The organism is Aeromonas sp. s1(2024) (assembly GCF_040908005.1).
GTDB lineage: Bacteria > Pseudomonadota > Gammaproteobacteria > Enterobacterales > Aeromonadaceae > Aeromonas > Aeromonas caviae.
Genome location: NZ_JBFOCW010000032.1, coordinates 1 through 57,671 on the forward strand (window position 1 = coordinate 1; position 57,671 = coordinate 57,671).

Annotated in this window: 44 protein-coding genes, 2 pseudogenes and 1 riboswitch (1 of these 47 running past the window's edge); of the genes and pseudogenes, 32 read left to right on the forward strand and 14 right to left on the reverse strand. The window is 63.5% G+C overall.

The window, feature by feature from the left end; all coding sequences use genetic code 11:
- Positions 1 to 71: 71 nt before the first annotated feature.
- The 5 genes from AB5Y70_RS07565 (at position 72) to cbl (ending at position 5,145) form a co-directional block, all read left to right on the forward strand.
- Positions 72 to 1,159, forward strand: a protein-coding gene (locus tag AB5Y70_RS07565) for an IS3-like element ISKpn10 family transposase (RefSeq protein ID WP_099368947.1) whose coding sequence is annotated in 2 segments (ribosomal slippage) — positions 72 to 324 and positions 324 to 1,159 — 1,089 coding nt in all. Because the reading frame shifts where the segments join, the coding sequence is not laid out codon by codon here.
- 93 nt (positions 1,160 to 1,252) lie between these two features.
- On the forward strand, positions 1,253 to 2,092 hold the full coding sequence (gene cysT, locus AB5Y70_RS07570) for a sulfate ABC transporter permease subunit CysT (RefSeq protein WP_102949187.1): 840 nt from the start codon (positions 1,253 to 1,255) through the stop codon (positions 2,090 to 2,092).
- Positions 2,089 to 2,982 carry a sulfate ABC transporter permease subunit CysW gene (cysW, locus tag AB5Y70_RS07575; protein ID WP_111896591.1) on the forward strand — a complete coding sequence of 298 codons (894 nt, stop codon included), beginning with the start codon at positions 2,089 to 2,091 and terminating at the stop codon, positions 2,980 to 2,982. Before cysT ends, cysW begins: the two co-directional genes overlap by 4 nt.
- A 31-nt stretch (positions 2,983 to 3,013) precedes the next feature.
- Positions 3,014 to 4,081 carry a sulfate/molybdate ABC transporter ATP-binding protein gene (locus AB5Y70_RS07580; RefSeq protein WP_010672827.1) on the forward strand — a complete coding sequence of 356 codons (1,068 nt, stop codon included), beginning with the start codon at positions 3,014 to 3,016 and terminating at the stop codon, positions 4,079 to 4,081.
- Between the two features lie 116 nt (positions 4,082 to 4,197).
- Positions 4,198 to 5,145 (forward strand): HTH-type transcriptional regulator Cbl, encoded by a 948-nt coding sequence (gene cbl, locus AB5Y70_RS07585; protein WP_010672828.1) that lies wholly within the window; start codon positions 4,198 to 4,200, stop codon positions 5,143 to 5,145.
- A gap of 111 nt (positions 5,146 to 5,256) precedes the next feature.
- On the opposite strand, the gene gbpA is transcribed toward cbl, so the two are convergent.
- Complete coding sequence (gene gbpA, locus AB5Y70_RS07590) at positions 5,257 to 6,678, reverse strand: N-acetylglucosamine-binding protein GbpA (RefSeq protein ID WP_368175983.1); 1,422 nt, start codon at positions 6,676 to 6,678, stop codon at positions 5,257 to 5,259.
- A gap of 60 nt (positions 6,679 to 6,738) precedes the next feature.
- Positions 6,739 to 6,824, reverse strand: a riboswitch (cyclic di-GMP riboswitch).
- A 229-nt stretch (positions 6,825 to 7,053) separates the two neighbouring features.
- Positions 7,054 to 8,733 (reverse strand): annotated as a pseudogene (locus tag AB5Y70_RS07595) (methyl-accepting chemotaxis protein).
- A gap of 295 nt (positions 8,734 to 9,028) precedes the next feature.
- Between AB5Y70_RS07595 and AB5Y70_RS07600 the strand changes: the two are divergent.
- From AB5Y70_RS07600 to AB5Y70_RS07630, 7 genes are all read left to right on the forward strand, one after another.
- On the forward strand, positions 9,029 to 10,879 hold the full coding sequence (locus AB5Y70_RS07600) for a M3 family metallopeptidase (RefSeq protein WP_368175984.1): 1,851 nt from the start codon (positions 9,029 to 9,031) through the stop codon (positions 10,877 to 10,879).
- Between the two features lie 398 nt (positions 10,880 to 11,277).
- A complete protein-coding gene (locus AB5Y70_RS07605; protein WP_029313677.1) occupies positions 11,278 to 11,754 on the forward strand; it encodes a murein L,D-transpeptidase family protein in 477 nt (158 codons plus the stop codon).
- 121 nt (positions 11,755 to 11,875) lie between these two features.
- The gene (locus AB5Y70_RS07610) at positions 11,876 to 12,589 is read left to right on the forward strand and encodes an AzlC family ABC transporter permease (RefSeq protein ID WP_049635962.1); all 714 of its coding nucleotides are present in this window, start codon (positions 11,876 to 11,878) and stop codon (positions 12,587 to 12,589) included.
- Positions 12,590 to 12,591: 2 nt separating this feature from the next.
- Entirely contained in the window at positions 12,592 to 12,927 is a 336-nt protein-coding gene (locus AB5Y70_RS07615; RefSeq protein ID WP_010672834.1) for an AzlD domain-containing protein, read from the forward strand.
- A gap of 122 nt (positions 12,928 to 13,049) precedes the next feature.
- Complete coding sequence (locus AB5Y70_RS07620) at positions 13,050 to 14,576, forward strand: YjjI family glycine radical enzyme (protein WP_368175985.1); 1,527 nt, start codon at positions 13,050 to 13,052, stop codon at positions 14,574 to 14,576.
- A 37-nt stretch (positions 14,577 to 14,613) separates the two neighbouring features.
- A complete protein-coding gene (locus tag AB5Y70_RS07625) occupies positions 14,614 to 15,462 on the forward strand; it encodes a YjjW family glycine radical enzyme activase (RefSeq protein ID WP_323929980.1) in 849 nt (282 codons plus the stop codon).
- Positions 15,463 to 15,579: 117 nt separating this feature from the next.
- Positions 15,580 to 15,903, forward strand: coding sequence for a DUF1820 family protein (locus AB5Y70_RS07630; protein ID WP_010672837.1), 324 nt, complete (start codon positions 15,580 to 15,582; stop codon positions 15,901 to 15,903).
- A gap of 16 nt (positions 15,904 to 15,919) precedes the next feature.
- On the opposite strand, the pseudogene AB5Y70_RS07635 reads toward AB5Y70_RS07630, so the two are convergent.
- Positions 15,920 to 16,851: pseudogene (locus AB5Y70_RS07635) on the reverse strand (LysR family transcriptional regulator).
- Between the two features lie 58 nt (positions 16,852 to 16,909).
- A complete protein-coding gene (locus AB5Y70_RS07640) occupies positions 16,910 to 18,106 on the reverse strand; it encodes an amino acid aminotransferase (RefSeq protein WP_102949194.1) in 1,197 nt (398 codons plus the stop codon).
- 392 nt (positions 18,107 to 18,498) lie between these two features.
- Between AB5Y70_RS07640 and bcsG the strand changes: the two genes are divergently transcribed.
- Genes bcsG through bcsC form a run of 7 tightly spaced genes read left to right on the forward strand, consistent with a single transcriptional unit; the run spans position 18,499 to position 30,367 of the window.
- Positions 18,499 to 20,145: a cellulose biosynthesis protein BcsG gene (bcsG, locus tag AB5Y70_RS07645; protein ID WP_053288126.1), complete on the forward strand. Its 1,647-nt coding sequence runs from the start codon at positions 18,499 to 18,501 to the stop codon at positions 20,143 to 20,145.
- A 14-nt stretch (positions 20,146 to 20,159) separates the two neighbouring features.
- Positions 20,160 to 20,384 carry a cellulose biosynthesis protein BcsR gene (gene bcsR / locus AB5Y70_RS07650; protein ID WP_010672842.1) on the forward strand — a complete coding sequence of 75 codons (225 nt, stop codon included), beginning with the start codon at positions 20,160 to 20,162 and terminating at the stop codon, positions 20,382 to 20,384.
- Positions 20,381 to 21,043, forward strand: a complete 663-nt coding sequence (bcsQ, locus tag AB5Y70_RS07655; RefSeq protein WP_010672843.1) for a cellulose biosynthesis protein BcsQ — start codon at positions 20,381 to 20,383, stop codon at positions 21,041 to 21,043. The genes bcsR and bcsQ overlap by 4 nt, the downstream gene beginning before the upstream one ends.
- Positions 21,040 to 23,607 (forward strand): UDP-forming cellulose synthase catalytic subunit, encoded by a 2,568-nt coding sequence (bcsA, locus tag AB5Y70_RS07660; RefSeq protein ID WP_053288127.1) that lies wholly within the window; start codon positions 21,040 to 21,042, stop codon positions 23,605 to 23,607. Before bcsQ ends, bcsA begins: the two co-directional genes overlap by 4 nt.
- Positions 23,604 to 25,829, forward strand: coding sequence for a cellulose biosynthesis cyclic di-GMP-binding regulatory protein BcsB (bcsB, locus tag AB5Y70_RS07665; RefSeq protein ID WP_102949196.1), 2,226 nt, complete (start codon positions 23,604 to 23,606; stop codon positions 25,827 to 25,829). The genes bcsA and bcsB overlap by 4 nt, the downstream gene beginning before the upstream one ends.
- A gap of 3 nt (positions 25,830 to 25,832) precedes the next feature.
- Positions 25,833 to 26,942: a cellulose synthase complex periplasmic endoglucanase BcsZ gene (gene bcsZ, locus AB5Y70_RS07670; protein WP_223920450.1), complete on the forward strand. Its 1,110-nt coding sequence runs from the start codon at positions 25,833 to 25,835 to the stop codon at positions 26,940 to 26,942.
- Positions 26,927 to 30,367 carry a cellulose synthase complex outer membrane protein BcsC gene (bcsC, locus tag AB5Y70_RS07675; RefSeq protein ID WP_102949197.1) on the forward strand — a complete coding sequence of 1,147 codons (3,441 nt, stop codon included), beginning with the start codon at positions 26,927 to 26,929 and terminating at the stop codon, positions 30,365 to 30,367. The genes bcsZ and bcsC overlap by 16 nt, the downstream gene beginning before the upstream one ends.
- A gap of 28 nt (positions 30,368 to 30,395) precedes the next feature.
- On the opposite strand, the gene AB5Y70_RS07680 is transcribed toward bcsC, so the two are convergent.
- Positions 30,396 to 30,671, reverse strand: a complete 276-nt coding sequence (locus tag AB5Y70_RS07680; RefSeq protein WP_041210999.1) for a metal/formaldehyde-sensitive transcriptional repressor — start codon at positions 30,669 to 30,671, stop codon at positions 30,396 to 30,398.
- A 71-nt stretch (positions 30,672 to 30,742) separates the two neighbouring features.
- Here AB5Y70_RS07680 and dmeF point away from each other — a divergent pair, with 71 nt between their 5' ends.
- Entirely contained in the window at positions 30,743 to 31,666 is a 924-nt protein-coding gene (dmeF, locus tag AB5Y70_RS07685) for a CDF family Co(II)/Ni(II) efflux transporter DmeF (protein WP_102949198.1), read from the forward strand.
- Between the two features lie 15 nt (positions 31,667 to 31,681).
- On the opposite strand, the gene AB5Y70_RS07690 is transcribed toward dmeF, so the two are convergent.
- Complete coding sequence (locus tag AB5Y70_RS07690) at positions 31,682 to 32,083, reverse strand: hypothetical protein (RefSeq protein WP_102949199.1); 402 nt, start codon at positions 32,081 to 32,083, stop codon at positions 31,682 to 31,684.
- Positions 32,084 to 32,344: 261 nt separating this feature from the next.
- Between AB5Y70_RS07690 and pulA the strand changes: the two genes are divergently transcribed.
- A complete protein-coding gene (pulA, locus tag AB5Y70_RS07695; protein ID WP_102949200.1) occupies positions 32,345 to 36,397 on the forward strand; it encodes a pullulanase-type alpha-1,6-glucosidase in 4,053 nt (1,350 codons plus the stop codon).
- Positions 36,398 to 36,590: 193 nt separating this feature from the next.
- On the opposite strand, the gene AB5Y70_RS07700 is transcribed toward pulA, so the two are convergent.
- Positions 36,591 to 39,014 (reverse strand): zinc/cadmium/mercury/lead-transporting ATPase, encoded by a 2,424-nt coding sequence (locus tag AB5Y70_RS07700; RefSeq protein WP_223954840.1) that lies wholly within the window; start codon positions 39,012 to 39,014, stop codon positions 36,591 to 36,593.
- Between the two features lie 254 nt (positions 39,015 to 39,268).
- On the opposite strand from AB5Y70_RS07700, the gene tpx reads away from it, so the two are divergent.
- Both tpx and AB5Y70_RS07710 read left to right on the forward strand, forming a co-directional pair.
- On the forward strand, positions 39,269 to 39,769 hold the full coding sequence (tpx, locus tag AB5Y70_RS07705) for a thiol peroxidase (protein ID WP_010672853.1): 501 nt from the start codon (positions 39,269 to 39,271) through the stop codon (positions 39,767 to 39,769).
- A gap of 146 nt (positions 39,770 to 39,915) precedes the next feature.
- Positions 39,916 to 41,136 carry a DEAD/DEAH box helicase gene (locus AB5Y70_RS07710; protein ID WP_043155843.1) on the forward strand — a complete coding sequence of 407 codons (1,221 nt, stop codon included), beginning with the start codon at positions 39,916 to 39,918 and terminating at the stop codon, positions 41,134 to 41,136.
- A gap of 96 nt (positions 41,137 to 41,232) precedes the next feature.
- Here the strand turns inward: AB5Y70_RS07710 and AB5Y70_RS07715 are convergent, their stop codons facing one another.
- From AB5Y70_RS07715 to AB5Y70_RS07725, 3 genes are all read right to left on the reverse strand, one after another.
- Positions 41,233 to 42,792: a PAS domain-containing methyl-accepting chemotaxis protein gene (locus tag AB5Y70_RS07715; RefSeq protein WP_042864414.1), complete on the reverse strand. Its 1,560-nt coding sequence runs from the start codon at positions 42,790 to 42,792 to the stop codon at positions 41,233 to 41,235.
- A gap of 152 nt (positions 42,793 to 42,944) precedes the next feature.
- Positions 42,945 to 43,244: a hypothetical protein gene (locus tag AB5Y70_RS07720; protein ID WP_049635948.1), complete on the reverse strand. Its 300-nt coding sequence runs from the start codon at positions 43,242 to 43,244 to the stop codon at positions 42,945 to 42,947.
- Positions 43,245 to 43,354: 110 nt separating this feature from the next.
- Positions 43,355 to 44,959, reverse strand: a complete 1,605-nt coding sequence (locus tag AB5Y70_RS07725) for an ABC transporter substrate-binding protein (RefSeq protein WP_049635947.1) — start codon at positions 44,957 to 44,959, stop codon at positions 43,355 to 43,357.
- 174 nt (positions 44,960 to 45,133) lie between these two features.
- On the opposite strand from AB5Y70_RS07725, the gene AB5Y70_RS07730 reads away from it, so the two are divergent.
- Complete coding sequence (locus AB5Y70_RS07730) at positions 45,134 to 45,841, forward strand: ParB-like protein (protein WP_010672858.1); 708 nt, start codon at positions 45,134 to 45,136, stop codon at positions 45,839 to 45,841.
- An 85-nt stretch (positions 45,842 to 45,926) separates the two neighbouring features.
- Positions 45,927 to 46,355 carry a DUF2753 family protein gene (locus tag AB5Y70_RS07735; protein ID WP_010672859.1) on the forward strand — a complete coding sequence of 143 codons (429 nt, stop codon included), beginning with the start codon at positions 45,927 to 45,929 and terminating at the stop codon, positions 46,353 to 46,355.
- A gap of 2 nt (positions 46,356 to 46,357) precedes the next feature.
- Here AB5Y70_RS07735 and AB5Y70_RS07740 read toward each other — a convergent pair whose 3' ends face one another.
- Positions 46,358 to 47,107, reverse strand: coding sequence for an enoyl-CoA hydratase-related protein (locus AB5Y70_RS07740; RefSeq protein WP_049635946.1), 750 nt, complete (start codon positions 47,105 to 47,107; stop codon positions 46,358 to 46,360).
- 89 nt (positions 47,108 to 47,196) lie between these two features.
- Here AB5Y70_RS07740 and AB5Y70_RS07745 point away from each other — a divergent pair, with 89 nt between their 5' ends.
- The 3 genes from AB5Y70_RS07745 to AB5Y70_RS07755 all read left to right on the forward strand — a co-directional run bounded on the left by AB5Y70_RS07745 (position 47,197) and on the right by AB5Y70_RS07755 (position 49,058).
- Positions 47,197 to 47,637 carry a copper chaperone PCu(A)C gene (locus tag AB5Y70_RS07745; protein ID WP_039039478.1) on the forward strand — a complete coding sequence of 147 codons (441 nt, stop codon included), beginning with the start codon at positions 47,197 to 47,199 and terminating at the stop codon, positions 47,635 to 47,637.
- Positions 47,638 to 47,729: 92 nt separating this feature from the next.
- A complete protein-coding gene (locus tag AB5Y70_RS07750) occupies positions 47,730 to 48,359 on the forward strand; it encodes a TIGR04219 family outer membrane beta-barrel protein (RefSeq protein ID WP_049635945.1) in 630 nt (209 codons plus the stop codon).
- An 18-nt stretch (positions 48,360 to 48,377) separates the two neighbouring features.
- Positions 48,378 to 49,058, forward strand: a complete 681-nt coding sequence (locus AB5Y70_RS07755) for an SDR family oxidoreductase (RefSeq protein ID WP_045523363.1) — start codon at positions 48,378 to 48,380, stop codon at positions 49,056 to 49,058.
- A gap of 192 nt (positions 49,059 to 49,250) precedes the next feature.
- Here the strand turns inward: AB5Y70_RS07755 and AB5Y70_RS07760 are convergent, their stop codons facing one another.
- From AB5Y70_RS07760 to AB5Y70_RS07770, 3 genes are all read right to left on the reverse strand, one after another.
- A complete protein-coding gene (locus tag AB5Y70_RS07760; RefSeq protein WP_049635944.1) occupies positions 49,251 to 49,880 on the reverse strand; it encodes a PolC-type DNA polymerase III in 630 nt (209 codons plus the stop codon).
- 194 nt (positions 49,881 to 50,074) lie between these two features.
- Complete coding sequence (locus tag AB5Y70_RS07765; protein ID WP_049635943.1) at positions 50,075 to 51,799, reverse strand: proline--tRNA ligase; 1,725 nt, start codon at positions 51,797 to 51,799, stop codon at positions 50,075 to 50,077.
- A 137-nt stretch (positions 51,800 to 51,936) separates the two neighbouring features.
- Entirely contained in the window at positions 51,937 to 53,946 is a 2,010-nt protein-coding gene (locus AB5Y70_RS07770; protein ID WP_049635942.1) for a methyl-accepting chemotaxis protein, read from the reverse strand.
- A gap of 232 nt (positions 53,947 to 54,178) precedes the next feature.
- Between AB5Y70_RS07770 and ruvA the strand changes: the two genes are divergently transcribed.
- The 4 genes from ruvA to AB5Y70_RS07790 form a co-directional block, all read left to right on the forward strand.
- Positions 54,179 to 54,793, forward strand: coding sequence for a Holliday junction branch migration protein RuvA (ruvA, locus tag AB5Y70_RS07775; protein ID WP_010672867.1), 615 nt, complete (start codon positions 54,179 to 54,181; stop codon positions 54,791 to 54,793).
- 8 nt (positions 54,794 to 54,801) lie between these two features.
- A complete protein-coding gene (gene ruvB, locus AB5Y70_RS07780; RefSeq protein ID WP_041211014.1) occupies positions 54,802 to 55,812 on the forward strand; it encodes a Holliday junction branch migration DNA helicase RuvB in 1,011 nt (336 codons plus the stop codon).
- A 10-nt stretch (positions 55,813 to 55,822) separates the two neighbouring features.
- A complete protein-coding gene (locus tag AB5Y70_RS07785; RefSeq protein ID WP_029313687.1) occupies positions 55,823 to 56,065 on the forward strand; it encodes a hypothetical protein in 243 nt (80 codons plus the stop codon).
- A 686-nt stretch (positions 56,066 to 56,751) separates the two neighbouring features.
- On the forward strand, positions 56,752 to 57,671 hold the 5' portion of the coding sequence (locus AB5Y70_RS07790) for a cytochrome ubiquinol oxidase subunit I (protein WP_010672869.1). Its footprint extends 637 nt past the window's final position; 920 of the gene's 1,557 nt are visible here — the first part of the coding sequence; the start codon lies at positions 56,752 to 56,754; the stop codon falls past the right edge of the window.

The following is a 57,671-nucleotide window of genomic DNA, read 5'->3' on the forward strand; positions in this document are numbered from 1 at the left end:
GGTAATCCCCCCGAAAAACCAGGGTGCTCATAAGTAGAATTTTCCCGTACCTTGAACGCAGGAGGTTCTACATGAAAACATCACGCTTTAGCGATACCCAGATCATCGCCATCCTCAAACAAGCTGAGGCTGGAGCTCCCGTCCCGGAGCTCTGCCGCGAGCATGGCATCAGCACGACCACCTTCTACAAGTGGCGTTCCAAATTCGGGGGGATGGATGCCTCCCTCATGGCTCGACTCAAGGAGCTGGAGGACGAAAACCGCCGCCTCAAGAAGATGTACGCCGAGGAGCGCCTCAAGGCAGAGATCATCACCGAGGCCATGGCAAAAAAGTGGTAACGCCATCTGCCCGCCGGGAGATGGCGACCAAAGCCGTGACTCACTACGCCATATCCATCCGTCTGGCTTGCCGGATCTTCAAGGTCAGTGAAAGCTGCTATCGCTATCAGCCCGTGCTGGTCGATGAAAACCAGGAAATTGCCGATTGGCTGCTACGTATCACGGCCAGCCAGCGCAACTGGGGCTTCGGGTTATGCTTTTTGTACCTGCGCAACGTCCAAGGCTTTGGCTGGAATCACAAACGGGTATACCGGATCTATCGGGCGCTGGAGCTCAATCTGCGGATAAAACCCAGGAAACGGTTGGTTCGGGCTAAGCCAGAGCCGTTGGCGGTTCCCGACCAGCCTAATCAGTGCTGGTCGATGGACTTTATGCATGACCAGCTCAGCGATGGCCGCTCGGTGCGGCTGTTTAATGTGATCGATGACTTCAATCGTGAAGCGCTGTGCATCGAGGTGGATTTCTCCTTACCCGCCTCACGAGTCAAACGGGCGCTGGAGCAGGTGATCACGTGGCGAGGTAAGCCCGCCATTATCCGATGTGACAATGGCCCGGAATACATCAGCGAAGAGCTCAAGCGATGGGCGAAACAGGAGGGGATAACCCTGGGCTATATCCAGCCAGGAAATCCGCAGCAGAATGCCTACATCGAACGTTTTAACCGCACGGTGCGCTACGACTGGCTGGGCCATTACCTGTTTGAGTCACTGAATGAACTACAGGAGTTTGCCACGAACTGGCTGTGGGTTTATAACCATGAGCGGCCCAATATGGCGCTGGGTGGCTACACGCCGAAACAGCGTCTGGCACAGGCCGCATGACCTCTACTTTTGAATGCCCCTAAAAATGGGGGGATTACCGCCGCCGTGAGCAAAATCGTCACATCCAAAGTATTTATAACAAACGGATGTGTTATGCGATTAAGTTCTTATTCCGTTCTGCCAGGCCTGGGGCCAACGCTGGGCTTCAGTCTGCTCTATCTGGGCATACTGGTGCTGCTGCCGCTCTCGGCACTGGTGCTGTTTGCGGTGAACAACCTGAGCGCCGCCGAGTTCTGGCAGGTGATCGGCTCCCCCCGGGTGCTCGCCTCCTTTCGCCTGAGCTTTGGCGCCGCCTTCATTGCCGCCCTGCTCAACAGTCTGTTCGGTCTGATACTGGCCTGGGTACTGGTGCGCTATACCTTCCCCGGCCGCAGACTGGTGGATGCGCTGATCGACCTGCCCTTTGCCATGCCGACTGCCGTCTCCGGGATTGCCTTGTGCGCCATCTTTGCCCCCAACGGCTGGATTGGCCAATGGGTCGCTCCGCTGGGCATCGAGCTTGCCTACAACCCCATAGGGGTGGTCATTGCCCTGACCTTTATCGGGCTGCCCTTTGTGGTGCGGACCCTGCAGCCGGTGCTGCGGGAAGCGGAGAGCGAGCAAGAGGAGGCGGCCGCGAGCCTGGGTGCCAACCGCTGGCAGACCTTCATCCGGATACTGTGGCCGACCCTGGTACCTGCGCTGCTCACCGGTTTTGCCCTGGCGTTTGCTCGCGGCGTGGGGGAGTACGGCTCTGTCATCTTCATTGCCGGCAACCTCCCCATGGTGTCCGAGATTGCCCCCCTCATGATCATGAGTCACCTGGAGGAGTATGACTACGCCGGTGCATCGGCCATTGCGTCCGTCATGCTGCTCATTTCCTTTGTGCTGCTGTTGCTCATCAACAAGTTGCAAGCCTGGAGCTGGGCTCGCATCGGAGGGAGCCGTATATGAACGCCTCTACTGCACATCTCGATCAGACCCAGGAGTCCGCTCCGGCCACCCCGGCGCGTCATCCCCCGGTGACCCATGAACCGGTCTGGGTCAAATGGCTGCTGGTCACAGTCGGTCTGGGCTGGTTTGCGGCCTTGCTGCTGTTGCCGCTGGCCACCGTTTTCATCCAGGCGCTGAGCCCGGGTCTGGCCTTCTTCTGGCACGCCATCAGCGAGCCGGATGCCCTGAGCGCCCTGGGGCTGACCGCCCTGGTGACGCTCTGCTCGGTGCCCCTGAACCTGCTGTTCGGGCTGGCCGCCGCCTGGGCCATCGCCCGGTTCCGCTTTCCTGGCCGGCAACTGCTTATCACCCTCATCGATCTGCCGTTCTCGGTCTCGCCGGTCATCGCGGGCTTGATGTTCGTGCTGCTGTTCGGCAGTCGCGGCTGGTTCGGCGAGTGGCTCAGCGAGCACGACATCAAGATCATTTTCGCTACCCCGGGGATCATCCTGGCGACCACCTTCATCACTGTGCCCTTCGTGGTACGCGAGCTGCTGCCCCAGATGGAGGCGCGGGGCCCGGAGGAAGAGGAGGCCGCCATCATGCTGGGGGCGAGTGGGTTGCAGATGTTCTGGCGGGTGACCCTGCCCGGCATCCGCTGGAGTCTGATGTATGGCCTGCTGCTCTGTACCGCCCGGGCGGTGGGGGAGTTTGGCGCTGTCTCCGTGGTTTCCGGCCACATTCGCGGCCAGACCAACACGCTGCCGCTGCACATCGAGATCCTTTACAACGAGTACCAGACCGGTGCCGCCTTCGCGGTGGCCAGCCTGCTGGCGCTGTTCGGGATCTTCACCCTGCTGGGTGAGACCCTGCTGGCCAGGCTGCGCGGCCAACCGACCCAGTCCCATTGATCCCGAATTAACGGTTATAGGAGAGGCATTCATGAGCATTCAGGTTCAAGGGCTCAACAAGCATTTCAATCAGTACGCGGCGCTGGCCGACATCAACCTCGATTTTCACGACGGTGAGCTGGTCGCCCTGCTCGGCCCCTCCGGCTGCGGCAAGACCACCTTGCTGCGGATCATCGCCGGGCTGGAGCAGGCGGACAGTGGCAGCGTCATCATCCGCGGCGAGGATGCCTCGGATCTCCATGTGCGCGAGCGCAACGTTGGCTTCGTGTTCCAGCACTACGCCCTGTTTCGCCACATGACGGTATTCGAGAACGTGGCCTTTGGCCTGAGGGTCAAACCGCGCAGCGAACGCCCGGACGAGGCGGCCATCCGCACCCGGGTCAAGGAGCTGCTGGATCTGGTGCAGCTCAGCCACGTCGCGGCACGCTACCCGACCCAGCTCTCCGGTGGTCAACGCCAGCGGGTCGCCCTGGCCCGGGCCCTGGCGGTGCAGCCTAAGGTGCTGCTGCTGGACGAGCCTTTCGGCGCCCTCGATGCCCAGGTGCGCAAGGAGCTGCGCCGCTGGCTGCGTGAGCTTCACGACGAGCTGCATGTCACCAGTCTGTTCGTGACCCACGATCAGGAAGAGGCCCTGGAGGTGGCGGATCGGGTGGTGCTGATGAACGCCGGCAAGGTAGAGCAGATTGGCACCCCTGCCGAAGTGTATGATCAGCCCGCCAGTGCCTTCGTGCACAGCTTCCTTGGCAGCGTAAACCTGTTTCGTGGCAGGGTGGCCGGGCAGGGGCTCGGCATCGGTGAACAGCAACTGGGTGGCCCCATCCCCTCCCATCTGGCAGAAGGGAGTGCGGCCATCGCCTATGTGCGCCCCCACGAGCTGGAGATCCTGCCCTCGGATGCCCCCGGTGGCATTCGCGCCACCATTACCCGCCTGCTGCCCATGGGGCCGCGCATCCGGGTGGAACTGCGTGGCGATGGGGAGACGGGAGGCGCCCACTACGAGGCCGAACTGAGCAAGGAGGCCGCCCGGGCCTTTGCCCCCGGCCAGGGGGTGCGTCTGGTGGCCAGGCAGGCACAGCTCTATCCCGACTACCAGATCTGAGGGCAAGCCGCGAGGTGCGGCCCTCTGTCAGGCTTGCTGCCGGGCCATGATCCCGGCAATCCATAACAAGAGGACGGTGGCACGAGCCACCGCCACTCAGCGCAGGAGGCGATGAGGTGAACTTTCAGCAATTGCGAATCATTCGGGAGGCGGCACGGCGGGATTACAACCTGACCGACGTGGCCAATGCCCTCTTTACTTCCCAGTCCGGGGTCAGCCGCCACATTCGCGAGTTGGAGGAGGAGCTGGGGCTCGCCCTTTTCATTCGCTATGGCAAGCGTCTGCTCGGCATGACCGAGCCGGGCAAGGAGTTGCTGGTGATCGCCGAGCGTATCCTGGGGGATGCCGACAACATCCGCAAACTGGCGAGCACCTTTGCCAATCGCGACTCGGGCCGGCTGCTCATCGCGACCACTCATACCCAGGCCCGTTATGCCCTGCCGAGGGTAGTGAAGGCGTTTCGGGAGCAATTTCCCCTGGTACAGCTGGAGCTGCGTCAGGGGAGCCCGGAGGAGATAGTGCGGCTGGTGCAGACCGGTGAGGTGGACATCGGCATCAGCAGCGAGCAGCTCGACAAGAGCGAAGGGGTGGTGGCCTTTCCCTACTACCGCTGGCACCACAATATCGTCGTGCCGGAGCAGCACCCCCTCACCGCCGAGCGGGAGCTGACCCTGGCCGCTCTGGCCCACTGGCCCATCGTCACCTATCAGGCCGGCCTCACCGGTCGGGCACGGGTGGATGATGCCTTTGCCGAGGCGGGCATAGTGCCGCAGATCCTGCTGACCGCCCAGGACTCAGACGTCATCAAGACCTATGTCGAGCTGGAGATGGGGGTGGGCATACTGGCGGACATGGCGTTCGATTCCCAGCGGGACAAGGGGCTGGTGCAACTGGACGGCAGTCGGTTGTTTGCGCCGCACACCGCCTGGATCGGCCTCAAGCAGGGGCAGTTCCAGCACAACTTTGCCTGGCAGTTCATCCAGCTCTGCAACCCCGAGCTGGCGCTGGCGGAGATCCAGGCCCGCGCCATGAGCAACGAGCCCCTGCTCGATTACCAGATTTGAACCGAGGGGTGGATGAAAAACGGGGAGCCATGGGCTCCCCGTTTGTTTGATGTTGACCTGATCTGGCACGGGAAACGCCGAGCGGGTTCCCGCCAGGTCGGATACGTCCCATCACTGCGCTGTCCAGGCCTCCTGCCAGTGGGAGCCTACGCCCGGTTCATACTGGGTGGCCGTGCTCGCCCACTGGCTGCACCAGCCGCTGTAGGGGAAGGGTTTGCACTGATAGACCTTGCCGTTCTTCGGCTGCAGTACCCGGGTTCCGGCGGTGTAGGACTTGAGCCCGTCCGGGAAGGTGAACTGGTAGTCACCGCCAGCGGCCGGATCCTTGAGCATCAGATCCAGAGTCTGCTGCACCGCATCGCCACCGGCCTTGGGTTTGCCCTCGATCACCAGCTGATGGTGGCCTGCACTCAAGCCGGTCAGCGCCATGGAGAAACTCTGGCTGCCGTCCTTGATGTCGGCACTGCTCTGTCCCCTGGCGACACCGCCGTGGTCATAGAGGGTGTTGGTGATGGCGAGATCCCCCTGGGCCGTGACGGTGAAAGTCAGGATGAGCTTGCCGTTGTCGAGCGTGTAGTCGCTCGCCAGGCCGCTCACGCTGACGCCGTTGCTCACCGGCGGCTGCTGTTGCTCGAGCTGGATCTCGACCCGCTCCAGTGCGCTGCCCGCCTTGAAGTAGACCGGGTTCTGGCCGTAGACGGGGTTGAACTGGCCGTCCGTGCCTTGCTGGCCGGCCCGGATCTGGTTCTGCTCTGCATTGATCTTGCTCGCCAGGGCGTGGGCCCAGTTGTTCTTCTGGCCCTGCTCGGTGCTGGCGATGGTCAGCTCGGTCTGCAGATCAGGGCGTACGCCATCGGCGTCGAACACCAGGGTTCTGGCCTTGTCGCCGACCGCCAGCTCGGTGGAAGGGTAGATGGTGCCGCCCTGGCTCCAGGTCAGCGGTGGCTGGGTGCCATCCTTGAACCGGGCGTCGATCAGGTTGTAGAAGCTGTTGGCGGTATCCCCTACCTCCCACACCCCGAGAATGACCTGATAACCGGTACGCGGGGGCAGGGTGCACTGATGGGTCACCTGTTTGGGGGGCTGCACCATGTTGCCGTCGATGACGCAGAAGGGATTGAGATCGAACGCATCCCGGGTGAGTGGCTGGTTCGGGTTCCAGTCCTGCTTGGTGAGGTAGTAGCGCCAGTTGCGGGTTACGTGGTTGGCAGTGAAGGTCCAGCTGATGGCGAAGGGACCGGCCTGCACCTCACGTTTGGTCCAGCGATCGAGGGTCTGGGTGTTGAGCTCGCCGAATTGGGGGTGACCGGCCGAGGCTATCTGGCCGTCGGCGGGGCCGCCATCGGGGAAGCCGGAGGGGGCTTCCAGGCTCTGGGGTTCCCACTGGATGGCGCCACACTGGCTGTTGCCCCCTGTCTTGCACAGGTAGTTGCGCCCTTCGGGCTGGCTGATGTAGCCGTGAGCGAGCACGCCGCCACTGGCCAGCAGCGCCAGCGCTGCCGCGAGATGGGTGAGTCGGATATTTGCTGCCATACATTCCTCTGTTCGGTGATGTGGGCAGTCACGTTGGCAGGGGAGTTCCCCGAAACACGGTGCTGCAACCCCGCTATCCTGGACAGCTTGTCTTTAGACCGGAGGCTTTGCGTCCTGGCCTTTCAACCAGTTTGCCAAATGACTACAGAAAGGATCATGGTGCCGCCTGTGGCGACCACTCATCATGACTATATTTTGTTAAAAAATTAAGTGTAAAAATTGACAGTGCCATCTCATCGGAGCAGCGCATCAGCGGCAGATCACGCCATCGGGATCTGCGCGCTGGTTCAGTGCGAGAGGGTGGTCCGAGAGAGGCTCCCGTGGCCATGACAGGAAAGGAGCCCCTGCAAGCCTGGCAGGGGCTCATGGGGCCACTCAGTGGCGGGGTTGCATGCCTGCTCGGGAAGAGGACGCCTGGGTCGGTCGCATCATCCTGTCCTGGGCTTGGGCGTTGTCCAGCTTGAACACCGCCAGTCGCTCGTCGAGGCTTCGAGAGAGACCGGCCAGCAGTTCGCTCTCCTGGGCCAACTGGGAGGCCGCCTGGGACATCTCGAGTGCCGAGTCGTTGATGCCGCTGACGTTGCGGTTCATGTCTTCCGCCACCATGCTCTGCTGCTCCGCCGCCGTGGCGATCTGGGTCGCCATGTCGCTCACGTGCTGGATGTGATTGACGATGAGGGAGAGATCCTGCCCCGCCTTCTCGGACTGGTTGACGCTGCTCTCCGCCAGCTTGCGGCTGGCGTCCATGGCGTTGGCGGCGGTGACAGCCCGTTGCTGCAACTGGGTGATGGTACTCTGGATCTCCTCGGTGGAGTGGCGGGTGCGACTGGCCAGCTGGCGCACCTCGTCGGCCACCACGGCGAAGCCACGGCCCTGCTCGCCGGCCCGGGCCGCCTCGATGGCGGCGTTGAGGGCCAGCAGGTTGGTCTGCTCCGAGATGGCGCTGATGACCGCCGTCACCTCGCTTATCTGCATCACTCCCTCCTTGAGCTGGTTGACCTGCGAGGTGGCCTGATCCACCTCGGTGGCCAGCGCCTGGATGCCGTGCACGCTGGCATGGACATCCTGGTTGCCGAGCCCGGCCTCGCTGGTGGCATCCTGGGTGTCACGGGCCGTGTTTTCGGCGTGACCCGCCACGTCGGCGATGGTGGCGCTCATCTCGTTCATGGCGGTGGCGAGCTGGGCGAGCTGATCCCGCTGACTGTTGACCGCCTGGTTGGTCTGTTCGGCGGAGGCGGCGATGCGCAGGGCGGCATCCGCCACGTTGCGGGCCCCCTGGCTCGCCTCCAGCAGGGCGCGGCGGATGGCATCCAGCCCCTGGTTGGTGGAGCTGGCGACGGCGCCGAGCTCATCCCTGCCCAGCACCGGGATGCTGACCACCAGATCGCCAGCTGCGACCCGGGCCATGGCCTTGTTGATCTCGGCCAGGGGACTGACGATGGAGCGGCTGATGGCGAGTCCCAGCAGCCCCATCAACAGGATCACCAGCAAGGTGGCGCCACCCATCCACTCATATTGCGACCACATGGTGGCCTCAATGTCCTGCAACAACACACCGGAGCCCAGGATCCAGCCCCAGGGCTGGTAGCCCGTCACCAGCGACATCTTCTGGGCCGCCTCGCCGGACGGGGAGACCCACTGATACTCCAGCCTGCCCTGGTGGCCGCCCTTGCCGAGATCCACCATGTGCTGCCAGTGGGACTCGGCAGGGTTGTTGCCCATCTGCTAGCCGACCAGCTCGGGTTTGGCGGGATGCACCACCACCCGACGATCTTCATCCAGCACGAACAGGTAGTTGTCCCCGTCAAAGCGCATGCTGTCGAGCATGGCCTTGGCCTGTGCCTTGGCCTGCTCCGGGGGGAGGGTGGCGGCCAGGGCCTGGATCCGGCTCATGGCCAGGTCCAGCACCGCCTGCAGCCTGGCTTCCCGTTCACTCATCAGATTGCGGTGCAGGGCACTGGCCGAGATGAGCAGCAGTGCGATGAAGCCGACCAGGGCCAGTGAGAGCAGCAGCATCAGCTTGCGACTCACGGCAATATCACCGAGCTTGAACATAGTCTTATCCTTACTTTCCCATGCGGGTCTGATTGTGGCCGAACTGCCGGCCGTACCTGATTGTTGTTATTTTTAACATATCATTAACTTTCAATGGGTTGCGGTGGAAAACAGCCAATTGAGCAGTTTGACAACCAGTATAGCCAGCAGACAGAAACCCTCGCTTTTGATAGCGTGATGGCGCGCATCCCGGCGCACAATTTGTCTGCTCAATTTGCAAGAAGTGTGAATGGGTTGGCATTTCACCAAAAAGGAGTGGGCGGCCCCGTGGTCGCCCCATAACAAGAGGGAAGTTATGAGTTCCATTGCCAGGAATTATCTCAACCAGCTCAATGCCGATTACCTGCAGGTGCACAGACGCAAGGAAGACCTGTTCTGGTCCACCTACATGGGCACCAGCGACGATCAGGCAGGCTTCACCGCGGCCGAACAGGCCTACAAGGCATTTTGTGCCGATCCTGACCGCCTGCCGGTGCTGCGGGAGATGCATGCCCAGGCCGAAGAGGCGGATCTCAGGCGCGGCCTGGGGGGCTGGATCGCCTTCTTCGAGTGCAACGTCATCGAAGATCCCGGTGCCTCCGCCCTGATGGACGAGCTGGTGGCCGCCGAGGCGGATCTCTTCACCCGTCGCAAGGGGTTGAAGCTCACCTTGCTGGACGAGCAGGGCCGCCAGGTGCCCGGCAGTCTGCCCGCCGCCAGCACGGCGCTGGCCGCCAGCTGCGACGAGGCGGTGCGCCAGAGCGCGCTCGCCATGTTCCACACCCTGGAGCAGTGGGTGGTCGACAACGGCTATCTGGCCATCGTCGCGCTGCGCAACCGCTTCGCCCGTGCCATGGGCTATCGCGACTACTTCGATTACAAGGTGCACAAGAACGAGCAGATGAGCCCGGAGCAGCTGTTTGCCATTCTCGACGACTTCATCGCCCGCACCGATGCCCGCTTGCACCAGAGTCTGGCGGAGCTGAAAGCGGCCAAGGGGGAAGCAGCCCTGCTGTCCCACAACCTGCGCTACAGCGTGAGTGGTGACGTGACCCGCCAGCTCGACCCTTACGTGCCCTTCTCCCGGGCGCTGAAGGATTGGGTCGAGAGCTTCCGCCGGCTCGGCATCCAGTACCGCGGTGCTACCCTCACCCTGGATCTGCTGACCCGGGAGGGAAAATACGAGAACGGCTTCTGTCACGGCCCGGTGCCGAGCTTCTGGCAGGAAGGGGAGTGGGTGCCGGCGGTGGTCAATTTCACCAGCCTGGCCAATCCGGCCCAGGTGGGCAGCGGCTGGAGCGGGCTTAACACCCTGTTCCACGAGGGAGGCCACGCGGCGCACTTTGCCAACGTCACCGGCAACGCCCCCTGCTTCTCCCAGGAGTTTCCGCCCACCTCCATGGCCTATGCCGAGACCCAGTCCATGTTCTGCGACAGCCTGCTGGACGACGCGGACTGGCTCAAGCGCTACGCCAGAAACGCGGCGGGAGAACCCATCCCCGATGCGCTTATCCAGGCCATGATTGAAGCGCGCCAGCCATTTCGCGCCTTCAACGAGCGCCAGATCGCGCTGGTGGCCTACTTCGAGCGGGATCTCTATGCCATGACAGAGAACGAGCGCACCCCGGCAGCCGTGCTGGCCCTGGCCCGCAGGTGGGAGCGCAAGATCCTGGGGGTGGATAGCCCGCGCCCGCTGCTGGCCATCCCGCACCTTCTGAACCAGGAGTCGGCCTGCGCCTATCACGGCTATCTGCTGGCGCTGATGGCGGTGGAGCAGACCCGCGCCTATTTCCTGAGGCGCGACGGCTATCTCACCGACAACCCGCGCATCGGGCCGGATCTGGCCGCCCACTACTGGGGACCGGGCAACGGCATGACCCACGACGAGACACTGCAGAGCCTCACCGGCGAGGGGTTCAGTGCGGTGCCGCTGGCAGAGGCGTGCAACCGGAGTGCCGCCGAGGCGTGGCAACAGGCGCAAGCATGCATGGCGGCCGCGCGGCAGCGCCCACCGGCAGGGGAGGGAACGCCCCTCGACGCCCATATCCGGGTGGTACACGGGGCCGAGCTCATCGCCGACAACAGCGAGTCCGAGGCGCGCATGCTGGCAGAGTTCGAGGCCTGGATCCGGCGCCTTGAGACCGCTGAACCAGTGACCCTGGCCTGAGCCCTGTGTCGCACCATGAAAAGAGCCCCATCAGGGGCTCTTTTTTGTGGGTTGAGATGACCTGACCCCATGGCGCCAGCCTTGGATTGGCTGGTGGACAGGCTCAAGTGTCCTTGACGGCGCTGCCCGCTGGTTTTTCTTCCTGCGCCATCTTCTAGGCCTTGACGACCTGCGCTGAGGCGCCCGGTTGCGGGCAATAGGCGACGCCCTACCCTTGGCAGGGTGTCTGCATGGCGGGTTGACGGCCATTTCCCCCTGCTGGCCACAGATATGTTTCTCCCGATATATTGAGTATTCACGGCGATCCCATATCATGGCGCTCGCTCGCCACCAGAGGGTGGCGGCATTCAGATGATTTGCTAACAAGAGAGCCCAGAAGGCTCGCAGAGGGATGGATAGTGAGAGCCGTATTGCTGTGTTTGCTGGGGCTGTGGCCCGCGTTGAGTTTTGCCACTCTGTCCGCCGATATGGTGGTGGTGAAGAAGTCGAGTTACAGCCTGACCCTGATGAAGGATGGCAAGGAAGTGAAGCGCTACTGGATTGCCCTGGGCCCGGCTCCCAAGGGACACAAGCAGCGTGAAGGGGATCAGCGTACCCCGGAAGGTCGCTATACCCTGGACTACAAGAAGAGCAACTCCGGTTTCTACAAGGCCATTCACATCAACTACCCGAATCTGGACGACATCAAGCGCGCCAACGAGCTGGGTGTGAACCCGGGCGGCATGATCATGATCCACGGCCAGCGCAACAGCCTGGGGGATCGCAGGGTGCAGCCGTCCAACTGGACCAATGGCTGCATCGCGGTGCTGAACCACGAGATGGACGAGATCTGGAACGCCATCGAGCCCGGCACTCCCATCATCATCGAGCCCTGATCCTGTCTGCCAACGCCCGCTCTCATGCGGGCGTTGCATTTGTCGCAGACCATGACGTGACACTGCCTCCTGCGCCGTGCTAGTTTTTCCGGTTCGCATTGGTTGTGACAAGGATGATCCCATGATGTCGGAAACCCGCCTCCCTGTGCCCGAGCGCACGGGGGCGCTCTGGTGGCGTGCCACCCTGGATATGCTCCCGCTCTCCATTTCCGTCATCCCCTGGGGAATACTGTGTGGCGCCCTGGCGCTTCAGGCGGGTATGAGCCCGCTCCAGGCACAGCTGATGTCGCTGCTGGTCTATGCGGGGGCGGCCCAGCTCTCGGCCACCACCTTGTTCGGGGCGGGGACGCCGCTGCTGCCCATCATGGGCTCCACCATGGTGATCACCTCCCAGCATCTGCTCTATGGCTTCACCTTCCGGCGCGACGTGCTGCCGCTCTCCCTGCGCTGGCGGGCCAGCCTCGCCTTCTTCCTGACCGACGAGATGTTTGCGGTGGCGCTGAAAGACAGGGAGCGCAGCGGTGCCTTCAATCCCGCCTATGCGCTCATTGCGGGCTTTGTCTTCTATCTGTTCTGGAACCTGGCGACCCTGCTCGGCATCGCCGCTGGCCAGTACATTGACGGGTTGGACAAGATGGGGCTCGACTTTGCCATCGCCGCCACCTTTATCGCCATGACGCTCCCCGCCATGAAGAACCTGCCCATGGTGGCGGCCACTCTGGTGAGCGGCGGGACGGCGCTCGTCACCAAGCCGCTGCTGGCGGAGATCCACATCATCGTCTCGGCCCTGGCCGGCATGGTGGTGGGCTATGTGCTGCACCGGATGAGGAGGTGATCATGGGCTGGCTTATGATAGGGCTGCTGGCCCTGATCACTTTCTTCAACCGTTTTGCCTTCTTCTCGCGGTTGACCCGCTATCAGCCGGGGGCCGAGATGGGGGCTTTCCTCAGCTTCTCGGCCCAGTCGGTGCTGACCGCCATCTGGCTGCCCATCGTCTTCAGCTATGAGCCCGGCCACGGGCTGGACTGGGATCCGGACTACCTGGCCGCCACCCTGCTGGTGACGGTGCTGACCCTGCTGCGCCTGCCTACCCTGGTGGTGGTGGTCGTCGGCATGGGGGGCTTCTTCCTGCTGCGCTGGCTGGGGGGGGTGGCCCTGTTCTGGCCCTGGTGAAGGGCGTACCGTGATCCGGCATGGCGGATGTCTTGATGGGATATCCGCCCTGTTGGGAATGTCACTTCAAAAAAGGCCTCCCAAGTGTGAGGATTTTGGTTCCACCCGCCACGGAGTGAACCATGTCCTTCACCGAAACCTGCCAGCGCATCGTGCGCGACCCCCTGCTGTCACCGGCCCAGAAGAGCCACGCCCTGGCGCTCGCCGCTGAAAACGCGCTGCCCTATCCCGAGTTGCCCGCCGACGTCGCCGAGGCGATGACGCAAGGGGTGCTGTGCGACATGTTCGAGGGGCACGCTCCCCACAAGCCGCGCTATGTGCTGCCGGATTACGCGCGGTTTTTGCGACAGGGCTCGGCCTGGCTGGAGCTGGCGCCACCGCGTGACTTCGACGAGGCCCTCGATGCCCTGCGCATCCTCTACCACCACGTGCCCTCCGTCACCAGCATGCCGGTCTGGCTGGGGCGCCTCGATCACCTGCTGCTGCCCTTCGTCGGTGAGCTGGATGATGAAACGCTCCATCGCAAGCTGAAGGCCTTCTGGATCTATCTGGATCGGGTGCTGCCGGATGCCTTCATGCACGTCAACATCGGCCCCGACGACAACCGGATCTGCCGGCTGATCCTGCGCATCGACAGGGAACTCCAGCAGGTGGCGCCGAATCTCAGTCTGTTCCACGACCCGGTGCAGACTCCGGACAGCCTGTTGCTGCAAGGGGTCGAGAACATCTCGGCCTGCAGCAAGCCCCACATCGTCAACTATCCGCTGCACAGGGACACCTTCGACGAACGCGGCTTTGGCATCGTCAGTTGCTACAATGCCCTGCCCCTGGGGGGCGGTGCCAATACCCTGGTGCGCCTTTCCCTCAAGGGCGTGGCCGGGCAGAGCGCAGGGGTTGAGGATTTCATGGCGCGCACACTGCCTCACTATTGCGAGCAGGCCTCGCGGCTCATCGAGGCGCGTGCCGCCTTCCTGCACCGGGAGTCGGGTTTCTTCGACAGCTTCCTGGTGGAGGAGGGGCTGATCGAGGAGACGCGCTTCGTCCCCATGTTCGGCATCTTTGGCATGGCTGAGGCGGTGAACCTGCTGATGGAAAAGGGAGGCTTGCCGTGGCGCTATGGCCATGACGATGAGGCCAACCAGCTTGGCTATCGCATCTCTGCCCGCCTCTCCGAGTGGGTGGCCAGGAGGGGCCAGACCCATGCCTGGGGCGGCCGCGCCCTGCTCCACACCCAAGGGGGACTCAGCGTGGACAGGGGCGTGACCCCGGGGGTACGGATCCCCTATGGCGAGGAGCCGGATCCCGCCAGTCACCTGCTGGCCCTGGCGCCCCACCACGGCTTTTATCACTCCGGGATCAGCGAGATCCTGACCCTGGATCCCACCATACGCCAGAACCCGCAGGCGCTGCTGCAACTCTGCAAGGGGGCCTTCGCCCTCGGCATGCGCGAATTCAGTGCCAACGTGGCGGACAGCGATCTGGTGCGAGTGACCGGCTACATGATCCGCAAGCGCGATGTGGCCCGCTTCGCGGCAGAAGGCTCGCGGCTGCAGACCACCTGCCTCGGCGCCGAGGCGAGCGAGCTGACCGGGATCCGCCAGCGGGCACCGCGGGTGGTGGCCATCGAGACCCTCTTGAATGAGCACTGAGAACGGCAGGCAGAAGGGGGCCGAGTTCAGGGCGACGGTGAGCCGCTGGCTGCCCTTCTCCTGCGTGGACGGCCCCGGCAACCGGCTGGTGCTGTTTTTGCAGGGCTGCAACTTCCGCTGCTCCGGCTGCCACAACCCCCACACCATGGGGCTGTGCGATCACTGCGGTGACTGCGTGCCCGGTTGCCCGGGCGGAGCCCTGGCGATGCAGGAGGGGCGGGTGAGCTGGCAAGCCGAGCTCTGTACCCACTGCGACCGTTGCCTCGATGTCTGCCCTCGCCACGCCAGCCCCAAGACGCGCCAGATGTCGGTGGCCGAGGTGCTGGCCCTGCTGCGCCGTTATGGCCCGCTGCTCACCGGCATCACCGTCTCCGGCGGGGAGGCGACCACCCAGTTGCCCTTCGTGATCGCCCTGTTCACGGCCATCAAGGCTGCGCCAGATCTGGCCCGTCTCACCTGCCTGCTCGACAGCAACGGATCCCTGGGGGAAACGGGTTGGCAGCGGCTGTTGCCTGTGCTGGACGGCGCCATGATCGATCTCAAGGGGTGGCGCGACTCTGTGCATCACTCGCTGACCGGCTATGGCCGCGAGCGGGTGCTGGCGTCGCTGCAACTGCTGGCGCAGGCGGGCAAGCTGGCGGAGGTGCGCCTGCTGCAGGTACCGGGGCAGAGCGATTATCTCGCCGCCGACGGCACGCTGGAGGCAGGGCTTGCCGCCTTCTTGCGTGCCCTCGGGCCCGTGCCCATCCGCCTCAACGGCTTTCGCCACCACGGGGTGCGAGGGGAGGCGCTGTCATGGCCAGAAGCCGGGTCGGCTGACCTGACTGTGCTGGCCAACGCATTGAAGGCCAAGGGGTTTGGGTCTGTGATGCTGCCAGCGATCTGAGCTCTGCGGCACGTCGGGATGCTGTGACCCGATATGACGCAACTGTGAACTCTGTCTATAGGGGCTGTCCGAGGGGGCGGCTAGAATGGGCAAACCGTCCATCACCAACAGATACCCATGAGTGAATCCAACGCCCTTTATCGAGTGCAGTTCATTTGTCACAGCGAGCGTTACGAAGTCTATGTAAGAGAGGTGAATCAGGGCCAGCTGTTCGGCTTCATCGAGATCGCCCACTTCGTGTGGGACAACCACACGGCGCTCATCGTCGACCCCAGCCACGAGAAGCTGAAGAGCGAATTTGCCGACGTCACCCGCACCCTTATTCCCATGCACCACGTGCTGCGGGTCGATCAGGTGCGCAAGCAGGGGGCCGCCCGCATCACCGAACTGGGCAACAACGTCACCTCTTTCCCAGGCCCCATCTATACCAAGAAGCCCTGAGTCCTGCCGCCAGGTATCATTGTGGGGCGTCCAGCTCCCGGGCCAGTTGCAGGATGCGCTGACGGAACCAGCGCAGGGCGGGATCTTCCCCCAGGGGGCCATACCACACCAGGCTGTGGGTCACGGCGCCGTAATCGAAGGGAACGGGGCGGCTCACCAGCCCCTGGGTACAAGCCCGGGTAGCCCAGCCCTTCACGGCCGTGAGAATGAGAGCGCTCTGGCGCAGCAGGGCGGCGGCGCTGCCAAAATCCGGCAGGGTGGCCCCCAGTCTGCGCCGTACCTGGCGCTGGGCCAGACTCTGCTCGAAGAAGGGATCGGCCAGCTCCTGATCGCGAATGGCGATGTGGCGCCAGCTCAGGTAGGCATCGAGATCCCAGGGGCGCATCAACGCCGGATGATCCGCGCGCATCAGGCAGACCAGCTCGTCCTCCCGCAAGGTTTCCCAGACGAGGCCGGACTGATTGACCCCGGGCTGGCTCTGATCGTGGGGCAGGATCACGAAGTCGAGCTTGCCCGCCGCCAGAGCAGCCAGTCCCTGCTCGTCCTTGTTACGCACGACGGCATCAGCCCCGGCACCTCCTGCATCAACTGACCCAGTACGGCCCCCATGGGCCAGATCATGCTGCTCTCCCGCATCGCCAGGTTCAGCTCCCCCTGCCAGTTGGCAGGGGCAAATCCTTCCTGGCTGGTGAGGCCGTTGAGCTCCCCCAGCAGGCGGCGCAGCGTCGGGCCGAGGCGTTCGGCAAACGGGGTCAGCTGCAACTGATTGCCCTGGCGGTAGAGCAGTTGATCCCCCAGCAGTTCGCGCAACTGGTTGAGGGTCTTGCTGACGGTGGAGGGGGTGGTGCAGAGGCGCTCGGCGCTGCGGGTGACACTGAGGGTGTCGAGCAGCAGATGCAGGGTCACCAGGTGGCGACCGCCGAGGCGGGAGAGGGCAATGAGATCCATCACGGTTCCACGGGCAAGGGGACAAATGAAAAGCCCCGCCTGAGCGGGGCTTGCGGGCTTAGCCCTTGAGCACGGCGGCCATGGCGTCGGCCACGTAGTCGACGTTGCGGCTGTTGAGGCCCGCCACGCACATGCGACCGGAGCGCACCAGGTAGACGGCGAACTCTTCGCGCAGTCTGTCCACCTGCTCCGGCGTGAAGCCGGTGTAGCTGAACATGCCGCGCTGGTTGATGAAGTAACTGAAGTCGCGGCCCGGCACCTTGGCACTCAGCACCTCGAACAGCTTCTGGCGCATGGCCTTGATGCGGGTGCGCATCTCGGTCACCTCACCGACCCACATGGCGTGCAGTTCGGGCTGGCTCATCACCGCCGCGGTGATCTGGCCGCCGTGGGTGGGGGGGCTGGAGTAGTTGCGGCGCACGGTGGCCTTCATCTGGCCCAGCACCCGGCTCGCCTCTTCGGCATCCTGGCAGATGACCGACAGGCCGCCGCAGCGCTCGCCGTAGAAGGAGAGGTTCTTGGAGAAGGAGTTGCTGACGAAGAAGCTGACACCGGCGGCCACCATGGCGCGGATGGCATAGGCGTCCTCTTCCAGCCCGTCACCGAAGCCCTGATAGGCGATGTCCATGAAGGGGATCAGGTTCTTCTCGACCACCAGGGCGATCACCTGGTCCCACTGGGCACGGGAGAGATCCACCCCGGTCGGGTTGTGGCAGCAGGGGTGCAGCAGCACGATGCTTTTCGCAGGCAGGCTGCTCAGGCAGTCGATCATGGCGTCGAACTGCACGCCGCCGGTGGCCGCATCGTAATAGGGGTAGTCGTGCACCTTGATGCCGGCCCCCTCGAACATCGCCTTGTGGTTGTCCCAGGTGGGATTGCTGACCCACACCTCGGAGGTCGGGAAGTAGCGCTTGAGCAGATCGGCACCGATCTTCAGGGCGCCGGAGCCGCCGATGGTCTGGATGGTGGCGATGCGACCCGCCTTGACCGCTTCGTGCTCGGCGCCAAACAGCAGGTGCTGCACCGCAGTGCGGTAGTTGGCGGCGCCTTCCATCGGCTGGTAGGGGCGCGGGGCCGGGGCGGCGGCGCGCTGCGCTTCGGCCTGCTGCACCGACGGCAGCAGCGGAATGCGGCCCTGCTCGTCGTAATAGAGGCCAATCCCCAGGTTCACCTTCTGCTCGCGGGTATCTTTATGGAAGGTCTCGACTAGCGTCAGTATGGGGTCGCCAGCATAGGCATCGACGTGTTCAAACATGGGGGGTCCTTGAAGTTGACTGTCCAATTCGGCCGGCCATCAGCCGGGCCGATATGATGGCGCAATCCAGAGGTGGCCTCAAGTTGTTCGAGATGGCGACAGGGCTGACAAAGTCTGTCGCAGTGGTAAGCGCGGGGCCCTTGTCAGGATCCTGCATCCCGTCTGCACGTTCCCCCCATTTTGTCAGAGAAGGCTGCCTTATCGGGATCGTTTGGATAATATATGGATACATACGGCCCCTCTCATTCCCCTTACACCCATCCGGGGGAGTCAGGTTCAGCGCCACCTGAGACAAATTAATAGTTGCATAATAGTCAGGCTATTCTTTTGACAACCATTGCAGTGTGCCCGGCCCCTTCGGGGGGCCCACGATAACAGGTGACTCATCGCCGATGACCCGACACGTTTCTGATGCCGATTCTCCCTGGCTGGACTGGCATGGCCTGGGTGGCTGGAATGTCTATTTTCTTGCCAAGTTCGCCCTGCTCTGGGGGGGATATCTCAACTTCCACCCCCTGATCAACCTGGTGTTTGCCGCCTTCCTGATCTTTCCCCTGCCAAGGGCCGGGTGGCGCCGTGCGCGGCACTGGCTGGCGTTGCCGGTGGGGGCGGGGATCTTCTATCACGATACCTGGTTGCCGGGGATAGAGAGCATTCGTGCCCAGGGCAGCCAGGTCTTCTCCTTCACCCTGGATTACTGGGCGGAGTTGCTCGGGCGTTTCATCAATTGGGAGATGGTCGGCGCGGGGTTCGTGCTGCTGACACTCTATCTGTTCATCGCCCAGTGGCTGCGCTTCACCCCCTGGATCCTGCTGGCGCTGCTCTGGCTCTGGGTCTCGCCCCAGGTGAACAATCCCTTCGCGAGCAGCAAGGGGGCGAGCGAGCATGCCCTGAACACGTCCCGGGAGGAGACCCGCTCTTCAGTGCTGCCCATGGAGGAGCAGCTTGACCAGAGTGCCCCGCCGACCAACGAGAACCTCAACGCCTATCTCGATGGCTTCTATCGGGAGGAGCAGGAGAGACTGGTGCACTTCCCGGAGAGCCTGCCAGCCCAGGCGACCCCCTTCGATGTGCTCATCATCAATGTCTGCTCCCTGGCCTGGCATGACGTGGAGGCGAGCGGCCTGAGCGGGCATCCGGTCTGGTCCCACTTCGACATTCGCTTCAACCGCTTCAACTCCGCCACCTCCTACAGCGGCCCAAGCTCCATTCGCCTGCTGCGGGCCAGTTGCGGGCAGACCAGCCACCAGGGGCTCTATGTGACGGCGCCGAAGCAGTGTCTGCTGTTCGAGAACCTTGCCCAGCTCGGCTTTGCCAAACAGGTGGCCATGGATCACTCGGGGGATTTTGGCAATTACCTGACCGGCCTGCAGCAGTATGCCGGGCTGGATGTGACCCCCATGGACAAGAAGGGGCTGGCCCATGATCTCGCCTCCTTCGATGGCGAGCCCATCTATCGCGGGGATGCCCTGTTCGGCCGCTGGCTGAACGAGCGGACACAGAGTCAGGCGGCACGCAACGTCACCTTCTTCAACCTCATCGCCCTGCACGATGGCAACCGTTATGTGGCGAGCCGCCAGATAGCGCCCTACAAGGAGAGGCTCAAGACCCTGCTGGATCAGCTGGACGACTTCATGACGACGCTGGAGCAATCCGGCCGCAAGGTGGCCGTGGTGATGGTGCCTGAGCACGGCGCCGCTCTCACCGGCGACAAGATGCAGATGGCCGGGCTGCGGGACATTCCCAGCCCGAGCATCACCCTGGTGCCGGTGGGGGTTGCCCTGCTCGGTACCAAGGCGCCCCACGAGGCGACCCGCAACGTGGACACCCCCAGCAGCTTCCTGGCGGTATCAGAACTGGTCTCCAGGCTGGTGGGGAAGGATGTGTTCGGGAGCGAGACCATTGATTGGGATGCCCTGCTGGGCGATCTGCCGCAGACCCCGTCGGTGTCCGAGAACCAGGGCTCGGTGGTGATCGAATATCAGGGCAAGTACCACATCAAGCTGGGGCAGGGGGACTGGGTCCCCAATCCCCAATGAGACCGGAAGTGACGATGCGCAGCGAACGGCAATCAGACATGCAGACCCCCTTCGGCGTCCCGGTGGAGGGCACGGTGATCAATGACGTGGCCATGGTCCAGCAGGCCTTTGGTGTCAGCCTCTCCTATCAGGATATTGCCGCCAGGGAGCGGCTCGCCGCCTTGTGCGCACGCTTCCCCCTGCTGGCGGAGGTGGCAGTGAAAGGGCCCGAGGGGACTGGCGAGGGGAGGTCTGCATGAAGGTGATCGCCCTGCAGGGGATCCGGGGAGGTGTGGGGACCACCGCCATCGTGGCCGGACTGGCCCAGGCTGCCCATGAGCAGGGGGCAAGGGTGCTGGCGGTGGATCTCTGCCCGGACAACCAGCTTGGCATCCACCTTGGCCTGCCCCATGACGATCCGGGAGGCTGGAGCCGGCTGACCCAGCCGGCGCGGGAGTGGCGAGGTGCGCTTCACCGCCGGGAGGAGGGACTGGATCTGCTCTCCCATGGCGGGGGGGAGGGGGCGTCGGCCGAGTGGCTGGCGGGGATCGATGGCTATGATCTGGTGCTGCTGGATCTGCCCCTGGGCATGGCCCCCGTCATCCCCTGCAGGCGCTTGCTGGTGGTCAATGCGGATGCCAACTGCCATGTGCGGCTTCACCGCCACCCCTGGGCGGCCGATGAGCGTCTGCTGGTGACCCAGTTCTCCAGCCAGCGGGCCCTGCAGCAGGGGCTGCTGGATCTCTGGCTGGCAGGGGGGCTCCCTCTGCTCAATCTTCATCTGCACAGGGACGAAGCCATGGCGGAGGCCATGGCCGCCAAGCTGCCGGTCGGCCGCTATGCCCCCACCAGTCTGGTTGCCCACGAGCTGGCCGCCCTGGCGACCTGGTGTCTGGCAGAGGGGGAGGCGCCCCGATGAGAGTGCGGCTGCTGACGCCGGCTGCGGGCCTCTGGTGCTCGCAGCGCTATCGCGCACTGCGCGAGCGGGGGGCTTCCCGCCCGGGGGCAGCCGCATTGACCCTGGGCTGGCTGCTGGCCTGGGTTATCTTCCCCCTCGAGCGTCATGGTTGGCAATGGGTGCTGGGCCATGCCCGGGGGCTCTATCCCCAGCTGACGCACCCCCGGGTGGGGGATCCCCTGCGCGTTCTGTTGCAGAGCCTCTGGATGATAGTGCGTCGCCCACAGCCCATCCCTCTGCGCTGGCCTGCCTCCTGGCAACGGCTCTGGCACCGGGGCACTCAGACTCTCGGGGCCTTCCTGGCCCGTCAGGAGGAGAAAGGGCTGGCCGCCGCCAGGGCCACGCCCCGCGAGGCACGCTGGAAGAGCGTGCTGCTCTGCGTGGTGGCCGGGAGCCTCTCCCTGCTCTGCGTCACCCAGCCGTTCACCCTGCAGGCGCAGCTGGTGTTCGTCCTCCTGCTGGCGGCCATGGCCTTCATCCTGCGCGCCGTGCCGGGCCGTTATCCCATGCTGATGATGATGGTGCTCTCCCTCACCATCTCCTGCCGCTACATCTGGTGGCGCTACACCTCGACCCTCGACTGGTTCGACCCCGTCAGCCTGGCCTGCGGCCTGCTGCTGCTGGCCGCCGAGACCTATGCCTGGCTGGTGCTGCTGCTCGGCTACTGGCAGACCGCATGGCCCCTGCACCGCCCTCCGGCACAACTGCCGACGGATCCGGCCCAGTGGCCCAGCGTGGATCTGATGATCCCCACCTACAACGAGGATCTCGCCATCGTGAAGGGGACTGTCTACGCCGCCATGGGGCTCGACTGGCCCGCCGACAAGCTGACCATCTGGCTGCTTGACGACGGGGGGCGGGCGGCGTTTCGCGACTTCGCCGAGGAGGCCGGGATCCGCTATGTGGCCCGGTCGACCCATGAGCACGCCAAGGCGGGCAACATCAATCACGCCCTCAAGATGGCCACCGGGGATCTGGTCGCCATCTTCGACTGTGACCACCTGCCGACCCGCTCTTTCCTGCAGATGACGGTGGGCTGGTTCTACCGGGATCCCCGTCTGGGCGTGGTCCAGACCCCCCACCACTTCTTCTCCGCCGATCCGTTCGAACACAACCTGCAACGGTTTCGCAAGATGCCGAACGAGGGGGCTCTCTTCTACGGCCTGGTGCAGGATGGCAACGACATGTGGGACGCCAGCTTCTTCTGCGGCTCTTGCGCCGTCATCAAGCGCACCGCCCTTGACGAGATCGGCGGCATCGCGGTGGAGACGGTCACCGAGGATGCCCACACCTCCCTGCGGCTGCACCGCCTCGGCTACACCTCGGCCTATATCCGGATCCCGCTGGCGGCGGGGCTGGCCACCGAAAGCCTCTCTGCCCACATCGGTCAGCGCATCCGGTGGGCGCGCGGCATGGTGCAGATCCTGCGTCTGGACAACCCCCTCTTCGGCAAGGGGCTCAAGCTGGGGCAGCGGCTGTGCTACTTCAATGCCATGCTGCATTTCCTCTCGGGCATACCGAGGCTCATCTTCCTGACGGCGCCGCTCGCCTTCCTGATCCTGCACGCCTACATCATCTATGCCCCGGCGGCGGCCATCGCCCTCTACATGTTGCCGCACATCTTCCACAGCGCCCTGACCAACTCCCGGTTGCAGGGCAAGGTGCGCCACTCCTTCTGGGGCGAGGTCTATGAGACGGTGCTGGCCTGGTACATCGCCAGGCCGACCACGGTGGCGCTCTTTGCTCCCCACAAGGGGACGTTCAACGTGACTGCCAAGGGGGGGATGACGGAGGAGGTGTTCCTCGATCTGTCGGTCTCCCGCCCCTATCTGCTGTTGATCCTGCTCAATCTGTGCGGGTTGGGGTTCGGCCTCTGGCGCATCGGCACCGGCCCTGCCGACGAGGTGCCGACCCTGATCCTCAGCATGATCTGGACCCTCTACAACATGACCATACTGGGCGGCGCCCTGGCGGTGGCCTTCGAGTCGCGCCAGGTCCGTGCCAATCCCAGGGTGGAGATGGTGATGCCGGCGGCCATCAGGCTGGCGAACGGTCACCTCTACCCCTGTACCGTCAGGGATTACTCCAACGGGGGGGTCGGGGTGCTGCTCGAGGCGCCCCTGCCCCTGGCCGACAAGGAGAGGGTCTGGTTGCTGCTGCGCCATGACCAGCGGGAGCAGGCGTTCGCCGCCAAGGTGCAGCGGGTGTTCGGCTGCAAGCTGGGACTGGAGCTGGAGCCCATGGCGCAGGCGCAGCATGTCGAGTTCATCCAGTGCACCTTCGCCCGGGCCGATACCTGGTCCCTGTGGCAGCAGCGTCTGGGCAAGGATCGCCCCCTCCACAGCCTGCTCGACATTACCCTGCTCGGCTGGGGGGCTTACTGGCGTCTGGCCCGTACCTCACCCATCGGCTTTGTTTGTATCCTCCTCGAGAAGCTGGCTCGCTGGCTCCTCTCCTTCGTTCCCCGTCGCGTCTCCCCAGATTTCCGGGCCGGGACTCCGACCTCACAGACAGTGAAAGGATGATGAAACCACAACGCTACCTTATTCCTCTCCTGCTGATGGCTCAGGGTGCGACCGCCGCCGAGGCCGTCGGCCCCCTGCCGCCCGTTCCCGCTCCGGTGCGCACCCAGGGGATGAGCTTCGAACAGATGGCATCATCGCCAGGCACCCTCTCCCTGCGCGGCAATGCGCCAGACGGACTGGCCGACTTCACCGTACGGCGGGACGAGGTGGTGACCCGGGCCACCCTGGACCTGAACTTCACGCCATCGCCCTCCCTGCTGCCGCTCATCTCCCAGGTCAAGGTCTATCTCAATGACGAGCTGATGGGGGTGACGGCCCTCAACCAGGATCAGATGGGGACGATGACCCATGCCAGCATCGAGCTGGATCCCCGCTATGCCAAGGATTTCAACCGCCTCAAGGTGAGCTTCGTCGGCCACTATCGGAAAGTGTGCGAGAACCCGGCGAGCGATACCCTCTGGCTCAACGTCAACCGGGACAGCAAGCTGACCCTGCAGTTGCAGACCCTGCCGGTGCGCAACGAACTCTCCTTCTTCCCCATGCCGTTCCTCGACGTGCGGGACAATGGCAAGCTGACTCTGCCCATGGTGTTCACGGGCTCAGTGCCCCCGGAGCAGCAGCAGGCGGCGGCGGTGCTGGCCTCCTGGTTCGGAACCAAGGCCCAGTGGCGGGGCCAGCATTTCCCTGTGCTCATCAACCAGTTGCCGGATCGCAACGCCGTGATCTTTGCCACCAATGACGCGCGCCCCGATTTCCTGGTGGACTATCCCGAGGTGAAGGGGCCCACCATCGACATGATCAGCTCCCCCGACAACCCCTATGTGAAGCTGCTGCTGATCCTGGGGCGGGATCAGCAGGACCTGCTGACGGCGGTGCAGGGGCTGGCGCGAGGCGATGTCATGCTGCGTGGCCAGAGCGTCATGGTGGACGAGGTGAAGCCGCTCTCCCCGCGTCAGCCCTACGATGCCCCGAACTGGGTGCGACTGGATCGCAAGATGCGCTTTGATGAACTGACGGAGTACCCGGGCCAGTTGCAGGCAACGGGGCGCACGCTGTGGCCCATGAGCCTGACGCTGCGCCTGCCGCCAGATCTCTATCTGCTGGGGGAGAACGGCATCAGGACGGAGCTGAAGTATCAACACACCTCGCCCACCCTGCGCGACGGTTCCCGGTTGGATGTGGGGGTCAACGGCCAGCTCATGAAGTCGTTCACGCTCGAGCCCGGCGAGATCAAGAGTGAGCGGTTGCTGACCCTGCCGCTCTGGTTTGCCGACGATGGCGACACCATGGCGCTGCGCATGCCCGGGCTCAAGACCACCCAGGCCAACAGCCTGAGCTTCTCGTTCGAGTATGCCCAGCAATACATGGGAGGAACGGAGGATGGCCGTTGCGACCTGGTGATGCCGCCAGCCCATCAGGTGCGCATCGACGAGGGCTCCACCATCGACTTCACCGGCTATCGCCACTTCATCGAGATGCCCGATCTCAAGGCGTTCGCCTATGCCGGCTTCCCGTTCAGCAGGATGGCGGATCTCGCCGACACCCAGATTGTCATGCCAGCCAGACCCCATCCCGGGCAGATCACCACCTTGCTCGATGCCGTCGGTGCCATCGGGGCCGAGACCGGGTATCCGGCGCTCTCCCTGCAGGTTCTGGACGACTGGGAGCGGGCGCGCACCGCGGATCGGGATACCCTGCTCATCGGCACCCTGCCGGAGGAGTTTCGAGGGGATCTGGCTCCCGACGCCCTGCTGCAATCCACGCGCAGCTGGGTCAACGAGCCAACCCGCCAGCACAAGGGGGATCTGCTGCACACCATGGCCGATCGCCAGCCCCAGGCCCGGGTGGGCATGACGGGCAACCGGGCCATCGCCGTCATCCTGGGGCTGCAATCGCCGACCCATGATCAGCGCAGCCTGGTGGCCTTGCTGGCGGATGGACCGGCGGGGGTCACATTGCTCAATGAGGCTCTGCAGACCCGTACCCTGCGCGATCAGGTGGCGGGCTCGGTGGCCATCATCCGGGAATCCGGGGTGAAGAGCCTGGTGGTGGGGGATCGCTACGAGGTGGGCTACCTGCCGTGGTGGGAGCGTCTCTGGCAACTGTTTGCTCGTTATCCGGTGCGTCTTGCCGGGCTGACCCTGCTCTGCATGCTGGTACTGGGCTGGGGCCTGCGGGTGCTGCTTGCCAGTGCCAGCCGCCGCCGTCTGAAGGAAGATTAAGAGATGACTCAGATGAAAAATGTCTGTGGTGCCCTGCTCCTCTGGGCCCTTTGTTCCCTCCCGGCGCAGGCCGTCTGCCACTGGCCGGAGTGGGATCACTTTCGCCAGCACTACATCAGCGAAGAGGGCAGGGTCATCGACCCTGCCGACGGGCGCCGCATCACCACCTCGGAAGGCCAGAGCTATGGCCTCTTCTTCGCCCTGGTCAACGATGACAGGGAGACCTTTGCCCGCCTGCTCGACTGGACGGAGCGGCAGCTCGCCCGCGGGGATCTGACCGGCTTCCTGCCATCCTGGCTCTGGGGCAGGCAGCAGGACGGCAACTGGGGTGTGCTGGATGCAAACAACGCGTCCGATTCGGATCTCTGGATAGCCTACAGCCTGCTGGAGGCGGGTCGCCTGTGGGACAACCACAGCTACTCTGCCCTCGGCACCCTGTTGCTGCGGCGTATCGCCCGGGAGGAGGTCGCCACGCTGCCGGGTCTCGGCCCCGTGTTGCTGCCCGGGGCGAAAGGCTATGAGGGGGAGGGACGCTGGACCCTCAATCCCAGCTATCTGCCTCCACAACTGCTGGCCAGATTCGCCTCCTTCCAGGGGCCCTGGGGGGAGATGCGGGCCCTCTTGCCCAAGCTGTTGCAGGAGAGTGCGCCCCGTGGCTTTGCCCCGGACTGGGTGGACTGGCAGGCCGACAAGGGATGGCAGGTGACGGCGGACAAGGGCGACACCGGTGGCTATGACGCCATCCGCGTCTATCTCTGGCTCGGCATGTTGAGCGAGGAGGATCCCGTCAGGGCTTCCCTGGTGGCCCATTTTGCCCCCATGCTGGCGCAGCTGACCGAATCGGGTCATCTTCCCGAGCGGGTCTCCAGCCAAAGTGGTCAGGTTCAGGGCAAGGGGCCGAGCGGCTTTGCCGCCGCCCTTCTGCCCCTGTCACGGGGCTTGCCGGCGCAGGTCACCTTGCGCAAGCAGGTCTCCGATCACGGGCTGGATGCGAATGCCTACTACGGCAGCGTGCTGACCCTGTTCGGCGCAGGCTGGGATCAGGGGCGTTATCGCTTTGCCGCCGACGGTACCCTGCAGCCGGATTGGAGCGAGTCATGTCAGGCAGAGTGACCCTGGGGTGCCTGCTCGCCTGCCTGATGAGCGGAGCCCTGGCGCAAGGGATGGTACAGCCGGTGGCCTGGCTGCTGGAGCAGGTCAGGATTGGCGAGGCCCGTGGGCGGGAAGATCTCGTCAGCAACAGCCTCTATTCCCTCTCCCTGGTGGAGCCCGATCATCCGGAGCTGCTGGCAGCCCAGGCCCGTCAGGCCCTGCGCCAGGGCAAGGTCAAGGAGGCCGGGGCACTGCTTGCCCGCCTTGGCAAGCAAGACCCCGACTCTGCGCTCTATCGTCAGGGCATGGCCAACCTGGCCCTGAACGAACCGGCCAGGCGCCAGCAACTGCAACAAGCCAGGCTGCTGACCAGCGCCGGCAGGCTGGAGGAGGCCGAGCGTCTCTATCGCTCCCTGTTCTCCGGTGATTTGCCCCCCAATCTCGACGTGGCGGTGGATTATGCCCTGTTGCAGACACGGATCCCGGCCATGAAGGCGAAGGGGCTGGCAGCCCTGGAGGCACTCAACCGGCAATATCCGGGTGAGCCCAGAGTGCGGGGCGGGCTGGCTCGCCTCTATCTGGCGGACGGTCGACGCCAGGGGGCGCAGAACCTGTTGCGCGAGATGGCGCGAGATCCCTATCAGCGGGACGAGGCCGCCGAGATCTGGCTCGCGGACATCGAATCCCTGCCCATCGGTCCCGGGAGCATCGCTGCCTTGCAGGAGTACATGGTGCTCTTTGGCGAAGGGGATACCACCAAGGCGGAACAGCTGCTCGCTACCCAGGAGGAGAAGTGGGCCTCGCCTGCCTATCGCGCACGCCAGTCGGCGCTCGCAAGCACGGCGGGAGGTGGTGCCTCCATCTCCCGCTTGCAGCGTGCCCTGGCTGCCAACCCGGGGGATCCCGAACTCATGGGGGCCCTGGGGCAGGCCTACTCCCGCAACGATCAGCGAGCGCTGGCCATCGCCCAGTTTGAACGGGTGCTGGCACACCCCGAGGTGACCGACAAGGACAAATGGCGCAGCCTGCTGGCCACCAACCGCTACTGGCTGCTGGTGAGCCAGGGGCGCAGCGCCCTGGAACGGGAGCAGTGGGATGAGGCGGCGACCCTGTATCGCCGTGCCATCGCCCAGGATGGGCGTGAGCCCGAAGCCTGGCTGGGGCTCGGAGACAGCGAGCGTGGCCGCCATCGCGATGCCGACGCGGAGTCTGCCTACCGCAAGGCGCTCGCCATGGGGAGCGCGCGGGAGCGGGCACTGGCCCGCCTGTTCGATCTCTACAAGGAGCAGGATCCGGCGCGTGCCCTGGCCCTGCTGGAGCAGCAGGGCACCCCCGGGATGCAGGCCGAAGGGCGGCGGCTCAAGGCCGGGCTGTTGCAGGAGGAGGCCGATCAGCTCGATCGGGCCGGCAAGGTGGCGGCGGCGCTGCGCCTTCGCGAGCAGGCACTCGCGCTGACCCCGGAAGAGGTGTGGCTGGCCTATCGAGTGGCCGATACCCGGGCCCGCCTCGGGGAAGCCGGGAGCGGGGAGCAGCTCTTGCGGGAACGGCTGGCGGCGCACCCGCAGGATGCCACCCTGCGCTACGCCACCGCCCTCTATCTCTCGGGGCAGGACAAGACGGTGGAGGCGAGAGGGGTGCTGGCCGCCATCCCTAGGTCCGGCTGGACACAGGACATGGATGCGCTGGATCGGCGCCTCGCCCGCGGCGAGGTGCTCGCTAGGGCGAGGGCGAGTCACGAGGCCGGGGATGATGAGGGGGCCGAACGCCTGCTTCAGCCGTTGCAGCCGGATGAAGAGGTAAGCCTGATGCTGGCGGAGTGGGCCACGGATCGGGGGGCCTATGCACTGGCGGAGCAGCGCTATCAGGAGGTGCTTGCCCGCACGCCGCAACAGCCCGAGGCCAGGCTCGGCATGGCCGAACTGGCCAGGGCCAGGGGCGATCTGGCAAAGGCCCGTCACTGGCTGCCCGCCTGGCCGGTCAGCCCGCTGCCCCCGGAGGGGGCCAACTACTACCGCCGGGTAGCCAATCTCTATCAGGCGCTGGGAGAGGGCGAGACAGCCCGCGCCATCTTCACCGACTACGAACCCCTGGTGGCGATGCAACCGGCCTCCCAGCAGACGGCGCTGTTCTGGCGCGATGCCGCCCGCCAGCGCGTTGCCGAGCATGATGTGGAAGGGGCTCTGGTGCGGGATCGCAAGGGGCTGGTGGCCGCAGGTCTGGCCCCCCGCGAGGATCTGGAGGGGGGCGAGCTGACCCGGCTGGCACGCAGTCAGGATGGGGAGGGGTGGCTGGCATCCGGCCTGCGCAGCGATCTCGACAGGCACTACCGGCAGAGCCAGACCACCTTCTCCCTCGACAGCGATTACTGGGGCTCCAGCGGTACCGGGGGCTACTCGGATCTGCGGGCGCTGACCCAGATGGCGCAACTGGATACGCCGCTGGCCGGTGGTACCGCCTTCGGCCGCCTTGAACTGGTCGACATGGATGCCGGAGATCTGCCGGACTCCCCTTACCGGGCGCAGTTCGGTACCTGTGCGGCCAGGGACTGCCGCGGGGCCGCGCACCAGCAGAGCCGGGGGACCACCCTGGCGGCAGGCTGGCAGCGGGGGGCCTGGGCGTTCGATTTGGGGACCACGCCCCTCGGTTTCGAGGTGGTGGACTGGGTTGGTGGTGCCACCTTGACCGGTGACTGGCACACGCTGGGGTGGGGAATGACCCTCTCGCGTCGGCCCGTCAGCAGCTCGCTGCTCTCCTATGGGGGAACGGTGGATCCGGGCACGGGCATCAGCTGGGGCGGGGTGCGGGCGAACGGGGTCCGCCTCGATCTCAGCCGGGATCTGGGAGGGGCCGTCGGGTTCTGGGGCAGCGCCCAGCAGCACCTGCTGACTGGCAAGAACGTGCCCGACAACTGGCGCACCCGGCTCATGGGAGGGGGCTATTACAAGTTCGTCAACGAGACCCATCGCCGTGCCAGCGTGGGGCTCAGCACCATGCTGTGGCACTACCAGCAGGATCTGGGGGGCTATACCCTGGGGCAGGGGGGTTATTACAGCCCGCAGGGGTACTTCTCACTCTCGGTGCCGGTGAGCTACCGGCAGCGTACCTCGGACTGGTCGTGGGAGCTGGGCGGATCGGGCTCCTGGTCCTACGCCCGTACCGACGACAGTCGCCGCTACCCGCTGGAAGGCCTGTTGCCAAGCGGTTTGCCAGACAGAAATGCGCCTGTGAAAGGGGGCAGCAGCAGTGGATTCGGCTACACCCTGAATGGCGTGGTGGAACACAGGCTGACGGAGCACTGGCGCATCGGTGGCCGGGTGGACATCCAGCAGGCGGATGACTATGCCCCCAGCCATGTCACCCTGTTCCTGCGCTACACCTTCAAGCCCTGGCAAGGGGATCTCGACATGCCGCCAAGGCCTCTCACCCCCTACGCGGACTTCGACTGACAGAGGCGCCCGTCATCACCGGGCGCCCTTATTTCAGATAGGAACGCAGTACCCTCACCACCTGATCCAGATCGTCCAGCCGCTCGGCATGGGTCGCCTCCTCGGCGCCAAGATGCTCGCGCATGTGCCCCTCCAGCACCTCCAGCATCAGGCCGTTGACGGCGCCGCGGATGGCGGCGATCTGCTGCAGGATGGCGGCGCAGTCTGTTTCCTGTTCCAGGGCGATCTCCAGGGCACCGGTCTGCCCCTTGATGCGCCTGACCCGTGCCAGCAGCTTCTTCTTGTCGTGAACCGTGTGTGACATGCAGGATCCTCTCGATCAATAAAACTATACTGGGGTATAGTATATAGCATCCTCGTTTTCAGGAGAAATCCATGCCATCCCTCGCCTCATCCCACTGCCACCACCCCGTCGTCCACGAAGGGAATCCCCTGGCCGAACAGAAGACCCGCTGGGCCGTGCTGCTCACCGTCGTCATGATGGTGGCGGAGATCGGTGGCGGCTGGTTCTACAACTCCATGGCGCTGCTGGCCGACGGTTGGCACATGAGCTCCCATGCCCTGGCCCTCGGCCTCTCGGTGCTGGCCTATCGCGCAGCCCGCCACTTCGCGCGGGATCACAGGTTCAGCTTCGGTACCTGGAAGATAGAGGTGCTGGGGGGCTTCAGCAGCGCCCTGCTGCTGGTGGGGGTGGCGGGGTTGATGCTGTTCGAGTCGGTGGCCAGGTTGCTGGACCCCAGCCCCATCCATTATCAGCAGGCGATCGGCATTGCCCTGCTGGGCCTGCTGGTGAATCTGGCCTGTGCCTGGCTGCTCAGGGACGATCACGACCACCATCACGGTCATCACGACCACTCGCACGATCACCACCACGGCCATCAGGATCTCAACCTGCGCGCCGCCTACCTCCACGTGCTGGCGGACGCGGCCACCTCGGTGCTGGCGATTCTGGCGCTGGTGGGAGGCATGTTGTGGGGGGCGGACTGGCTGGATCCCCTGATGGGCATCGCCGGGGCCGTGCTGGTGGCGGTGTGGGCCAGGGGGCTGCTGCGTGATACCGGGCGCGTCTTGCTGGATGCGGAGATGGATGCGCCCCTGGTGGACGAGATCCGCGAGGTGATCGCCGAGCTGCCTGGCGCCGAGATCCGCGATCTGCACGTCTGGCGGGTGGGGCAGATGCAGTATGCCGCCGCGATGTCGTTGCAGATGGCGACCCCGGTCCCGGCACAGGCGATCCGTGAGCGCCTTGCCATCCATGAGGAGCTGGTGCACCTGACCATCGAAGTGTCTGCCGACTGACGCCCCTGGCGGGTGTCAGCGGGGAGGCTCGCTCCCCTGCTCCTGCCAGAGGGAGCCCAGCATCAGCCTCAGCAGCAGTCCCGGCGGGTCGTCGAGCAGGCGGCCCGGCTCCAGCAGCAGGTGGCCGTCGGCACGAAAGCCCAGGCTGGCGTGGACCTTGCCTTCCTCGCCACACACCTGGAGGAGGCCGTTCAGGGAACCTCCCTCGCCGGGTTGACAGCGCAGCCGCAGCTCCCGTGTTTCCCCCAGCAGGGTGAAGGCGCGGGCGAGGGGCGGGCTCTCTTCATAATCCGGCCAGTTGAAGAAGTGATAGCGTTCGGCGAGCACGCCGGCCTGCTGGCAGAACTGATCGAACAACTGGGCAATGCCCTGATACTCCTGGTCCAGCCGCCTGGCCTGCTCCTCAATCCGTTTCATCACCCAGCCCCCTCTATCCATTTGATTGGACATTGATTTCGTCACTCGCTCCCCTCTTTCCGCTGGTATGGGCCGAAAGCGGTGCCAGGTCTGTGAGCGCGATCGAGTTTTCGTTATGAAAACGTTATCTTGTTGATGCGGATTGGTTTTTTTTGCCCATCCGCTCACATTTACGGCAATTCCCGCTGATTAATATGACACCGCTCGGCAATGACCGGGTACTCGGATATCGAGACTAACTACAGCGGGAATTATAAAAAAATGGATATGAAAAAGACCAAAGTGGCGCTGGTAACAGCCTCACTGCTCGCGCTTTTGTCAGGCTGTAACGACAACAGTTCTTCTGCTCCTGCCCCTCAGGATGAGCCCGTCGCTCGTCTTCCCAACGTCCAGCCCCCGGCCGAACTGCTGACGGCCGGCCCCGACGAAGCGGTCATCGCCCTGGTGGATACCCAGACCAGCGCGGCGCGCGGTGTCACCGGCCCGTTCGCCAGCCACAGCCTGCACCTGTGGAACAACGACGCCTGCAACTCGACCTCGGAGGGCGGCCTCAACACCGGTTGGGATGACAAGAGCAAGACGCCGTCCGCGGCGGACAGTTTTGGTCCGGCCTGGGTCGTACCGCTCTCCAAGATGGAAGGCTGCATCAACTTCATCGCCCGCAACGGCGATCTCGCGAACCTGACCGGCAGCGACATGAAGGTGGTCTTCAGCGATCACCCGGATCGCACCGTGGCCATCGTCGCCGGCAAGAACGAGATCTTCGGCAGCCGGGCGGAAGCCTTCACCGCCGCTTTCGGCGTGGCGGGGGCCAGTGCCCACCTCATCGACGACAACACCCTGATTTGGCAAGGGGGCAAGGACAAGCCCTATGTGCGCCTCTACTACACAGAGTCAGGCACCATCACCGCAAACAGCGAGGGTGTATTCGATTTCCCCTACCTCAAGCTGACTCCGACCAGCCTGACCGAAGAGCAGCAGGCCAAATACCCGCACCTCAAGGATGCCGCCGCCTTCGCCCTGCCTGCGGGGAAAGATCTCAAGCCCCTGCTCAAGGGTGAGCTGGTCGCCATCGGGACCGATACGGACGGCATCCTGCAGGGGGCGACCCTGGTGCAGAGTGCCGGTGCCCTCGATGCCCTTTACAGCGAAGCGGCCACCAAGCTGGCCTACGGCGCCGTGGTGGAGGGGGGCAATGTCACCTTCCGGCTCTGGGCGCCGACCGCCAAGTCGGTCAAGCTGGCGCTGTTCGACGAGCAGCACAAGTCGCTTGGCGAGCGCGCCATGACCCTGGACGAGGCCAGCGGCAGCTGGAGCGTGCAGGGGGGCAGCGATCTTGTCGGCAAATACTACCGCTACGATATCCAGGTCTATCACCCGGTCAGCCGCAAGCTGGAATCCTATCAGGTGACCGACCCCTACTCCCTGAGCCTGGCGATGAACTCCGAGTTCAGCCAGGTGGTGGATCTCGACGATCCGGCCCTCAAGCCGGAAGGCTGGGACAGCCTGAAGGCGCCCCACAGCCAGAAGAACCCCGCCGACATCACCATCTATGAGGCCCACGTCCGGGATCTGACCGGCAACGACGAGTCGACGCCGGTGGAGCACCGCGGCAAGTTCCTCGGGCTGACCGACAGCGACAGCGTGCCCGTCACCCACCTGAAATCCCTGGCCAAGAGCGGCGTCAGCCACCTGCACCTGCTGCCGGTGTTCGACATCGCCACCGTCAACGAGGATCCGGCCAAGGTGGCCAACATCGGCGATGACTTCAGCAAGCTGTGCGAGGTCAATCCCGAGGTCAAGAACTCCAGGTTTGCCAGCCACTGTGGTGGCGGCGAGACCATCGAAGCCGTGCTCGGTGATCTGCAAGCCAGCGACAGCAAGGAGAACCCCGTGGTGCAGGAGCTGTACGGCTATCTGCGCGGGGTGGACTCCTTCAACTGGGGCTATGACCCCTACCACTACACCACTCCGGAAGGCTCCTACGCCACCAATGCGGAGGGGACGACCCGGATCAAGGAGTTCCGCGAGATGGTGCAGGCCATCAAGCAGAACATCGGCATGAACGTGGTGATGGACGTGGTCTACAACCACACCAACGAAGCGGGTCTCGGTTCCAAATCCGTGCTCGACAAGATTGTGCCCTGGTACTACCAGCGCCTCAATCCGGAGACCGGTTCGGTGGAAAACTCCACCTGCTGCTCCAACACGGCGCCGGAACACGCCATGTTCGCCAAGCTGATGGATGACTCTCTGGTCACCTGGGCACGGGACTACAAGATCGATGCCTTCCGCTTCGACCTCATGGGCCATCACCCGAAAGATCAGATGGTGCAGGCCCTGGCCGAGGTGAAGAAGGTCAATCCGGACATGTATTTCTACGGCGAGGGGTGGAACTTCGGCGAGGTACAGGATGACAAGCGCTTCGTGCAGGCGACCCAGAAGCATCTGGCCGGTACCGGCATCGGCTCCTTCTCCGACCGGCTGCGTGATGCGGTGCGCGGGGGCAGCCCGTTCGACGGCGGCGAAGCCATTCGCAAGACCCAGGGCTTTGGCAACGGTGCCCTGGTGGATGCCAACGAGCTGGACGGCGTCGATCTCGCCACCGCTCTGCATCAGTCCGATCTGGTGCGCCTCGGCATGGCGGGCAACCTCAAGGAGTTCGTGCTGACCGACAAGGACGGCATTCCGAAGAAAGGCTCCGACATCGACTACAACGGTCAACCGGCGGGCTATGCCCAGGATCCGACCGAAATCCAGAACTATGTCGACAAGCACGACAACCAGACCCTGTTCGACAACCTGGTGTACAAGGCACCCGCCGGGGCCGACCTGGTGCGGATGCAGGGGGTCTCTCTGGCGACTGCCATGCTGGGTCAGGGCATTCCCTTCACCCACGCGGGTGTCGAACTGCTACGCTCCAAGTCCATGGAGCGGGACAGCTACGACTCCGGTGACTGGTACAACCGGGTCGATTACACCCTTGGCGACAACAACTTCGACAAGGGCTTGCCGCGCAAGGACAAGGACGAGGCCAACTACGAGCTGATCGAGCAGGTGCTTGGCCAGCACGCCAAGCCGGGTTCGGCCGAGATGCATCAGATGGTGAACTTCTACCAGGAGCTCTCCGAACTGCGTCAATCCTCTCGTCTGCTGCGTCTTGGCAGCGGCGCCGAGGTGATCAAGCGGGTCGACTTCCGCAACACCGGCCCTGAGCAGATCCCGGGTCTCATCGTGATGAGTGTGGATGACGGGGTGGGCGCCGGTGCGGATCTGGATCCGGCCATCGACGGCCTGGTGGTGATGATCAACGCCACCAATCAGCCCCAGAGCATCGGCGATTTCCGTGACGGCAAGGATCAGCCCATCGATCTGACCGGCATGGTCCTGAGCGGTGCCCACCGTGACTCCGACAGCATCGCGAGCGGGGCGGCCAATGACAGCGGTCAGCTGACCCTTGGCGCCTGGTCGGCGGCGGTGTTCGTCAAGCCGCAGAGCGGTGCCCAGGGCGCGGGGCTGCCGGTGAGCAAGAAGACGGATCTGAGCACCTTGCCTCCCTTTGGTGACACCGAGGTGTTCGTGCGCGGTTTCCTGAATCAGTGGGATCCGGTCAACAAGATGAACTTCAGTGGCAACTTCACCTATGAGTTCACCACCGAGGTGACGACGGATCAGCTGGGGTCGACCCAGGTGAAGATCGCTGGCAACGAGTGGAGCGGCCCCGTCAATTACGGCAAGTGCAGCGATACCGACCAGCTTGCGACCGGCCAGGTCAATACGCTCTGTGCCAATGGCGGGGATCTGCCGTTCAACGTGGAGAAGGCTGGCACCTACAAGTTTGTCTTCACCGCCATGAACAAGGACAAGCCCACCCTGAGTGTCAGCTACACCGAACCGGCGCAGAGCTGCAAGGTGCTGGATACCGTCGCGGGCAATCCGCTCGGCTTCCCGCTCTATGTGCGCGGCAGTCTGAGCGACTGGAACGCCCAGCCGGCCTACCAGCTGAGCTACAAGGGGATGGAAGGCAACCTCGCCATCTACCAGGCCGCCTTCAACTACGCGGGCAGCTTTGACTTCAAGTTTGCCAACGACGATGTCAACTGGAGCAAGCAGTTCTTCGTGAAGGATGCCGGTGGCACCCTGATCGCACTGGAGCCCGAGCAGGTTTACCCGCTCCAGCACGGCGACGGTGGCATGGGCAACAACAGCATCACGCTGGAACAGGGTCTGTGGAGCTTCCTGGTGAAGGTTGACCCGACTCAGACTTCCGGCGAGGTGGGCAGCGTCATCATCCAGGAGTGCAGCGCCAAGTAAGTCTTTCCCATCGAGCCCGGGGTTGGCTCGGCAGCCCCGGGTTGAATTCCGCCTCGCCAAGGGCGGGATAACACCGAGAGAGTAAGCAAAGCGCGACTGCCGACCGGCAGCCGCGCTTTTTCTTTGCTGTGGGCGAGGCAATAAAAAAGCCGCCCCGTTGGGGCGGCTGTTGGTTGTACCGTTAACGGTCGGCCTAGCGTTTTCGCAGCAGGCGCAGGGCGTTGGCGGTGACCAGGGCGGTGGCGCCGGTGTCGGCCAGCACCGCAATCCACAGGCCGGTGATGCCGAGCAGGCTGGTGACCAGGAAGATGGCCTTGAGCCCCAGCGCCAGCGCGATGTTCTGGTGGATGTTGGCCAGCGCCGCGCGGGAGAGCCGGATCATGGCGGCGACCCCGCCGAGCTGGTTGTGGGTCAGCGCCGCATCGGCGGTCTCCAGCGCCACGTCGGTGCCACCTCCCATGGCGATGCCGATGCTGGCCCGCTTCATGGCCGGGGCGTCGTTGATGCCGTCGCCGATCATCGCGACTTTCTGGTTGAGGCCGAGCTTGGCGATCTCATCGACCTTGCCCTCCGGCAGCAGGCCGGCGCGCCAGCCCATGCCGAGCTCGCCGGCGATCGCCTCGGCGGCGCGGGGGTTGTCACCGGTCAGCATGATGCTCTTGAGACCAAGCTCGCTCAGCTCTTGCAGCGCCGCAGCCGCCTCCGGCCGGATCTGGTCGCGCAGGGCCAGCAGGGCGGCCGGGGCGGCGTTGGGCTGACCGAGCACCACCACTGTCTTGCCTTGCTGCTCCAGGGTGGCGACCCGGGCCAGCATCGCCGCATCCAGGGTGGCGACCCGGCTCGGTGCCAGCAGCTGCCAGAGGACTCCGTCGATGCGACCCTCTACCCCCATGCCGGGCAGGGCGCGCAGATCCTGGGCCGCCGCCAGGGCAAGACCCCGCTTCCCTGCCGCCGTCACCACGGCGCGGGCCAGCGGGTGGTGGGAGCCCTGTTCGATGGCGGCCGCCAGTGCCAGCAGGTCGGCCTCAGGCTGGCCATTGAGGCTCACCAGTTCGGTCAGCTGCGGCTTGCCCAGGGTCAGGGTGCCGGTCTTGTCAAAGGCCAGGGTATCGATGTGGGCGAGGCGCTCCAGGGCGGCGCCCCCCTTGATGAGAGCCCCCTGCCGGGTGGCTGCCGCCAGCGCCGAGGTGACCGCCGCCGGGGTGGAGATGACCAGGGCGCAGGGGCAACCGATCAGCAGCAGCGCCAGCCCGCGATAGACCCACTCGTCCCAGCTCTGGCCGAAGGCGAGCGGCGGTACCAGCACCACCAGCAGGGCGACCAGCATCATGGCCGGGGTATACCAGCGACTGAAGCGGTCGATGAAGCGCTCGATGGGGGCGCGCTGGGTCTCGGCCTCCTCGATGAGATGCAGGATGCGGTCGATGGCGTTGTTGCCGGGTTCGGACACCACCTCGAGGCGCAGCACCCGATCCGCCGCCAGACTGCCGGCGGGGACCTTGTCACCCCGGCGGCGCTCCACCGGGATGGATTCGCCGGTCAGGGCGCTCTCGTCAAAGGCGCCGAGGGGGTCGAGCAGGCGGGCATCGGCGGCCAGGCGGGCACCCGGGGCGATTTCGATGATGTCGCCGGGGCGCAGCTGGTCGGCAGCGACCTCTTCGCGCACCTCGCCCTCGGCAGTGGTGCGGATGCGCAGCGCCTTGTCGGGCACCAGCGCCATCAGGGCGGTGACCCCGGCGCGGGCGCGGCCAGCAGCGTAGGCCTCCAGATGTTCGCCCAGCATGAACAGCAGCAGCACCATGGCCGCTTCGGCGGTTTCACCGAGGAACAGGGCCCCCACGGCGGCGACCGTCATCAGGGTCTCGATGGCGAAGGGAGAGCCGCTTCTGGTCAGTGCCCACGCCTTGCGGGAGATGGGCCACAGTCCCCAGAGGGTGGCCAGGGTAAAGAGCGGCTGACCTAGCTGGGCCGGCAGCAGGGCCGCCACCCCCATCAGGCCGGCCAGCGACAGGGGCTGCCAGTATTTGCCGAGCAGGTTACTGACCCTCTGCATCAGCGGGCTGCGGCCCGGTTCGCTGCGAGCCGTGTTCTGAGCTCCCCCTTTGAGCTGGAAGCCGGCGGCCAGCACGGCGGCGGTAACGGGGTCGGGGGAGAGGCCGGGGGCCAGATCCACCACCAGCTTCTCGGTGGCGAACAGCACCCGAGCCTGCTGTACGCCCTCCACCCGGCTGACGGCGGTCTCTATCTTGCGGGCACAGCTGGGACAATCCATGCCCAGCACCTGCCAGCTATGGCGGCGGCTGTTCTGCTCGGGGGGCGTCAGCGGCGGCTCGGTCGCGGCGGCCGTGTGGGCGTGCCCCTGCTCATGATGATCGTGGTCGTGGTCGTGGGCTGTGTCGGTGGCGCAAGCGCCTCTGGGGGGCTCTTCATCACCCGGGCCGTCTGCGCCACTTTGCCCCTGATGATCGTGGCGGGTCGGGTTGGCGACACCACTGGCCTGTGCCCCGTTGTCGCAGCAGTGGCTGGTGTGGCTGTGCCCGGCCTCTGGGGTGGCGGCCTTGCTGACGGCCTTGATGGGGGCGGCGGCGTGTTGATGGCTGCAGCAGGATTTGCTCATGATGCGTTCCTCTTGAGGGATCCCGCCCCTGCGGGATCCTGGATGACTGCGCCGAGTGTAAACCTTGGTGTAAAGTCCAAGGTCAAGCCCTCTTCTCCTCTTTGTCCGGGTCCATGTCAGTGGCCGCTGATCTGCCTCTGGAGCAGGAGGGATGCAAAGGGATGCCAAATCCCTTTCATTAGCGGGTGTTTGTCATCCCGTGGCGGGCCTATACTGGGGACCCTGGATCCCACATCAATCATCAAGGACCTAACATGAGCAATACCGTCACCCTGCAAGGCAACCCCGTCTCCGTCTCCGGCCACTTCCCCGTTGCCGGTGAGCAGGCCAAGCCCTTCTCCCTGGTTGCTGGCGATCTGTCCGATGCGACCCTGGCGACCTTCGCCGGCAAGCGCAAGATCCTGAACATCTTCCCGAGCGTCGACACCCCGACCTGCGCCACTTCCGTGCGCAAGTTCAACGAGCAGGCAAGCGCCCTGAACAACACCGTCGTGCTGTGCATCTCCGCCGACCTGCCGTTCGCCCAGGCCCGTTTCTGCGGCGCCGAGGGTCTGGACAAGGTGGTGAACCTCTCCACCCTGCGTGGCGTCTCCTTCCTGCAGGACTACGGCGTGGCCTTCTCCTCCGGCCCGCTGGTGGGTCTGGCTGCCCGTGCCATCGTGGTACTGGATGAGCACGACAAGGTGCTGCACAGCGAGCTGGTGGCCGAAGTCGCCGACGAGCCGAACTACGCCGCCGCCCTGGCCGTTCTGTAAGTCGCGCCACAGGCTGATTGCCTGACGGCCTGCCCCGTTCACACGGGGCAGGCCGTTTTTATTGCGCTCCCGAACCTTTTACTTATGGGGTGGGTCTGGCTAGACTTCGCCTCCACATCCTCGTTCAGCCTGTATCTGCGATCCCCATGACGTTTGACGAACTCGCCCTTGACCCAGCCCTGTTGCCCCTGCTGCCCGCAGCGCTGGAAAAACCGACCCCCATTCAGCAGCTAGCCATTCCTGCTGCCTTGTCAGGACGGGATCTGCTTGCCCTGGCCAGGACCGGCAGTGGCAAGACCCTGGCATTCGGCCTGCCGTTGCTGCAGAGGCTGGACGCAGCCAGCGACCGGGTACAGGGATTGGTACTGGTCCCCACCCGGGAGCTGGCAAGCCAGGTGAGCGCCGCCCTGCAGGAGATTGCCGACGGGTTGGGGGTGCGCCTTCTGACCCTGTGTGGCGGGGTGGCCCAGGAGTGGCAGGAGCGGGAACTGGCTCTCGGCCCCCAACTGCTGGTGGCGACCCCCGGACGGTTGCGGGACTTGCTGGCCCAGCAGACGCTGGGGCTGGGTGCCCTGCGCATGCTGGTGCTGGATGAAGCGGATCGCCTGCTGGAGATGGGGTTCTGGCCCGACATCCAGTGGCTGATGAAGGCGATGCCGGAGGCGCGGCAGCAGATGCTCTTCTCCGCCACCTTGCCGGTCGAGCTGGAGAGCCTGGCCTCGGGCCTGCTGCAGGATCCGGTGCGCATCGAGGCCGAGCTGCTCAACAGCCTGGTGAACGACATCGAGGAGCGGCTCTATCTGGTCAACAGGAGCAGCAAGGTGCCTGCGCTGATCGCCCTGCTGGAGGCCGGAGAGTGGCCCCAGGTGCTGGTCTTCATCAGTGCCAGGGACGACGCGGACGGGGTGGCCAAGAAACTCGCCAGGGCTGGCATGACGGTGGCAGCCCTGCACGGAAACAAGGATCAGGCCACGCGGGAGCAGGCGCTGGCGGATTTCAAGGAGGGCAGGGTGCGGGTGCTGGTGGCCACGGATCTGATGGCGCGCGGCATCCACGTGGAGGCATTGCCGGTGGTGATCAATCTGGATCTGCCGGAGCATGCGCCCGTCTACGTGCATCGTATCGGTCGTACCGCCCGTGCCGGGCAGAGCGGTCTGGCCATCTCCCTTACCTGCCACGGTGATGGGGAGGCGCTCGAGGGGATCCGGGCCCTGACCGGTCGGCCCCTGCCCCTGGCGGCGCTGGCAGGTTTCCCGGTGACCGACAAACCCGCCAGCGGGGAGAGCAAACGGGCGCCAAGAGACAAGCAGGCGAACCGTCGCACCCAGGGCAAGCGCAGCATCAAGCAGTTCAAGGGCAAATCCTGAGACGGACTTCTTGCCCCCGGCGGGAGCCTGTCGTCGTGAAGGAGAGGAGAGATCGGCAGCGCGCCCGGGGGCGCGCCAAACTACACGGCAAGGGGGTCAGTCGTGGAACTGGTTGATCAGGCGGGAGAGGTTTTGCAACCGCTCCACCAGCAGGGTGATGCCATCGAGGGCTTGACGGCTGTTGTCCGCGGTGTGGCTCGCCAGTTGGTGGATCTGGTGGATCCCCTGATCCAGGGTGCTGGTGACATCCGCCTGCTGGCTCACCGCCTGGGCTATCTCGTCGCTGGTGTGGGTCACCCGGGCCAGCATCCGGTTGATCTGGTCGAGCACCTCGGCGGTGGCCCCCATGTGCTGCTGGCAGAGCACTGATGTCTGGGCCCCCTGCTCCATGCCATCGGACAGTTGCCGGGTGCTCTGTTGCAGCGCCCCTATCATGTCGCTTATCTCGCCGGTGGAACTGCGGGTCTTCTGGGCCAGGGCCCGTATCTCGTCGGCCACCACCGCAAAGCCGCGCCCCTGTTCACCGGCCCGTGCCGCCTCGATGGCCGCATTGAGGGAGAGCAGGTTGGTCTGATCCGCAATCTGCCCGATCACCTCCAGAATGCCGTTGATCTTCTGGCTGTCCTGGGTCAGGCGCGCCAGCACGCCCTGGCTGGCGTCCAGCTCCTGATGAAGCCTGTCGACCGAATCCCGGGTGGTGGCCAGCGCCTGCTGACCACTGGCGGACACCTGCTGGACCTCGCCCACCAGCGCATTGGCCTGGTGGGCATTGTCAGCCACATCGCGGATGGACTGGCTCATCTGGGTGATGGCCGCCGCCAGTTGCTCGCTCTGGGCCCGCTGCTGTTGCAGGTGGGTGTCTATGGTCTGGATATGCCCCCTGTCATCCTCCGCCGCCTGCAGGATCTGTTGGTTGGTGTCCGCGCTGCGACCCACCACGGCGCGCAGCTCCGCCTTCTTCATGCGCAGCAGCAGTTCAAGGGCGGCCAGGCTGTCCTGACGCCTGGCATAGAGTACCTGGCAAAGGGCGCTGCCCTGCTCCTCGCCCGCCATGGCCAGCAGTCTGGCCAGCCGCCGTTGCAGATGCCAGCCATGCCCCATCTGGGCCAGCAAGCAGAGCAGGGTGATGACGCCCCACCCCGGCTGGCCGGTGACCAGACTGGCCCCCATGCCGAGCAGGGCGGTGCCAGAGAGCAGCAGACACAGCTGCCCCGGCTCCAGGGTCAGCCGGGTTAGCCAGGGCAGTGCCTTGCCGTCACGGATCCGGGCATAGAGCTGCTCTGCCCAGGCGATGTCGTGATCCTGGGGACGGGTGCGGACAGACTGGTATTCGATGATCTGCTGCTGATCGTTGAGAATCGGCGTGACGTAGGCGTTGACCCAGTAGAACTGACCACTCTTGGCGCGGTTCTTTACCAGCCCCATCCAGCTCTTTCCTTGTTGCAGGCGGCGCCACATGTCGGCGAACGCGGCCTTGGGCATGTCGGGGTGGCGGACCAGATTGTGGGGCTCCCCTTCCATTTCGGTCGCGCTGTAGCCCGCCACATCGCAAAAGTGCTGGTTGGCATAAGTGATGTGACTGGCGGGATCCGTGGTCGAGATCAGTGAGATGTGATCGGGGAAACGGATCTCCCCTTCGTGCCGGGTTGTGGTCATGTGCGCATCCTGAATGAGCCAAGTAACTGATAAAGTTATTTTTTATATTTGTGATTGTTACGGCGTCATTGTAGATGCGGACTGTTACACCACCTTGGCTTGGGTCAATAAATCAACACGGGAAAGGCTGAAAAAAGTCGTAGATGGCGGGCTCAGCCGCGGGGAGTGAAGTCGTGGATCTCCCCCGTCCTCGGTTTGAAGCGGGGGTCATTGTCTTCTGCGCTGGCGACCCAGGCCATGGCCTGGCAGAAACTCTCCTGCTTGGCGAAGGCATCCCGGGCCTGATCGATGGCTCGTTCGGCATTGCGCCGATCCATCTTGCTGGCCTTGCGGTCGCTGAACTGCTTCTGCTGGCTCAACATCCATTCGAGGAAGGCCTGGCGGCATTCGGTTTCATCGGCGGCCTTGGCGGGAAGGGCAACAAACAGGGCAATCAGGAGCAGAGCACGCATGGCAGGATCGGATCACGGGGTTGATGAATGAAAAGAGGCGGCATTTTATGCCGGGAACTTGAACAGGAACAGTGTCAGGAGGGGTCAGATGTCCCGACCCCTCCCCGGACTCAGTGTTTGACGAGGTAGAGCTGACGGCTGTAGGCCACGTCTTCCGGGTTGTTGATGGGATACCCCTTGAGCCAGGGCTTGATGAGCCGGGCATTGGTGTACTGGTAGATGGGGGCGATGGGGGCCTCCTTCTGCAAGATGGCCTCGGCCTCATCGAACAGGCGGGCCCGCTCTGTGGGCTCCTGACTGTTGGCCGCCTGCGCCAGCAGCTTGTCGTAAGCCGGGTTGGCGAACCGGGCCATGTTGCCGCTGTGGCCCGATCCCCAGAGCCCGAGGAAGGCGGAGGGGTCGTTGTAATCGGCGACCCAGGAGGAGCGGATCACCTCGAACTGGCCACTTTGACGGCTGTCGAGATAGGTTTTCCACTCCTGGTTGGTGAGCTCGACCCGGGCCCCCAGCTTCTGTTTCCACAGGTTGGCGATGGCCAGCGCCATCTTCTTGTGAATTTCCGCCGTGTTGTAGAGCAGGGTCAGCCTGAGGGGATTGCTTGGGCCGTAGCCCGCTTCTTTCAGCAGGGATCTGGCACGCTCGTCCAGCGCCTGCTGACTGCTGGTGGAGAGCAGATTGGGCTTGGGGTCGAAGCCGGCGGTCACGTCCGGGGTGAAGTGGTAGGCCGGTTTCTCTCCGGTGCCCAGCACCTTGTCGGCAATCAGGCCCCTGTCGATGGTGTAGGAGAGCGCCTGGCGAACCCGAACATCATTGAGGGGCGGGCGCTGGGTGTTGAAGGCGTAGTAGTAGGTGCCGAGCTGTTCCGGGGTATAGACCTCCCCCGGGATCTGGGCCATCAGGCTCTGGTACTGCTCCTTGGGGAAGGATTCGGTGATGTGCAGATCCCCGGCCAGATAGCGGTGTGTGGCCGCGCTCTCCTGGTTGATGGGCACGAAGGTGACGCGGGTCAGCACCGTGTGGGCGCGATCCCAGTAGTAGGGATTGGGCGTCAGCTCCAGTTTCTCGTTCACCACCCGGTGACTCAACACGAAGGCGCCGTTGCCCACCAGCTTGCCGGGCTGGGTCCACTGGTTGCCATATTGTTCCATGCTGGCCTGGTGCAGGGGCGACAGGCTGGGATGGGTCAGCAGGCTCAGGAAATAGGGCACCGGCTGGGAGAGGGTCACCTTCAGGGTATGGTCATCGACGGCCTCCACCCCGAGCGCATCGGGGGCCAGCTTGCCTGCCACTATGTCGTCCACCTTGTCGAAGCGAGCGAGCTGGGCGAACCAGGCGAAAGTGGCGGCTTCCCTGGGGTCAACCAGCTTGCGCCAGCCATAGACGAAGTCGGCGGCGCGCACGGGGTCGCCGTTGGACCAGCGGGCATCCGGCCTCAGGTGGAAGGTGAATGTCTGGTTCCCCTCGTTGTCCCAGCTCGCGGCCACCCCGGGCAGCACCTTGCCGTCCGGCCCCTGGGTCAGCAGCCCCTCGTAAAGGTCTCTGAGGACCTGCAGCTCCGGCAATCCCACCAGCTTGAGAGGGCTCAGGCTCGCCGGTTCATCCTTGAGATGACGGACGACGGCCTGTTCAGCGGCGAGTGGGGTACCGGGCGGCACATCGGCGGCCTGGACGCAGGCACAGCCCAGCAGGGCCAGCAGGGGGCTCCATCCTTTCATGGTGAATCCTTCAAAATGTGTGAAGCGGGGAGAAAACTCGGCGAGAATGCATCGCCGGCAGATGGGAAATCATGATATCCCCTTTGCTGGTCAGACCGCCAGCATGAGTCCCATTGATATCCGATGCGGCTGTCAACGAAGGGGCGCCGTGAGCGCCAGGAAAAGGAGAGAATGATGAGAGCATGGATCTTGTTGGCCTGCGTGCTGAGCCAGGGCGCCTGGGCGTTGTCCCCGTGCGAGAAGAGCAGCCCGGTGGGAAGCTGGTGCGAGGTGAACATAGAGGCGCTGCACCCCACCCAGGGCGGCGTGGGGCAGTTGCAGGTGGATACCACTGCCCGGGAGCTGGCGGACAAGAGCGAGAAGCAGCTCGACAAGCTGATGAAAAAGAAAGAGATCCCCATCGTCATCGCGCCGGATGGGGGTTACTGGCTGGTGGACAGGCACCATCTGACCAAGGCGCTGTGGCAGCAGGGGGTGAAGCAGGTCAGGGTCAAGGTGATTGCACGGTTGCAGGACAGGGCCAATTTCTGGAGCCAGATGCAGAACAACCACTGGGCCTGGCTCAAGGATGAACGGGGTCAACCCCTGACTCCCGAGCAGTTGCCCGGCCATATCGGTGAATTGCCGGATTACCCCTACCGCACCCTGGCGGGGCTGTTGCAGGATGCGGGCTACTTCAGCAAGAAGGATCAGGTCTACTTCGTCGAGTTTGCCTGGGCCAGCTGGCTCGGCCAGCAGATGGCCTGGCAGCCGATCGATGAGGTCAACCTCGCAGATCGCCTCGCCGAAGCCAAACGGCTGGCGTGCAGCAGCAAGGCGTCGGATCTGCCTGGTTACCCCGGCAAGCAGTGTCGCGTCAATCAGCCCAGAACGGCGGGTTGAGGGATCCTGCACAAAGGGTCTGGTTGATATTTGTTCTCGATTGGCCATGATACAAACTCCACTCGTGTCGGCAAAGGAGAGGAACATGGAACATCAGAACTGGCAACGTTACATGCTGGAGGCGGAGAACGCCCTTGGCATGGGGGCTCTGGGCACGGCGATCTGCCTCTATCAGCAGGCCCTGGGGGAAGTGTATGAGCTGGCCTCCGGGGATCTGGACGAACTGGCCAGCATGCGGGTCGCCACCTGTCACCGCATGGCCGATTTCTGGCGTGCCATGGAAGAGCCCGCCTATGAACTGCGCTACCTCAAGCTCGCCTCCGAGCTGGTCACCGCCCTGGTGCCCCAGTGCCCCAACCGTGAGTGCGAATCCCTCATCAGCGAGCTGGGCTGCTGCCGCGCCGCCCTGCTCTCCTTCTTGAAGCGCCACCCCAATCCGGAGATTGCCCGGCTTATCCAGGTGCAGGACAGGGTGCAGGGCTGCGAGCTGATAGGCCGGTTCCGTCTCAACTAAGTTCAGCGCCGTTTTTGCAGCTTGCTGGCGATGCGGTTTTGCGCCTCTTCCCCTTGCAGGGCCTGGGCGAAGGCGCGCGCTTCCAGGTCGATGACGAAATGCACCGCCTGTTTGAGCTCCTGCTTGAGCAGCGCCTTGCTCTTCTGGAGCGCCATCGGCGGCTTGGCCGCCAGTTTCAGTCCCTGCTCCCGAGCGAAGGGGAGCAGGTCCGCCGGGGCCAGCACCCGGTTGGCGAGCCCGAGACGCAGCGCCTCTTCCCCATCGATGGCCTCTGCCAGCAGCAACAGCTCCGCCGCCTTGAGGTGACCGACGGCGCGTGGCAGCAGCAGGCTGGCGGCAAACTCCGGCACCAGTCCCAGCTCGACGAAAGGCAGCTGCAGCCGGGCGTTGTCACCCAGATAGACCAGGTCGCAGTGCAGCAGCAGTGTGGTGCCGATGCCGACTGCCGGGCCGCCCACGGCGGCGATCACCGGTTTGGGGAAGTCGGCCAGGGTGTGCAGAAATTGCAGGATGGGGTCGTCCGGCTCAAGGGCGTGCTTGCCAACAAAGTCGGCCAGATCGTTGCCGGCGGTGAAGCACCCCGCCTGGCCCTGCAACAGCAGCACATGGACCTCTTCGTCCCGGGCGGCCTGGCGCAGTGCGTCGGTCAGCGCCAGATACGTTTCCGTGTTGAGGGCATTGCGCTTTTCCGGTCGATTGAAGGTCAGGGTGAGCAAGCCGTCCTGCTGTTCGGCCAGAATTGTGAGGGCCATGTCTGAATCCTTGTTGTCGGGGGCTGTCAAAAGCTTGCCACAGGGGTAAGCTTTGTCTCGTTTAACAACATCATAAAAGGATTTCAACCATGTTTAAACGTGCGTTTTATTCCACCATGGCACTGCTTCTGGCCGCCCCGGCCCTGGCCAAGGTCGACGCAGTCGATGGTTATGTGCGCCTGCTGCCCCCTGGCTCGCCGAACACAGCGGCGTTCATGGTGCTCAGGAACGATGGGGACAAACCGGTGAAACTGGTGGCGGGAGCGTCTCCTGAGGCGGGCCGTGTCGAGCTGCACACCCATTTGCACGAGAACGGCGTCATGAAGATGCGCCAGGTGGAGAGTATCGAGATCCCGGCCAAGGGGGAGGCCGTGCTCAAGCCCGGCAGCCTGCACATCATGTTGTTCGACATCCATACCCTGGCCCAGGGCACGCCCTTCCCGCTGACCCTGACCCTGGACGATGGGCAGACGCTGTCACTGAGCCTGCCCGTGAAGCCGGTCGAACCCATGAAAGGGATGAAGCACTGACATTTATGGACGCTTGTTCAGCTTTTTACTCTAGGTATTCCTTGCCCAGCGGGTAAAATGATGGCCTTTCCAGTCCAAAATGGAGCGAAGTGATGAAGAAGACCCTGATTGCCGGCACTGTGATGGCTCTGCTCAGCCATGGGGCCATGGCCGCCAATGACTGGCGTTTTGCGGCGGGTGCCGATCTGTGGAATGCCCAGGGAAGTGGCCAGGTCAGCAGCGTGGGTGCCGATGGCAGCTACGACGAGAACTACAACTGGAGCGGCTACCTGCAACTGGAGCACGGCATCCTGCTGCTGCCCAACGCCAAGTTTGAAATGTCCGACTTCAGCAGCAGCGGTGGCAGCTTCAACAACGATCTGCTGGCTTACGACCTGAGCCTCTACTATCGCCTGTTCAACAACGATCTGTTCCAGATCGATCTGGGTCTGACCGGTCGTCGCTACGACGGTGATTTCAACACCCAGCACTACTCCTATGACAAGGATGTGCTGATGGCCTACACCGGGGGTGAAGTACGCATCCCGGGGACCGGCTTTGCCGCCTTCGGTGATGCCCGCGTGCAGGATGCCGACAACTACGACTACCGTCTGGGCGGCTCCTACAAGTTCTCTTCCGTGCCGCTCAAGATCCGCGCCGGCTGGCGTGAGGCCGAGATGGACTTCGATCGCGTCGATCAGACCATCGACGGCTGGTTCATCGGTGGTGAATTCACCTTCTGATCTCCCTGAGGAGCACACATGGGCCACATCATAGTGACTGGCGCGGGGTCCGGACTGGGCCGCGCCCTGACCATAGGGCTGGTTGAACGCGGCCATCAGGTTTCCATGATGGGTCGCCGTTACCAGAAACTGCAGGAGCAGGAAGAGCTGCTCGGCAAGGCGGTGATCGGCATTGCCGCCGATCTCGCACACCACGAAGAGGTGGATGTCGCCTTTGCCGCTGCGGTGGAGTGGGGCGGTCTGCCCGACATGGTGATCCACTGTGCCGGTGTCGGCGAGTTCGGCCCGGTGGGTGTCTACACCGCCGAGCAGATCCGCCGGGTGGTGGAGAGCAATCTCATCTCCACCATACTGGTGGCCCAGCAGACGGTACGCCTCATCGGCGACAAGGGCGGGGTGCTGGCGAATGTGCTCTCCTCCGCCGCCCAGACCGGCAAGGCCAACGAGAGCCTCTATTGCGCCTCCAAATGGGGCATGCGCGGCTTTCTCGAATCCTTGCGGGCCGAGCTGAAGAGTGCTCCCCTGCGACTGGTGAACCTTTATCCGAGCGGGATCCGCAGCGAGTTCTGGGAGAATTCGGATCACGTGGATTCGAGTGGTTTCATGACGCCGGAAGACGCGGCAGCCTACATGCTGGATGCGCTGGCCGCGAGAAGCAGCTGCCATGTGACCGATCTCTTTATCGGTCGTAATGCCTGAAGCGCCGTGAACCGGCCCCGTCGCCAGATGACAAGGAAAAAAAGCGCGCCATTTGGCGCGCTTTTTCATTGATGTGCAGTGCTAAATTATCTGCTTGCCTGCCTCTCTTTACGCCGGGCCATCATGGATGTGAAGGCGGGTAAATTCAGTGCCGACATGGCACGGATGATTGATGATGCATCTCGGCACATATTATTTCCGAGTCGCATATTCCCGCAGGAAGGATGGAATCACCTGTTTTGGCTTCTTGCCAAGGGTCAGCAGCAATGCAAAGTCCGGGTCGATAATGCCATGCCGACACGCCAGCTCTTCCAACAAGGCAAGCCAGAGGTGGGCCGTCACCTCTGCATCCGCCAGGGCACGGTGAAACACCCCGTCATTGGGCAGGCTCCGGTATTGCACCAGGGTACCCAGCTTGTGATCCGGGGCATCGGGAAACAGGCGCCTCGATAGCAGCAGGGAACAGGCGAACTGGCCGCGGTATTGCGCCGGCAATCGCTCTATTTCCGCATCCAGAAAGCGCTTGTCGAAGGAGGCGTTGTGGGCGACCAGATTGTCATCACCGATAAAGTCGACGAAATCCGCCATCACCTCGTTACAGGGGGGAGCCTGTTTCAGCATGGCATTGCTGATCCCGGTATATTGCTCGATGAAGCTGCTCACGTTGAAGCCCGGATTCATCAATGCCGAGAAACGCTCACTGATATGGCCATCCTTGATTCTGACGGCACCGATCTCGATGGCTCTATCCCCTTGTCCGGGTGAAAGCCCTGTGGTCTCGAAGTCGAGCACGACAACGGTATTGGCTGAGGCGATGGACATAACTTCTCGGGCAAGCTCGGTAAAGAGCGCCAGTCTAGGAAATCAGCCGTGCCGTGTACAGGGCAATGCAGTTATCTCATTGGTTCACGCTGGAGACGCATTTTTGTGCATCATGGCTGAGAGCCATATAAAAAGCCCCGAGTGCCGTGGCACTCGGGGCTTTCCTATGAAAAGCGAAAGGCGGTGTCGCGTTATCAGCGACCCAGCTTGGCCTTGAGCATGGCAACGATCTCGCCGATGGCCACTTCCTGCTTCTCGCCGGAGCGGCGGCACTTGTACTCCACCACGCCGTTGTCGAGACCACGGTCACCGATGACGATGGCGTGGGGCACACCGATCAGCTCCATGTCGGCGAACATCACACCCGGGCGCTCCTTGCGGTCGTCAAACAGCACGTCCACACCGGCGGCTTTGAGCTCGGCGTAGAACTGCTGCGCCTGCTCGGCCACGCGCTCGGACTTGTGCATGTTCATCGGCACGATGGCCACTTCGAACGGGGCGATGGCATCCGGCCAGATGATGCCGTACTGGTCGTTGTTCTGCTCGATGGCCGCAGCCACCAGACGGGAAACCCCGATACCGTAGCAACCCATCTCCATGGTGACGGACTTGCCGCCTTCGTTCAGCACGCTCGCCTTCATCGCTTCGGAGTACTTGGTACCCAGCTGGAAGATGTGGCCCACTTCGATACCGCGCTTGAGCAGCAGCTTGCCCTGGCCGCACGGGCTCGGGTCGCCTTCCACCACGTTGCGCAGGTCGGCAACCTCAAAAGAGGTGATGTCGCGATCCCAGTTGGCACCGGTCAGGTGGAAACCGGTCTCGTTGGCGCCGCAAACAAAATCGCTCAGATGGGCGGCGCTGCGATCGACGATGATGCGACCGGCAAAGCCGACCGGGCCGATGGAGCCTGCATCGCAACCGGCGGCCGCTTTGATCTGCTCGTCATTGGCGAAGGTCAGCGGGTTAGCCACGCCAGAAAGCTTCTCGGCCTTGATTTCGTTCAGCTCGTGGTCGCCACGCAGTACCAGGGCGATGACGGCCTGTTTGCCGTGCTCGTCTTCCTCGGCCAGTACCAGCAGGGTCTTGGCGATGGCGGTCGGCGCCACGTTCAGGAAAGCGGCCACTTCGTCGATGGTGTGGACGGCCGGGGTGGCCACCTTGGTCAGGGCTTTGGTTGCGGCAGCGCGCTCGCCAGCCGGCGCCAGGGCTTCGGCCATCTCGATGTTGGCGGCGTAATCGGATGTATCGGAGAAGGCGATCAAGTCTTCACCGCTCTCGGCCAGCACCTGGAATTCGTGGGAGCCGGTGCCCCCGATGGAGCCGGTATCGGCCTGCACCGGGCGGAAGTTCAGACCCATGCGAGTGAAGGCGGTGCAGTAGGCCGCATGCATCTTCTCATAGGTATCGACCAGGGAGGCCTTGTCGATGTGGAAGGAGTAGGCATCCTTCATCAGGAATTCGCGGCCACGCATCACGCCGAAACGGGGGCGCACTTCATCGCGGAACTTGGTTTGGATCTGGTAGAGGTTCAGCGGCAGTTGCTTGTAGCTGTTCACTTCGTAACGGACCAGCGCGGTGATCACCTCTTCGTGGGTCGGACCCAGCACGAAGGGGCGGTTGTGACGGTCGGTCAGGCGGCACAGCTCGGGGCCGTAGTCATCCCAGCGGCCGGACTCCTGCCACAGCTCGGCGGGCTGTACCACCGGCATGGACACTTCGACGGCACCCGCATTGTTCATCTCTTCGCGGACGATGTTTTCAATCTTCTTCAGGACCCGCAGGCCGGTCGGCAGCCAGGCGTACATGCCGGAAGCGAGTTTGCGGATCATCCCGGCGCGCAGCATCAGCTGGTGGCTGACAACTTCAGCGTCGGAGGGGGTTTCCTTGAGAGTGGAAAGCAGATATTGGCTGGTACGCATCGCGGTAGACCTTCGCTAGTTCGGGCGGCTTGGCCCTGGAAAATTTCAAGTGCGGAATTTTAACAGGCGAAGCCCCCCGGCCCAAGGGCTAAATTCAGCGGCGCTGGGGGGAGGGCGGGGGCCTTGCCCCGTCCGCACTAGACCCGAAATTGCGACAGCAACTGCTGTTGCTGCTGGCTGGCCTGATGGAGGGAGGAGGCCAGTTGCAGGCACTCCTGGGCTTCCTGTTCGCCCGTCTGGGCCTGCAGGCTGATATCCGAAACCTTGCCCGTGGTGTGCCCCAGGGTGTGGGAGAGCTGGCTGGTCGCCTCTGCCACCTGTTGCACCATGTCGGCGAGCTGATCGATGGCCTCTTCTACCTTGAACAGGATCTGCTTGGTGTTGTCGGAGTCCGCCATACCCGATTCCACGGTTTTCAGGTTGCGTTGCATCATCAGATAAGCCTGCTCTGTCTGCTGCTGGATGCTGTTGATCACGTCCGTTATCTCGGCACTGGAGGTGGCGGTGCGATTGGCCAGGGTGCGCACCTCGTCGGCCACCACGGCAAAACCGCGCCCCATCTCGCCCGCCCGGGCGGCTTCGATGGCGGCATTGAGTGCCAGCAGGTTGGTCTGCTCCGAGATATTGCTGATGGTGGAGATGATCTGGCCAATCTGCCCTGCCTGCTCCTTGAGGGCGTTGATGGCGGTGGCACATTCACCCACCTCCATGACCACCCGCTGCATGCCGGCGGTGGCGGAGGAGACATACTGGCTGCTTTGCGTGGTGAGCTGGCGCACCTCGTTGGCGTTGTGTGCCGCCAGGTTGCAGTTGTCCGAGATGGTGGTGGCCACCTGCACCATCTGCTCGCTGTCGTGGTGCAGCGCCTGGGCATGCGCTGCGGTCTGGCGGCTGCTCTGGCTGATGGCCTGGACCCGGTTGACCGAGGTGTGCACGTGCTGGTTGATGTGCTGGTTGTTGTCCATGGTGGCGCTGATCATTTTCTGCAGCTTCTCGATGAAGCGATCCACGCTGCCGGCCAGGGAGCCAATCTCGTCGTCGCGTGAGAGGTTGATGCGGGCATTGAGATCTCCCTCCCCGGCGGCGATGTCCTGCATGCGCTTGTCGACCTGGAGTAGCGGACGAACAATGGTGCGTACCAGCCAGAAGCCGCAGCAGGTGACGATCAGCAGGCTGAGCAGCAAGCCCCCCAGGATGAGTCCCCTGGTGTAGTCGATGATGGCGTTGAGCTGGTGAACCTGATCCTCGACGGTGGCGTCCCCCTGGGCCTCGACCTCGACCAGAGCCAGCCTGAGCTGGTCGGCACTGTGTTCGTAACGGGCCAGCTGGTTCTGATAAGCGCTCAGGGCTGTGGTCCATTCACGGATCAGGCGGGCATTGTCGGCTTGCAGGGCACGATACTGGGTGGAGAGCATTTGGCCTGCAAACTCCCCGTCGCCGGGCACATCGAACTGGCCGGTTGCCAGCATGCCGTCAACCGCGTCCTGATAGAAGCGGGTGGCTTGTGCCAGCTCGGCCTGGATGGCAGGAGTAGGGCCTTCGCTCTGCATCTTCTCCAGCGCATAGAGCTGGCGCAGGAATCCGATGTTGGCCTCCATGCCGCCATCGGCCGCTTGCCAGCGGGTCGCAAGGCCGCCGTTCCAGCTGATGGCCTGATCCGGTGAGCGGGTGAGGCTCTCGACGGCCTCGTCACCGATCACCTCCAGCCTGGTCGAGAGGCGTGACATGCGTTCAGAACTGGCACGCAGCGCCTCATCGGCGCTCGTGAAGGTGCGATAGAGGGTCAGCAGCTGTGCCTGCTCTTGCTGATAGGTCTGCTCATGCTGCTTCAGCGTGGTGATGGCCGCCGCATCGATGAGCCCGCCTTGCTCCACCCGGTGCAAAGCGTCGCTGGCCGCCTCTTTTGCCCGTTGCAGCTCCGGTGCGTCGAGGGGGATCCCCGAAAGCATTTTCTGGATATAGAGCGACTGGTTGCCGAGTTCGATGGAGCCCTCCATGGCACCATCTGCCGTCTGCCAGGCGGCACCCAGGACGTAGGAGAGCAGATCAGCCAGCCGCTGGCTGCCATACCAGCCGATCGCCCCCATGCCCAGGGTGCAGCCGAGCAGAATGGTGAGTCCGAGGTTGGATGTGGTGACGATTTTCATGATTCAAGCCTTCCCTGGTGCCGAACAAGACCATTTCAGTGTTCAATCAATGACGAAGATGTGCCATCCCCGATGGAAAATAAAGTGACAGACTGTGTTCTGAACGAGGGAAATGGCCGGGTATGAAGAGCTGGTCATCCCATGATCTGCATGGACCTATGCTGGATACTTATCCAGTTATTCTTTATGCTATGACCCAATTTGCGAGAGTCTGCGTGGCGAGGAAAAGAACATGATCGGTCGCTTGAGAGGCGTCATCATCGAGAAGCAACCCCCCGAGGTGTTGCTGGAAGTCGGAGGGGTGGGATATGAGGTTCATATGCCCATGAGCTGCTTCTATGATCTGCCCGAACTCGGGAAAGAGGCCGTCATTCACACCCACTTCGTGGTGCGTGAAGATGCCCAGCTGCTCTACGGCTTCAACCACAAGCAGGAGCGGGCGCTGTTTCGCGAGCTGATCAAGACCAACGGGGTCGGCCCCAAGCTGGCACTGGCCATTCTCTCCGGCATGACGGCCACCCAGTTTGTGATGAGCGTTGAGCGCGAGGAGATAAGCTCCCTGGTCAAGTTGCCCGGCGTGGGCAAGAAGACCGCCGAGCGCCTGGTGGTGGAGATGAAAGACCGCCTCAAGGGCTGGGTCAGCCACGATCTCTTCTCCCCGGCCGAAATCACCCTGCCCGCGAAAGAGAGCCCGCTGCGTGCCCCGGATGCGAGCGAGGAAGCGGCCAGTGCACTGGTGGCCCTCGGCTACAAGCCGCAGCAGGCCAGCCAGATCGTCAGCAAGGTGGCCGCCGACGGCATGTCGGTAGAGGAGATCATTCGTGAATCCCTGCGCAGCCTGGTGTGAGGTAGACAATGATTGAAGCGGATCGCCTCATCTCGGCCGGTGCCGCCCGTGAGGACGAGATCATCGATCGGGCCATCCGGCCCAGAAAGCTGGCCGATTACACCGGACAGGATCACGTCTGCGATCAGATGGAGATCTTCATCGAGGCCGCCCGCCAGCGCGGGGAGGCCCTCGATCATCTGCTGATCTTCGGGCCTCCCGGCCTTGGCAAGACCACGCTAGCCAACATCGTCGCCAACGAGATGGGGGTCAACATCAAGACCACCTCGGGCCCCGTGCTGGAGAAGGCCGGCGATCTGGCGGCGCTCCTCACCAACCTGGAACCGAACGATGTGCTCTTCATCGACGAGATCCACCGTCTCAGCCCGGTGGTGGAGGAGGTGCTCTACCCGGCCATGGAGGATTATCAGCTCGACATCATGATAGGGGAGGGGCCGGCGGCCCGCTCCATCAAGCTCGATCTCCCTCCCTTCACCCTGATCGGTGCCACCACCCGGGCCGGCTCCCTCACCAGCCCCCTGCGTGACCGGTTTGGCATCGTGCAGCGCCTCGAGTTTTACAACGTCAAGGACCTGACCGACATCGTCTCTCGCAGCGCCCGCTGCCTCGGGCTCGACATGACGGAAGACGGCGCTCTCGAGGTAGCCCGTCGCTCCCGGGGGACACCGCGCATTGCTAACCGTTTGTTAAGGCGGGTACGAGATTTTGCCCAGGTGAAGTCTGACGGGCGAATTGACGGACCCATTGCGGCCCGTGCTATGGACATGCTGGACGTGGACAATGAAGGTTTCGACTTCATGGATCGCAAGCTATTGTTGGCCGTCATCGACAAGTTTATGGGGGGGCCAGTCGGGCTCGACAACCTGGCCGCCGCCATCGGTGAGGAGAAGGACACCATAGAAGACGTGCTGGAACCTTATCTGATCCAGCAAGGCTATCTGCAACGTACACCCAGAGGGCGGATCGCAACTCAGAGAGCCTACGCACACTTTGGCCTGGAACGACCGGCAGATCAGTAGACGTTGCGATATGAACCAAAAAGCCGCCCTTGAGGCGGCTTTTTGTTTTGCAGGCAAAAAAAAGCCCACGGCACAGGCGGTGGGCAAAGACAATTCAGGATGGATGTTCACAGACAGTGAGCGCGTCTGCAGACCGGTCGGGAAAAAACAGAGGAGCCGTCGCGAGGCTTCAGAGTCGGTTCATTTGATAGAGTTGAACGAAAGAAAGCTTGTAGTAACGGATGGTCTTGGCAACAAACTTTTTCATCATTAATCCCAACAAACAGGTTCGAAATGTTCATCGAATACGTACCGGGAACCCGGAATGACCGGCCTGTATTCAGAGGTATGCCCTCACTGCGAGGCGCATTGTAGGAGCTCTTTACGGGTGGGACAAACAAGAAAATCTATGGGCTTCTGATTAGATAAACTAATGATTTTGGTAGGAGTGCCAATCCGCATAAACATGTGTTTTTACTGGGTTTAAATTGATTTTTGGATGAGCCTGGCCATTTATTGAAATAATCGAGACGCGAGGGCTTTATTTCCGTGGTTGCGTATTTGTTTAACAGAATTGAAACTATTTTGGTTGGTCATAAAATTGATTTAAATCAATTATTTACGACTTATCGTTTTTTGTGATGAAGCTCCCATAATTAATGGGGAAAGCCCTATAAGTTACCTTGAAAAAACATGTATTGAGGGTGGTTTTACATTGATTTCAATCAAATAAAGGTGATATAAAACAGCGATCATTATAGGCGGGAATAGAACCCTGGTTATTGTTTATTAGATGTTAAACATTAGCTTTTTTTGTTCCTGTATATTGCCTTGTTGTTAATGTGGTGGCAGTCGAATCCGGTCAGTCCGCGAGGGGTGACCGACCGTTCGGGGACTTCCAATGGAAGCTTTGTCCTTAAAACTTAAAATAGCCGTGCCAATAATCGGTGAGGAAACATCATGATTGCTGAGCATGTGGTAGACCTATCGCGGTTCCAATTTGCTGCGACGGCCCTTTATCACTTCCTGTTTGTACCCTTGACGCTGGGGATGGCCTTCATCCTGGCGATCATGGAGTCTGTCTATGTGATGACCAACAACACAGTGTACCGGGACATGACCAAGTTCTGGGGCAAGTTGTTTGGTATCAACTTTGCCCTCGGGGTTACCACCGGGCTCACCATGGAGTTTCAGTTCGGTACCAACTGGGCTTACTACTCCCACTATGTCGGCGACATCTTCGGGGCCCCGCTGGCCATCGAAGGCTTGATGGCCTTCTTCCTGGAGTCCACCTTCGTCGGTATGTTCTTCTTCGGTTGGGATCGTCTCAGCAAGCGCCAGCACCTGGCGGCTACCTGGCTGATGGCGCTCGGGACCAACCTCTCCGCACTGTGGATCCTGGTCGCCAACGGCTGGATGCAGAACCCGGTGGGTGCCGAGTTCAACTTCGAATCCATGCGCATGGAGATGGTGAGCTTCGCCGACCTGGTGTTCAACCCGGTTGCACAGGTCAAGTTCGTCCACACCGTGGCGGCAGGCTATACCACGGGTGCCATGTTCGTGCTCGGGATCTCCTCCTATTACCTGCTGAAGAATCGTGATGTGGCGTTCGCTCGTCGCTCCTTCGCCATCGCGGCCGCGTTCGGCATGGCCTCCATCCTCTCCGTGCTGGTGCTGGGTGACGAGTCCGGCTACGAGACCGGGGAAGTGCAGAAGGTGAAACTGGCGGCCATCGAGGCCGAGTGGAACACGGAGCCGGCTCCGGCATCCTTCACCCTGTTCGGGATCCCGAACCAGGAGGAGATGCGCACCGACTACGCCATCAAGATCCCCTATGCCCTCGGCATCATCGCCACCCGTTCCCTCGACGGTCAGGTGAC

Coding starts and splice junctions, on each gene's coding strand:
- cysT (WP_102949187.1), top strand. CDS start 1,253: ATGCGATTAAGTTCTTATTCCGTTCTGCCAGGCCTGGGGCCAACGCTG.
- cysW (WP_111896591.1), top strand. CDS start 2,089: ATGAACGCCTCTACTGCACATCTCGATCAGACCCAGGAGTCCGCTCCG.
- AB5Y70_RS07580 (WP_010672827.1), top strand. CDS start 3,014: ATGAGCATTCAGGTTCAAGGGCTCAACAAGCATTTCAATCAGTACGCG.
- gbpA (WP_368175983.1), bottom strand. CDS start 6,678: ATGGCAGCAAATATCCGACTCACCCATCTCGCGGCAGCGCTGGCGCTG.
- AB5Y70_RS07600 (WP_368175984.1), top strand. CDS start 9,029: ATGAGTTCCATTGCCAGGAATTATCTCAACCAGCTCAATGCCGATTAC.
- AB5Y70_RS07610 (WP_049635962.1), top strand. CDS start 11,876: ATGATGTCGGAAACCCGCCTCCCTGTGCCCGAGCGCACGGGGGCGCTC.
- AB5Y70_RS07615 (WP_010672834.1), top strand. CDS start 12,592: ATGGGCTGGCTTATGATAGGGCTGCTGGCCCTGATCACTTTCTTCAAC.
- AB5Y70_RS07620 (WP_368175985.1), top strand. CDS start 13,050: ATGTCCTTCACCGAAACCTGCCAGCGCATCGTGCGCGACCCCCTGCTG.
- AB5Y70_RS07630 (WP_010672837.1), top strand. CDS start 15,580: ATGAGTGAATCCAACGCCCTTTATCGAGTGCAGTTCATTTGTCACAGC.
- AB5Y70_RS07640 (WP_102949194.1), bottom strand. CDS start 18,106: ATGTTTGAACACGTCGATGCCTATGCTGGCGACCCCATACTGACGCTA.
- bcsG (WP_053288126.1), top strand. CDS start 18,499: ATGACCCGACACGTTTCTGATGCCGATTCTCCCTGGCTGGACTGGCAT.
- bcsR (WP_010672842.1), top strand. CDS start 20,160: ATGCGCAGCGAACGGCAATCAGACATGCAGACCCCCTTCGGCGTCCCG.
- bcsQ (WP_010672843.1), top strand. CDS start 20,381: ATGAAGGTGATCGCCCTGCAGGGGATCCGGGGAGGTGTGGGGACCACC.
- bcsA (WP_053288127.1), top strand. CDS start 21,040: ATGAGAGTGCGGCTGCTGACGCCGGCTGCGGGCCTCTGGTGCTCGCAG.
- bcsB (WP_102949196.1), top strand. CDS start 23,604: ATGATGAAACCACAACGCTACCTTATTCCTCTCCTGCTGATGGCTCAG.
- bcsZ (WP_223920450.1), top strand. CDS start 25,833: ATGACTCAGATGAAAAATGTCTGTGGTGCCCTGCTCCTCTGGGCCCTT.
- bcsC (WP_102949197.1), top strand. CDS start 26,927: ATGTCAGGCAGAGTGACCCTGGGGTGCCTGCTCGCCTGCCTGATGAGC.
- AB5Y70_RS07680 (WP_041210999.1), bottom strand. CDS start 30,671: ATGTCACACACGGTTCACGACAAGAAGAAGCTGCTGGCACGGGTCAGG.
- dmeF (WP_102949198.1), top strand. CDS start 30,743: ATGCCATCCCTCGCCTCATCCCACTGCCACCACCCCGTCGTCCACGAA.
- AB5Y70_RS07690 (WP_102949199.1), bottom strand. CDS start 32,083: ATGAAACGGATTGAGGAGCAGGCCAGGCGGCTGGACCAGGAGTATCAG.
- pulA (WP_102949200.1), top strand. CDS start 32,345: ATGGATATGAAAAAGACCAAAGTGGCGCTGGTAACAGCCTCACTGCTC.
- AB5Y70_RS07700 (WP_223954840.1), bottom strand. CDS start 39,014: ATGAGCAAATCCTGCTGCAGCCATCAACACGCCGCCGCCCCCATCAAG.
- tpx (WP_010672853.1), top strand. CDS start 39,269: ATGAGCAATACCGTCACCCTGCAAGGCAACCCCGTCTCCGTCTCCGGC.
- AB5Y70_RS07710 (WP_043155843.1), top strand. CDS start 39,916: ATGACGTTTGACGAACTCGCCCTTGACCCAGCCCTGTTGCCCCTGCTG.
- AB5Y70_RS07715 (WP_042864414.1), bottom strand. CDS start 42,792: ATGACCACAACCCGGCACGAAGGGGAGATCCGTTTCCCCGATCACATC.
- AB5Y70_RS07720 (WP_049635948.1), bottom strand. CDS start 43,244: ATGCGTGCTCTGCTCCTGATTGCCCTGTTTGTTGCCCTTCCCGCCAAG.
- AB5Y70_RS07725 (WP_049635947.1), bottom strand. CDS start 44,959: ATGAAAGGATGGAGCCCCCTGCTGGCCCTGCTGGGCTGTGCCTGCGTC.
- AB5Y70_RS07730 (WP_010672858.1), top strand. CDS start 45,134: ATGAGAGCATGGATCTTGTTGGCCTGCGTGCTGAGCCAGGGCGCCTGG.
- AB5Y70_RS07735 (WP_010672859.1), top strand. CDS start 45,927: ATGGAACATCAGAACTGGCAACGTTACATGCTGGAGGCGGAGAACGCC.
- AB5Y70_RS07740 (WP_049635946.1), bottom strand. CDS start 47,107: ATGGCCCTCACAATTCTGGCCGAACAGCAGGACGGCTTGCTCACCCTG.
- AB5Y70_RS07745 (WP_039039478.1), top strand. CDS start 47,197: ATGTTTAAACGTGCGTTTTATTCCACCATGGCACTGCTTCTGGCCGCC.
- AB5Y70_RS07750 (WP_049635945.1), top strand. CDS start 47,730: ATGAAGAAGACCCTGATTGCCGGCACTGTGATGGCTCTGCTCAGCCAT.
- AB5Y70_RS07755 (WP_045523363.1), top strand. CDS start 48,378: ATGGGCCACATCATAGTGACTGGCGCGGGGTCCGGACTGGGCCGCGCC.
- AB5Y70_RS07760 (WP_049635944.1), bottom strand. CDS start 49,880: ATGTCCATCGCCTCAGCCAATACCGTTGTCGTGCTCGACTTCGAGACC.
- AB5Y70_RS07765 (WP_049635943.1), bottom strand. CDS start 51,799: ATGCGTACCAGCCAATATCTGCTTTCCACTCTCAAGGAAACCCCCTCC.
- AB5Y70_RS07770 (WP_049635942.1), bottom strand. CDS start 53,946: ATGAAAATCGTCACCACATCCAACCTCGGACTCACCATTCTGCTCGGC.
- ruvA (WP_010672867.1), top strand. CDS start 54,179: ATGATCGGTCGCTTGAGAGGCGTCATCATCGAGAAGCAACCCCCCGAG.
- ruvB (WP_041211014.1), top strand. CDS start 54,802: ATGATTGAAGCGGATCGCCTCATCTCGGCCGGTGCCGCCCGTGAGGAC.
- AB5Y70_RS07785 (WP_029313687.1), top strand. CDS start 55,823: ATGAACCAAAAAGCCGCCCTTGAGGCGGCTTTTTGTTTTGCAGGCAAA.